Origin of the sequence: Mycolicibacterium pyrenivorans (genome assembly GCF_025821625.1) — a bacterium.
Taxonomy (GTDB): Bacteria; Actinomycetota; Actinomycetes; order Mycobacteriales; family Mycobacteriaceae; genus Mycobacterium; species Mycobacterium pyrenivorans.
This window is the reverse complement of sequence record NZ_JACKSH010000123.1, coordinates 1-43,254: the sequence shown is the minus strand read 5'-3', so window position 1 is coordinate 43,254 and position 43,254 is coordinate 1. Positions and strand designations below refer to the sequence as shown.

The window sequence follows — 43,254 nt, the reverse complement described above, 5'->3', positions numbered from 1 at the left end:
TGTGATCCTCGAGAAATCTCATTCTTTCACCACGACAGGGCATTTCGCTGTTACAACCCGCCTCCCATCCCTACCTCATCGGTGAATCCAGGCTTAAACCGGCCGACGCCAACAGCCACAACACCATCGCCAGTAGCGCTCCCGGCAGGTCACGGCGCCAAGGGGTCTGCCAGGGGACCCCGACGTGATAGAGAGTGGCCAGGCCGACGAGCACGAGAAGGACCACACCGGGCCAGAACATCAGGTCCAGAATCCGCAGCGTCGTGTCCGCGACGGCGTCAGGAGCCAGCCATTCCACAAGGCGGGGCCCGAAGATCATCGGCGGCAGCACCGCCACGGCACCCAGCAGTGCCCCGACCGTCAGCCCCAGCGCCAACAGGCGTCGCCGCCAAGACGATCGCGGCTCGACGCCGTAGGCGATCGTGATCGTCTCCAGGTAGCGGTTCACTGCCCTCGACCCGGTCCAGATGCTGAGCCCGATGCCGATGGAGACCACTCCGCCGCGTGTCTCAGCGAGCACGGTGTCCACGATCCGCTCGTAGGAGGCATAGGTGGGATCGGAGAAAAACGACTGCGGTACACCGAGAACCAATTCGCGTAGTTGCCCCGTCCCCTCCGGCCCCAGGGCAGCCGCGACGAAGCCCAGCGACCCGATGACAGCCAGCAGAAGCGCAGGCAACGAGATCAACGTGAACAGCGCAGCCTCTGCAGCCAGCCCGGGAACCCGGGCTGCGAAGGTCGCGCGGCCGGTGCGCTCGATCAGCCGGCAGGCCTGTTGCGCCGGGCCGGGGAGGCGGGCGAACACCGCGGCGCGGCGCCGATACAGCTCCGTGCGGACCGCCACCGCGGGCTCCGTCAGCCGCGACCATCTGTCCTGTCGCTCGCCGTCCGGTGCCATCGCGTGGAGCCTAGGAGACGGCCGGTGGCCGATGTTCCGCGGTCGGCGAGCGTCGGCGAAGCCACTGCACCCGGCAACGGCACCCACTACGGTTGGCCCCTGGCGGAAGGGCGCCGGAATGCAGCGCCGCCCGGATGACCGAGCTGATGAGGGGGTGGCTTCTTGTCCGGCGAACGCGATCAACCAAGCGAGCCCGTCCGCGGTTCGGTCGCCATCTGCCTGACGGCCGTCGTGGCGGGCGTGGCGATCGGTTTCATCGGGGGCGCCTTCCGCTGGTGTCTGCAGACGGCGGACCGGTTGCGCATCGACCTCGTCGACTGGGCGCACGGTCTGCCCGGGCCGGGCTGGTTGGTGCCGATGGCCGCCGCGGCGGCGGGCGCGACGCTGGCGGCGTTGATCGTGCGGTGGGTGCCGCTGGCTGCCGGTAGCGGAATTCAGCACGTGGAGGCGGTCTTCCGCGGTGACGCCCGACCGCCGCTGCTTGTCCTGCTCCCGGCCAAGTTCATCGGCGGTGTGCTCGCGATCGGGTCCGGACTGGTGCTGGGCCGCGAAGGCCCCACGGTGCACATGGGGGCGGCGCTCGGCGCCGAGGCGGCACGGCGGGCCAGGCTCCCGGATCCCGACATCAGGATGATGCAGACCGCCGTGGGCGGCGCCGGCCTCGCGGTCGCCTTCAACGCCCCCATCGGGGGCACGCTGTTCGCGCTCGAAGAGGTGACGAAGTCCTTCCGGTTGCAGACGGTGCTGGCCACATTGTTCGCGGCCGCCGCCGCTGTCGGCTGCATGCGGTTCGTCCTGGGCAACGAGCCCGACTTCTTCGTCGAGGCGATGGCGGCGCCTGCGCTGGCGTGGCTGCCGCTGTTCGTGGTCTTCGGCCTGCTCACCGGATGTCTTGGCGCGGTGTACAACCGGCTGGTGTTGTGGTTCCTCGACCACGTCGGTGGGCTGCGGCGAATCCCGAAGGTCGCCAAGGCGGCCGTGATCGGCGCCGTCATCGGGCTGGCGATGTTCGTCTACCCGCTCGCGGTGGGCGGCGGAGACACGCTGACGCAGATGATCCTGAGCGGGCACGCCATCGTGCTACCGGTCGTCGTCGGATACCTGTTGGTGCGCTTGATCGCCGGGCCGCTGTCGTACTCGGCCGCTGTGCCGGGTGGGCTGTTCGCGCCGCTGCTCGCGGTCGGTGCTCTGTGGGGGCTGCTGTTCGTCGGAGTGTTCGACATGGTGTGGCCCGGCAATGCGGCCACCCTGGCCATCCCGATGGCGCTGGTCGGCATGGCGGCGTTCTTCGGGGCGACCGTTCGGGCGCCGGTGACGGGCATCGTGATCGTCATCGAGATGACGGCCACGACGGCGGTCGCCATCCCGATGCTGGCCGCCACCGCCGCGGCGGTGCTGGCCGCCGAACTCACCCGGTCGCCACCCATCTACGAATCTCTGCGGGAACGAATGTCGCCCGAAATGCCCCGCTGATCGCAGCTGTGCTGCTCAAGCGGCGGCCATCACCTCGCGCGCTGCCCGCTCGCCGGAACGGATCGCGCCGTCGACGAACCCCATGTTGACGTCTGAGGTCTCCGTGCCCGCCCAGTGGACGCGGCCGCACGGTTCCCGCAGCGCAGGGCCGAACTCCGTCAGCACCCCGGGTGGAGCGTGGCTGATCATCCCACCGCCCGAGTACCTTTCGACGGTCCAGTCCTGTTCGGTGTAGTCGACGTGTGACGGCTCAGCGGGGGAGAGGATGGACGGGTGTGGTCGGACGTTTGGCTGATCGTCCTCGGCGTGGTGGCCGGGGCGGCTCTGATCTGGGCCGGGCTCGTGGCCGCGTTGTGGATCGGCAAGCCCGACGAGGTCGGTGTCCGGGAAGCGCTGCGGTTGCTTCCCGACATGCTGAGGCTGTTGAAGCGACTGGCCGCCGACCCGGCGATGCCGCGCGGCGTCCGGGTTCGTCTCGCATTGTTGTTGGCGTACTTGGCGTTACCGATCGACCTGGTCCCCGATTTCATCCCCGTGCTGGGCTACGCCGACGACGCCATCATCGTCGCGCTTGTCCTGCGTTCGGTGACACGGCGCGCCGGCCCTGAGGCGGTGAAGAAGCACTGGCCCGGCACGCCCGAAGGGCTCGCCGCCGTGCGTCGGTTGTGCCGCCTTCGGTGAACCTGGGTGACCTGACGGTCACTCGTTACGATCGAGTGTCCGACGCAGCCGCTGGGTACTCGGTAGTGCTGCCCTCTCGTCCACGCGGGCACCGACGACGATCCCCGACCGAGGAGTTCCATGAGTTCCCAGACACCCCCCGACCGGACCGGCGCAGCCACCGCCGTCACCGAAGAGCCGGATCGGTTCACCATCGAGGTCGAGGGTCGCACGGTCGGGCTCGCCGACTTCTACGACCGCGACGGCCGGCGCGTCTTCCCGCACACCGAGGTGGTACCGCAGTACCAAGGCCGGGGGTTGGCAACGATTCTGGTCGCCGAGGCATTGCGCGTCACCCGTGCCGCTGGGCTGCGGATCGTGCCGACGTGCTGGATGGTGGCCGAGTTCATCGACAAGCATCCGGAATACGCCGATATCACCGATCGCGAGTAGGCGTTTTCAGCTGAAGTGCGTGTGCGGTCGGTCGAGTCGCACCCCGTCGACGGTGATGTCGAGTTTCTCGTTGTAGAAGGCGATCATGTTGGCGATCGCGGCGACTGCCGGCAGCGGGGTGTGGTAGGTCCACGCGATGTCGGCCTGTACGACGTCTCCGACGTGAGCCGACCAGTATCCCGACGTCACACCCTTGTACGGGCACAGGGTCTGGGTGCTCGAAGGCTCGAGATGATCGAACGCGACGTCGGTGCGGTCGATGTAATACCTTGTCGGCAAACCTGTTTCGAAGAGCAACACCGGACATGCGGTGTCGGCCAGTGTCACGCCGCCGAGTTCGACGGTGATATGGCGATGCGAGCGAAGGGCGTCGACCCGCGCGTAGGGGTTGCGGGGGTGGCCGTAGATCGGCTCGTCCTCCTCGTACCAGGTCAGCGGACCCCATTCGAATCGCACCAGTCCGGCGAGGTCGCCGCCGCCGTCGTCGAACACCCGCGCTGCCGACGCGTGCGTCTGGGATTTGCCGGTCAGGGAGAACATCCGCGACGGGCCGAACTGCACCCGCTGGGGATGGTCCTCGTCCCGCAGGAGACCGGCTCGGACGTCGGACAGGGGGATGTAGTACTGCGGGTAGTACGGCACTTCCCACACGTACCGCGCCGCCGTCGTGTCGAATACCAGCTCGTCGCCCAGGAAGCCGCGCACGCGCCGCGGCACGGGTTCGACGCGCCCGCGGATCGCGGCGGTCTGCGGATAATCGGCTGCCGGCGGTTCGGAGGTGGCGCTCACGTCAGACTCCTCGCTCCGCAACCCGGTCGCCGTACCGCGGTCGGACACGGCACAACCCGCAGATGCCGATCGTCATCATCTGCGGGCTGTGAATCCGTGGTCGGACAGTGGTCAGGCCGGGCAGTACGACTGGGTGGCCGCGCCGACGAAGAATCCGCTCTGTTCGACGGACCAGTTGGCGGGGCCGCTGATCTCCACCGCCACCTGTTCTGGAGGTTGGCCCGCCGCCACGTACTCGCACACCGCCTCGGCGAGCGCGATGGCGTCGTCGGCAGTCGAGAACGGGACGCCCTCGCCCTCGAGCGCTGCGATGAAGATGTCGTCGGTCTCGTCGGCGAAGGCCGGTGCGGCTGTCACGGCAGCGAGGCCGGCAGCGGCAACGGCCGCTGACAGGATGATCTTCCCCCGCATACGGACCCTCCTTGTTCGGTGATGACGGCATTACGTTACGCCGTGCCTCGAATCCTCGTTGTTATATCCCCGAAACCTCAGCGGCAAATAGTCGCAGCTCCGGAGAAAAGGCGCAAATCACACCAATGTGATTCACGTCGGTGAGATCGATTGTCCCTGTGAGGGGGGCCTCTTCCGCGACCCCTGAGCTGGAACGGCCGATTTTCTGTGAGCTGCCAGGAATCGACCCCGTTCAGCAATGGCGAAAATTCGAAAACTAATTGCGGGGTAAGCAAATCATTTGATGTGCGGCCTCATTTGAAAAAGGTAATCGCCGGCGAGGCTGCAGCAGAGCCGGCGCCGCGCTAAGACTCATCCGGAATCTGATGCCGCGATTGCGTGCGGGCAGGTGCGTCCGGGTCGTCGTCCTGGTGCTCCAGCTTCTGCTGCAGTTCGCGCTGTTCCTCGGTGGCTTTCGTGGCGTCCTCGGGCGTGGGCGCGGGAATGTTGTGCTGTTCCACGGGTGAGCCTCCAATTCATTCGACGTGCGGGCACCGGTTGGTTCTCCGAATCGGGGTCCGGCGAAACCCAATGCGCTGGACTTCCTCGAGACGGACCGCGGCATGGACCGCGCGCGGCTGCCCCTCGTCAGATGCGGACCACGCAGCGGATCGCGATCTGGTCCGTCTCACAGTGCCGGCACGTCAATGGCCGGACCTTCAGCCGCACATTCGCGATGCGCAGCGCTCGCTGGCACATCGGGTACGGGCATCCGCAGGACAGCGTGACCCACCATTGCGCCGGATGGGCGAGGGGATTGCAGAGTTTGTGACAGGCGCACAGGATGTCGGGTTCGAAGTCGAGTTCCGCCAGCGACGACTCGAGCATTGTGGTCACGGCCACCAAGGCTAAAGTCAGGGTCGAGACTTCTGCGGGAGGCGCGCGCAAGACATGCCGCACGGCTGTTGCGAACTCAATGCGTCGTGGCGCACCGAGGGGCGCACAGCCGCGGCGGATGTCAGCGGCTTACAACCGGATCCACTGCCCCAGGAACCAGAATCCCCAGCCGTCGCCGTTGCCCGCGGGCAGCGGCTGGACGCGATGTCCGTCCGTTGTGGATGAACGGCCGATAACCCTTGATTGACAAGGAGTTTCGGCTCAGCGGGCACCGCTGACGTGCGCACCGGCGTCTCCCGGGAGTCGCAGCGTTTCCACGATCGTCACCGCCAGCAGGACGCCGAGCGCGACGAACGCCCATGTGTAGGACGCGAGCACCGTCACCAGCAGGGCGGCGATGGCGATGCCCAGGCCCGCGGCCAGCTCCTGCACGGCGGCGTTGAGCGTGTTCGCGTGGGTGAGGTCCTCGCCATCGACGTCGGCGAAGGCCAGGCTGTTGTACGCCGTGAACCCGATCGAGCGCAGCGCGCCGCTGACGTAGAGCACGGCGACGATGACGGCCGTGGGCATGCCCGGGTGCAGGACCGCCAACAGACCGAACCACCCCACCGACAGCACGGCGTTGACCAGCAGCACGCGCTTGATGCCGAAGCGCCGCATGAGCGGTGTGGTGATCGGTTTGATCGTCAGGTTGCCGATGAACAGCGCGGCCACCATCAACCCCGCGGTGAAGGCAGACCAGCCGAACTCGAGCTGGAACAGCAGCGGGAGCAGGAACGGCACCGCGGTGATGACCAGCCGGTACAACGACCCACCCGAGACGGTGATGCGCAGTGTGCGCACCCTCAGCACCGTCAACTCGACCAGCGGCGAGGTCGTCCGGCGCAGATGCCACACCGCGGCGGTCAGACAGCCGACCGCCACCAGGGCCCCGGCCGCCACGACGCTCCAGTCGGTTCCGCTGACCCGGATGTGTTCGAGGCCGACGAGCGCTGCGGTGATCCCGGCACCCAACAGCAGTAGCCCGCGCCAGTCGAAGGGCTTCACCGACGGTGCGGGTCCACCCCGAATCAGCTTGAGCGCGAGCAGAAACCCCACGATGCCGATCGGGATGTTGACGAAGAAGATCCACCGCCACGATCCCAGGGTGGCGATGGCGCCGCCCAGCACCGGGGCCACCACCGGCGCGGCGAGCGCGGGCCACGTCAGCATGGCGATGGCCCGGACCAGGTCGGCCTTGGTGCTGGAGCGCAGCACCGCGAGCCTGCCGACGGGCACCATCATCGCGCCGCCGACGCCCTGCGCCACCCGCATCACGACGAGCATCGGCAGTGACGCGCTCACCGCGCACCCGACCGAGGCGACGGTGAACACCGCGATCGCGGCGAGGAACACCGGCCGGATGCCGAACCTGCCGGCAATCCAACCACTGGCCGGAATCAGCACCGCGACGGTCACCAGGTACGCCGAGATGGCCACGTTGACGTCGACGGCGGCGACGCCGAACGAGGCGGCGATCGCCGGGATGGCGGGGGCGATGATGGTGGCGTCGAGGATCTCCATGAAAAAGGCCCCGGCAACAAGCAATGCCATCCCCCTCGGGAATGAGGAGGATGGCATCGATGGCCGGGCGTCGGGCACGGCTACCCAACCTAACGGGGCGCGGCCGACTGAGCCGCACACCCACGGTCAGCGTGAGCAGTCGAGCGAGACGGTCACCTTCGGCGTGGGGGTGCGGGTGAAGACGTTGATGTCGTCGTCGTTGATGGGGAAGGGCTGCTTGGCGACCGGGTGGTTGCGCACCCCGAGAATCGAGCATTCGGCCAGCGGAGCGCTGCCGATGCGGCTGACCCGGACGTCGAATCCCTGCGCCCGGAGCTGGCTGATGGTCGTCGAGGCCCCTCCGCCCTGCTCCGGGGCGGCCTGCGCCGGAGCGGCGAAGGCCAACAGGGCGCCGAGGGGCAGGATGCCGGCTGCGATGAACTTCTTCATGGTGGATCTCCCTACATTGCTGGGTCACTGCCGTGACCGCGGTGAAAATTTGACTGACACCATGGTCGCGAGCCACAACACTGCAACGCTTGGAGCTTCCATGGAGATTCCATGGAGAACTGCGGCGGAGGTCAGAGGCCGCCGGGGAAGTGGGTGTCGACCTCCGGTGCGACTAACGTCGGGCTCACTGGTGCCTCGCTTCGACGGCAATCTCCGGCTCCGACGATCCGGATGGCACTTGAGATCGTACGATGAGCTCGCATGCCGGGTCGGAACTCCGATAACCTGTACGCACTGTCCGCAATCGACAACGTGCCTGGTTCAGACTGCAGCCTCGCGAGATGATTCGCGACCGCCCCGACGGTCGCCACCATGAGATGAGGCCCCAGGACGTGCAGCAATTCACCGAAGCCCAGGTTGACGGCGCCACCGTCGTCACCGCTGTCGGTGCTGTCGACATGCTGACCGCACCGCAGCTTCAGGACGTCATGACCGCAGCGCTGCGACGTAAGCCCGCCGGCCTGATCCTCGATATGACTCAGGTTGATTTTCTCGGTTCGGCAGGCATGCAGGTCCTGATGGCCATGCGCAATCAATTTGGGCCCGAGACGAGATTCGCCGTGGTCGCCGACGGTCCGGCGACCAGTCGCCCGCTGAAGATCACCGGAATCGCCGACTTCATCGAACTGTTCTCCACCTTGGATGTCGCGCTGACGAACTTCACCCACTGAGCCGGGCGGCGGTACGTCACCCGGACTTCGGTGTTTGAACCTTGTCCGCGGCGGGAACAGACGCTTCGCTGAGCGGTCTCGCCGCTCCCCGGACTCGACCGCTGCCGGTCCCGGGCAAGAACTCTGGAAGGGTCGCATTCCTCGTGGGTGACAACAACTCAGGTCCCGAAGAAGCCGTCAAGGGTGTCGTCGAAGGCGCCAAGGGCAAGGCCAAAGAGGTCATCGGCGTGGTCACCGGACGGGATGACCTGCAACGCGAGGGCGAGGCCCAGCAGGACAAGGCCGACGCAGAACGGGAGGCCGCAGAGAAGGAGGCCGAAGCCGAGGCCGCACGCGCAGCCGCCAAGGCATCCGAGGAACGGCAGAAGGCCGAGCAGTAGCGGCCCGGCGGTGAGGGCCATCCGCAGCAGGTCGGCTGACAGCCGACAGTTCTCGATCGCGTCGACGTCGTTGGCGATCTCCTGTCGCACCCGTGGCACCGAGATCGTGGTGTCGGTGTGCGGTGAGGTCGACGCCGCCAACGCCAAGGAATTCGCCCATAGCGTCCGCGAGGCGTCGGGTTCACGGTCCGGGCTCGTTCTTGACCTCTCCGAAGTGCCGTTCCTGGCCTTCGACGGCGTCTCCGCGCTGTACGCGATCAGCGCCCATCTGCTGCGGGAGGACGTGCCGTGGTGTGTCGTCGCGAGCCCGGCGGTCTCGCGCGTGTTGAGGCTGTGCGATCCCGAAAGGCTCATCCCGCTGGCGGGGGTCGTACCCCTCCGCAGCGCCGAACCGGCCTGAATCCCGCCTGATTACTGGCGGCGGTCAGTCCACTCAGCGAACTATCCGCCCCAACAGGATCCGGCGAGGGCGCGGGCCATTGCCCGCACTTCCGCAGTGCCTTTGGTTATGCGCGAATTCGCGGTCGCGTCCCGCTGTGATTTAGCACTCACTTTCTTCGCCAAAGCTAAGAAACTGTTATCTGGCCTTTTTGGTCACACCGCGCGGATTCGGTTGCCAGGAAGGTGACACTGCTGTTCACAAGTTGTTCACGAATTGCTGGCGAAATATAACAAATTAATAACCAAGAGTTTCTTAAGTACCTCCTGAGAGGCGTTGACGCTGCGGTGAAGTGAGCCGATTTCGTCGCGATTGACCGTGAATCTCGCTGGCTACACTCGACTCAGGTCGCGCCCGGACGGGCGGTAACGACAGGAATCTAGGACCGGCGCAGTTCAGGTCGGCGGAGGTACCACGACAGATGGCAAACATTTTGGTGCCGATGGGGCATTTGATTCGCGATGGCGATTCTGGCTCGCATGGGGCGCACGAGGCGCTTGTGGACACTGGGCAGGGCGCCGTCGTTCTCGAACGCCGCACCGCGGTCGGCCACGGCCCGATCGGCGACATCGCCGTCGGCGAGGCCGGCGTGGTCGTGACCAACTTCGGAGCCGACAGCGTGTCGATCCTCGACCCGGCGGGCCTGGCGCACGCAGACGTCGTGCACCTCGCCGGTGAGCCGAACGCCGTCGTCGTCACCGAGGACCGTGCCTACGTGGCCACCGCCTCCGCCAGCCACGACGACGTGTCGGTGATCGACCTCGACACCAGGACGGTCGTCGCGACCTTCCCGGTGGCCTTCGGCGTCACCGCGCTGACCGCGGGCCCCGACGGCAAGCGGATCTACGCCGGGCGGACCGCCGACGACCGCGTCGACATCACCGTCATCGACGTCGTCGCCGAGCGTGTCGGCACCATCGACATCGGCCACGGACCTGCCGCCTGCATCGACGCGCTTCGGGTGGATTCCGACGGGAAGCGCCTGTATGCCGCGGTGACCGATGCCGTGGGCAGCCGACTGGTCGTCGTGGACGCGGAGACGTCAAGGGTGCAACGTGTGATCGGGGTCGGCTCACCGATCCGCGACATCGCCTGTGCCGGCGGCGCGGTCTACGTGCTGACCTCCGACCGTGCGGTCGGCGGTGCGGTGCACGTGGTCGACCTGTCGACCGGCAAGGTGACCGACACCGTCGAACTCGGTGGCGCTCCCACGCAGTTGGTGATGAGTCCGGATCAGGGCCGTGCGTACGTCGTCGACTACGACCGTGTCGCGGTGCTGTGCACGCTGAGCCTCGAGGTGCTCGATTCGTTGTCGGTCGACGCGCGCCCCTCCTGTGTGGCATCCGGCGTCGACGGCTCGCAGCTCTACGTCGCCGACTATTCCGGCGCCGTCAACGTGTTCGCGGTCGAGTCGACGATGGAGATGCTGTACTCGCAGTTCCTCGCGACCGACCCGATCGCCGTGGGCATGCCGCGGTCCCTGCAGCCCGCCGCGGTGTAGCTGAGGGCGGAAGTCGCTCAGCGCCACTGGTATCGGGTCTTCGGTCGGCCCGCCTTACCGTAGGCGGCATTGCGGCCGACGGTGCCCTCGTCGGCCAGTCGCTCGAGGTAGCGCCATGCGGTCACGCGTGACACCCCGATCTGTTTGGCCACTTCGTCTGCCGTCATGCCGTCGTCGGAATCCCTGACGGCGCGGGCGATGTCGTCGTTGGTGCCGGCAGCCGCGCCCTTCGGCGCCGCCGCGCGGTCCGACCCGACGCGGAGCTCGGACAGCGCGCGGTCCACCTCGGCCTGGCTGGCCGCGTCGATTCCCGCGGGCAACGCCTCACGATAGCGCTGGTAACGCTCGAGCCGGTCCCGGAAAGCGGCGAACGTGAAAGGCTTGAGCAGATACGCCAGCGCACCGTGTCCCACAGCGGCGCGCACCATCTCGAGGTCGCGCTCCGAGGTGATCGTGATGATGTCCGGCGCCGGGCGTAACCCGGACAGCGCCGAGGCGAGCGCGATGCCACTGGCGTCGGGCAGCCCGATGTCGAGCAGCACGAGGTCGATCGGGAAGTCCGAAGCCGCGGCCTCGGACGCGGCGCGCATCGCCTCCCGCGCGGTATGGGCGACCGCAGCCACCGAAAAGCCCGGTATACGGCCGAGATAGGACTGATGCGCCTCGGCGATCAGCGGTTCGTCCTCGACGATCAACACCGTGATCACGGGGCGGGCACCCTCACCGTCACGACCGAGCCGTACGTCACGTCCGCGGTCAGCACCCCGTGATGACGCTTGACGACCTGGGCCACCAACGCCAGACCGAGCCCGTGCTGGTCGGCGTCGGAGTCGGATTTCGTCGAGTATCCCCGGCGCATGGCCTTCTCGAAAGTGTTGGCGTCCATGCCTTCTCCGCTGTCGGCCACCCGGATCAGCAGCCCGTCGTCACCCTGGCCGACAGTGACCTCCACCCACGGATCCGCGCGGTCGCACGCGTCCATCGCGTTGTCGATCAGGTTGCCGAGCACCGTCACCATCTCCTGGCCGGTCAGCAGGTCGGTGTCGGCGGGCAGGTAGGTGTCCTCGGTGACGGTCAGTTCGATGCCCCGCTCGTCGGCCTGAGCCGTCTTGCCCAGAAGCAGGGCCACCAGCGCGGGTTCACCCACGGCGGCGGACAGTCGGTCGACCAGGCGCTGGGACAGTTCCAGGTCGGCGGTGGCGAAGCTGACGGCGTCGGCGGCACGGCCCATCTCGACCATGGTGACGACGGTGTGCAGCTTGTTGGCGGCCTCGTGAGCCTGTGATCGCAGCGAATCGGTGAGCACCTTGAGTGAATTGAGTTCGCCCAGCGCGCCCTGTAATTCGGTGCGGTCGCGGATGGTGACGACCTCGGAACCGTCGCCGTCCTGCCCGCTCGGGTCGTGGACGGAGGAGCGGTTGACCACGAGCACCCGGTCGTCGGTGACGTGGACTTCGTCGCGGGCGCCGGGGTTGTGGGTGCGCAGGAACTCCGGCAGATCCGAACGGTCGACGTCGCCGGGAGGCAGCGCCAGCAGCCGGCGGGCCTCGTCGTTGACCAGGGCCACCCCATCCCGGTCGAGCACGATCAGCCCCTCGGACACCGAATGCAGGATCGCGTCGTGGTGCTCGTACATCACCCGCAGTTCGTCGGGCCGCAGCCCACGGGTCTGCCGCAGCAGCCTGCGCCGGATCGCCCACACCCCGGCGAACGAAACCGCAAGCGCGCCAAGGCTCACCACCGCGATGATGGGCCACTGCGCGCGCCAGCGGTCTGCCAGGCTCCGCTGCAGGATGCCTGCGGACACCAGCCCGACGATGTCACCGGAGGAACCGCGCACCGGCGCCACAGCGCGGATCGACGGACCCAGCGTGCCGGTGTACACCTCGGTGAACGTCTCGCCGCGAAGCGCAGGCTCGATGGTGCCGAGGTAATCGCCGCCGATCTGGGACGGGTCGGTGTGGGTGAACCGGGTCCGGTCCGGCGCCATGATCGTGATGAACGCGATGTCGGTGTGCGTGCGCACCGCCTCGGTCACCGGTTGCAGGATCTCGGTGGCCCTGCCTTCCTCGATCGCCGCCGCCGTCGACGGTGAATCGGCCAGTGCGGTGGCGATTCCGAGGACCTGCTGCTCGGCGGCCGCATCGCCGTCGCGGCGCGCGTCCAGGATCGCCAGCGCGCTCCCGGCCGCCACGATCAGCGCGATCACCAGGATCTGCAGCGCGATGGCCTGTCCGGCCAGCGACCGCGGCCACGCCCTGTGGCGCAGCAGGGGTCGCGTGCGTCGCATCGTGCCGAGCGCCTTTCCGGTGAACGTAATGAACTAAAACGTGACCTGGCTCACGTCCTCGCCGACCATCCTTTCAGACCGCTTTTCCACCGAGTCCCAGGTGGAGTGAAAGGAAGAAGCCATGACGACCACGATGGACAAGCCGCCGGCGCCCGAGGCGCCCAAGCGGCGCGACCGCACCCACTGGCTCTACATCGCGGTGATCATCGCGGTGATCGCCGGAGTCGGCGTCGGCATCCTCGCCCCCGAGGTCGGCAAGAGCGTGGGTGTCCTCGGCACCATGTTCGTCGACCTGATCAAGATGATGATCGCCCCGGTGATCTTCTGCACGATCGTGCTGGGCATCGGGTCGGTCCGCAAGGCGGCGACGGTCGGCAAGGTCGGCGGGCTGGCGTTCGTCTATTTCCTGGCGATGTCCACCTTCGCGCTGGCGATCGGACTGGTCGTCGGAAACCTGCTCCACCCCGGCACCGGCCTCAACCTCTCGGAGAGCCAGGCGGGCAAGGGCGCCGAACTCGCCGAGAAGGCCCACGAATCCGGCGGCCTGCTGGACTTCATCCAGGGGATCATCCCGACGTCGTTGTTCTCCTCGCTGACCGAAGGCAGCGTCCTGCAGGCGCTGTTCGTGGCCCTGCTGGTCGGCTTCGCACTGCAGGGTCTCGGCTCGGCGGGCGAGCCGATCCTCCGCGGGATCGAGCACCTGCAGAAGCTGGTGTTCAAGGTACTGATCATGATCCTGTGGCTGGCGCCCATCGGAGCGTTCGGCGCGATCGCCAACGTGGTCGGCCAGACCGGGTGGGCCGCTGTCGGACAACTGATGGCGCTGATGCTCGGGTTCTACCTGACCTGCACGATCTTCGTGTTCGGTGTGCTCGGCTCCCTGCTGCGCGTGGTGTCGGGTGTGTCGATCTTCAAGTTGGTGCGGTACCTGGCCCGCGAGTACCTGCTCATCGTCTCGACGTCGTCGTCGGAGTCCGCGCTGCCCCGCCTGATCGCCAAGATGGAGCACCTCGGCGTCGACCGCTCGACCGTGGGAGTCGTTGTCCCGACCGGATACTCGTTCAACCTGGACGGCACCGCGATCTACCTGACGATGGCGTCGCTGTTCATCGCCGGAGCCCTGGGTGACCCGCTGTCACTCGGTGAGCAGATCGGCCTGCTGGTGTTCATGATCGTCGCCTCCAAGGGTGCGGCGGGAGTGACCGGCGCCGGACTGGCGACCCTGGCGGGCGGGCTGCAGGCCCACCGGCCCGACCTGCTCGACGGCGTCGGCCTGATCGTCGGGATCGACCGGTTCATGTCCGAGGCGCGGGCGCTGACCAACTTCTCCGGCAACGCCGTGGCCACCCTGCTGGTCGGGTCGTGGACCAAGACCATCGACAAGGACAAGGTCGACAACGTTCTGGCGGGCCGGGATCCGTTCGACGAACTCACCATGGTGGACGACGATCACGGCTCGCGCGCCGACGAACCGACGCAGGAGAAAACCCCTGCGGCGGTGTAGGGCGCGTACAGAGAAGGCCCGGCCGGATCCCTTCCCGGCCGGGCCTTTTCGCGCGCCCGCCGAGGCCTTTTTCGCGGCCCGCCGAGGCCTTTGCCGCGCCCGCCGAGCGTACGGATTGTGACGAGTCCAGGGCCGGATCCCGTCATAAACCGTACTTTCGGCGCACCGGCCGGGGTGTCAGCCGGTGCAGTCCAGCGACACCGAGATCGACTGGTGCACGACGACGTCGATCACGTCCCGGTCGCGGAAGCGCCGGTGGCCGTGGCCGAAGCCGTCATCGTCGACGACCACCGGTCGGGTGACCTGCTGGGGATTGCGGACGCCGGTGACGACGCACTCACCGATGGGTGCGCTGCCGATCCGATCGATGTTGACCTGATAGCCCGCCAGCTCGAACTGCTCGATGACGACCCACGGGTTCTGCGGTTGAGCCGTCGCGACCCCTGCGGGGCCGGCCACCACGCCTAGTGCCGTCACGGCCGATATCCATGCCTTGCGCATCGTCGAGCCTCCGTCGACCCCGACCTACTGCTTACATCGCTTGCAGACAGAGACACGTTTCGCGGCGGCAAAAGGTTCAGCGGTCGGCGCGCTGGTAGGCGGTGACCACGGCGGCCCCGCCCAACCCGATGTTGTGCTGCAGCGCCGCGGTGACGTTGTCGACCTGCCGCTTGTCGGCGGTGCCGCGCAGCTGCCAGGTCAGCTCGCTGCACTGCGCCAGGCCGGTCGCGCCGAGCGGATGGCCCTTGGAGATCAGGCCGCCGGACGGGTTGACGACCCACCGTCCGCCGTAGGTGGTGTCGTCGGCGTCGATCAGCTTGGGCGCCTCACCCGGCCCGCACAGGCCGAGGGCCTCGTAGAGCATCAGCTCGTTGGCCGAGAAGCAGTCGTGCAGCTCGATCACCTGGAAGTCCTCGGGACCCAGCCCGGACTGCTGGTAAACCTGTTGGGCGGCTTGAACATTCATGTCATGGCCGATGATGTTGGCGGCGCTGCCGTCGAAGGTCGACGCGAAGTCGGTGGTCATGGCCTGCCCGACGATCTCCACGGCCTGCCCCGCCAGGTCGTGCCGGGCGACGTAGTCCTCGCTGGCCAGCACGACAGCCGCCGATCCGTCGGAGGTCGGGGAGCACTGCAGCTTGGTCAGCGGGTCGGAGATCATCTTGGCGGCCAGGATGTCGTCGAGGGTGTACTCGTCCTGGAACTGCGCGTACGGGTTGTTCACCGAGTGCTTGTGGTTCTTGTAGCCGATCTTGGCGAAGTGTTCGGCGGTGGTGCCGTATTTCTTCATGTGCTCGCGGCCGGCCGCGCCGAACATCCACGGCGCGACGGGAAACGTGAACTCGTCGATCTCGGCGAGCGCCTTGATGTGCCGGCCGAGCGGAGACTCCCGGTCCTGGGCGCCACTGCCCAGCGAGCCCGGCTGCATCTTCTCGAAGCCCAGCGCGAGCACGCAATCGGCCAGCCCGCCGCGGATGGACTGCGCGGCCAGATACAGCGCGGTCGACCCGGTGGAACAGTTGTTGTTGACGTTGACGATCGGGATGCCGGTCATGCCGAGCTCGTAGAGAGCCCGCTGACCCGACGTGGAGTCGCCCGTGCAGTAGCCGACATAGCCCTGCTCGATCTCGGTGTAGTCGATGCCGGCGTCCTGCAATGCCTTGGTGCCCGACTCGTTGGCCATCTGGGGGTAGTCCCAGCCCTCACGTCGGCCCGGCTTCTCGAACTTCGTCATGCCGACGCCAACGACAAAAACACGGCCCATGGTCTGATCCCTTCGCTGCATTGCGGTCACCATCAACCTAACGCCGCTAGCCGTACTGCAGCCACCAGTTGTGCAGCTCCTCGAGGTCGGGCCCCTGGGCGTCAGCCAGAAGCAGGCCCTCGTTCTTCGTCCACACCACGTCGGGGCCGTCGTTGTAGGTGCCGCAGGCGATCTGGCCGGCAACCTGATCGGGCGTCTCGGTGTAGTGCCACGTCGTCGGCGATTCGACGCCGCTGCCGGGGCACTGCAGCAGCTCGGAGTTCACCCCGACCGCTTCGTCGAAACCGGCATCGAGGGCCGCCTGGTCATCGAACAGCGAATACCGGGTGCTCTGTGGACCGCCGGGGGTGCTCGCCGGTCCGCAGTCCACCGTCGCCAGCGCAGTAGTCGCCGGCGGGCTGATCGGCTCGCAGTTGGAGCTGTCGTGCCCCCCGGACAACTGCGCCATCAGCTGGTCGTCGTAGGACTCGGTCTGCGGCGGCGGCGGCGCGGTCGTGGTCCTGGTGCGGCGGGTGGGCTCACGCGACGCGGTGGTCTCGGCCGACGGAGTGCTGGTGCGGGTGGCCACCGGTCCGGACGTCGATTCGTCGGGCTTGACCACCCACCAGATGCTCAGCCCGCCAAGCACGACGACGAACACCGCGGCCGCCGCGATGATCAGGGCCCACGGGGGCTTCGCGCCGCCGCCGGGCGGGCCCGGTGGCGGGCCCCAGCCCGATGGGGGTGCACCGGGCGGCGGGCCCCAACCGGGCGGCGGGCCCCAACCGGGCGGCGGTGGCGGGTACGGAGAGCCTGGCGGTGGTGGCGGCGGGGCGGTCATCGGCGCTCCTCGGATGAGTTTTCGCTGGTGACCACACCCTATTCCCAGGTGTCCGCTCACACAGGGTCAACCGGGTTGACGGTTTTGCGCCCACCCCGGCAGCGAGGTGGTGTAGATCTGTTTAGAACGTGTTCTAGTTTCCCTCCCGGGAGGAGACGACATGGCACTGCGCGTGGTGCAGTGGGCGACCGGCGGAGTCGGCGTCGCTGCCATCAGGGGTGTGCTGGAGCATCCCGACCTGGAACTGGTCGGGTGCTGGGTGCACTCGCAGGCCAAAGCCGGCCGCGACGTCGGCGAGATCGCCGGCACCGACCCACTCGGCGTGGTCGCGACCAACAGCGTCGAGGAGATCCTGGCGCTGGACGCCGACGCCGTCATCTACACCCCGCTGATGGCCAACCCCGACGAAGTCGCGTCCCTGCTGAGGTCGGGCAAGAACGTCGTCACGCCGGTGGGCTGGCTGTATCCCAGTGAGCGAAGCGGTGCTCCGCTGCGGCAGGCCGCGCTCGAGGGCAACGCGACATTGCACGGAACCGGCATCGCTCCCGGAGGCATCAGCGAGAAGTTCCCGCTGATGCTGTCGGCGATGTCGACGGGGGTGACGTTCGTTCGCGCCGAGGAGTACTCCGATCTGCGCACCTACGAGGCACCCGATGTGCTGCGCCACGTCATGGGGTTCGGCGAGACACCGGACAAGGCGCTGACGGGGCCGATGCAGAAGATGCTCGACGCGGGTTTCATCCAGGCCGTCCGAATGTGCGTGGACCAGTTGGGGTTTGCGGCCGACCCGAAGGTGCGGGCGTCGCAGGAGATCGCCGTCGCCACGGCGACGATCGACTCGCCGCTGGGCCCGATCGAACCCGGGCAGGTCGCCGGCCGCAAGTTTCACTGGGAGGCGCTCGCCGACGGCGAGGTCGTGGTGCGGGTGACGGTGAACTGGTTGATGGGCGAGGAGAACCTCGACCCCCCATGGTCGTTCGGCCCGGAGGGGCAGCGTTACGAGATGCAGGTGTGCGGCAACCCGGACTTCACGGTGTCGGTCAAGGGTTTTCAGTCCGACGTCGGCGGTGAGGGCCCCGAGTACGGTGTCGTCGGCACCGCCGCGCACTGCGTGAACTCGGTGCCCGCGGTGTGCGCGGCCCCGGCAGGCATCGCCACCTACCTCGACCTGCCGCTGATCAGCGGAAAGGCTGCCCCGCGCTTTCGCTGACTAACATCGCCTTCATGCCAGGACCCCATCTGATGGAGCAGTCGCGCGCGATCCCCGTCGACGTCGACACCGCCTTCCGGCGCACGCTGCCGATGCCGCTGCCCACACTGTTCAGCCGGTGGTACGGACCGATCTCCCCGGTGAAGGACGTCCGCGACCAGGACGGGGAATGGGGGACAGCCGGGCAGACCCGAACCGTGGTCCAGGTCGGCGGCGGCAGCATGCGTGAGGAGCTGACCCTCGTCGACGCCCCGAACGTTCTCGGCTACACGCTGTCGGGTGTCACCGGCCCGCTGGCGCCGTTGGTGGACCACATCGACGGCGAATGGCGGTTCGCACCCGTCGGCACGGGCACCGAGGTGACCTGGCGGTGGGTCGTCCACCCGAAGTCCGCGGCCGCCGCTCTGGCGATGCCTGCGTTCGCGAGGCTGTGGCGCGGCTTCGCGCGCCAGGCCCTCGAGCAGCTGTCCGCCGAGCTGCTGCGCTGATGGCGGAGGATCGAGCGCTGGTCCTGGCCGGTGGGGGACTGGCCGGAATCGCGTGGGAAACCGGTGTCCTGCTGGGGATCTCCGACGAGGTTCCCGAGGCGGCTCAGGCGCTGCTGGGCGCCGACGTGTTGCTCGGCACCTCCGCGGGGTCGACGGTGGCCGCTCAGCTCGGCAGCGGGGTGTCGCTCGACGAGTTGTTCGCCCGGCAGGTGTCGGAGACGGGTGGAGCGCACGAGATACATCCGGGCGTCACGATCGACGCCATCACCGAGCTGTTCCTGAGCGCGATGCTCACCCCGGGCGCGACGAAGGAACAGAAGCTGCAGAAGATCGGTGCGGTGGCCCTGGACGCCTCCAGGCGGCCCGACGCCGTCGCCGAATCGGTGCGCCGCGAGGTGATCGCACGACGTCTGCCGTCCCACGACTGGCCGCAGCGGACCCTGCGTATCACCGGAATCGACATCGCCACAGGCGAACTCGTCGTGTTCGACAACGAGTCCGGCGTCGAACTGGTCGACGCGGTGGCCGCGAGCTGCGCGGTGCCCGGGGCGTGGCCGCCGGTCACCATCGGTGATCGTCGCTTCATGGATGGCGGGGTGGGCAGCACGGTCAACATCTCGGCGGTGCAGGACTGCGGCGTCGCGGTCGCCCTGGTGCCGTCCGGGCAGGACTCGCCGTCGCCGTGGGGGACGGCCGCGGCCGAGGAGATCGGCGCATTTCCCGGAGCGAGCCTCGCGGTGTTCGCCGATCCCGAGTCGATCGCCGCCTACGGGCCCAACCCCTTGGACCCGGCCTGCCGCGCGCCGTCGGCGGAGGCGGGCCGCGCCCAGGGACGCCGGGAGGCGTCTCGGGTGGCCCGGTTCCTAGGGCTCTGAGGACCTCTCCTCGAGGGCGTCGAGGGCGTCGAGCGCCGCGTCCGCGAGTGCCTGTCCGATGTCGATGACCTCGTTGGCGCGGTGGAAGTCCAGGCTGCGGCACACCGTGCGCGGGACCTCGATCAGCAGATCGGGGGGATAGGCCGCCAGCGTGTGACGGGCCAGCGCGGCCTGGGCGATGTCGATCGTGCGGTTGAGGACCTCGAACCCACCCAGCTTGGGCACGACGGGCAGGCTCGGTTCCTCGCCGGTCTCCTCGTCCTCGGACGCGATGAAGCGATCCAGCACGGTGCGACCCGTGGGCGTGTCCAGCAGGGATCGCGCGGCCTTGGTGTCCAGCAGCGACGACGTGCTGCGCCACATGCGGTTGAGCCATTCCGCGGTGCGCCGGGATTCCCGCTCGTCGTGGTGGGCGTCGGGGTCATCCCCGGACAGGCTGACCGCGATCGTCGCGTCCGCGTTGACCGCGGCGATGGGCGCCATCGGGATCGGGTCGAGGATGCCGCCGTCGGCGAGTAGCCGGCCGTCCAGCACATGGGGCGTGATGACACCGGGGATGGCGATGGATGCCCGGATCGCGTCGTCCACCGGACCGCGCTGCATCCAGACCGACTTCCCGGTGATCAGGTCGGTGGCCACCGACGTGAACGGCACCGGCAGTTCCTCGATGGTGACCTCACCCAGGATGTCGCGGACCGCCTCGAGGATGCGCTCCGCGCGCAGCACACCCGCCGAGGTGATCGACGGATCGAGGAGTCGCAGCACCGCGCGCTGTGTCAAAGAGCTTGCCCACAAAGCATATTCGTCGAGTTTTCCGGCCGCTTCCAGCCCGCCCACCAACGCCCCCATCGAGGAGCCGGCGATGCCGACGATCTCGTGACCCCGCTCGTGCAGCTCGTTGATCACGCCGATATGCGCGTAGCCACGGGCCCCGCCGCTGCCCAGCGCCAGTGCAACCCGCATGGATCTCATTCTGCGCCCTCGCGGAGCCGACATGTTGACATGCAGCCATATGGCTGCCTATTCTCGAACATGCAGCCGCCAGGCTGCATATGTGGGAGAACTGGAGACATGGACGAGGTGTTCAAGGCGCTCGCCGACCCGAGCCGGCGACGCCTTCTCGACAGCTTGAACGCCCGCAACGGGCAGAGCTTGAGGGAACTGTGCGCCGGGCTCGACATGGCCCGGCAATCGGTGAGCAAGCACCTCAAGGTGCTCGAGGACGCCAACCTCGTCAGCATCGTGTGGCGCGGCAGGGAGAAGCTGCACTACCTCAACGCCGAGCCGATCAACGCCATCGCCGACCGCTGGATCACCCACTACGACCGAGTGCGGGCACAGACGCTCGCCGACCTCAAGACAGTATTGGAGCGAGAATCCATGGGACACAACGACGCCGCCGACAGCACCGACTTCGTCTACACCACCTATATCCGGACCACGCCGCAGCGGCTCTGGCAGGTGGTCACCGACCCGGTGTTCTCGGCGCGCTACATGGGCCACGGCCTGGTTTCCGACTGGAACGTCGGGTCGACGTTCGACTGGCGCGACGGTGATCTGAACATCACCGGCCCCGAGCAGGTGATCCTGGAGTCCGATCCGTACCGGCGGTTGGCGTTCACCTTCCACACGTTCACGTCCGAGTTGACGGCCGTCGGCCTGTCACCCGAGGTCATCGAGCAGGCCGCCGCCGAGCCCAGGTCGAAGGTGACGTTCGATATCGAGCCCGTCGACGACGGCCGCGTCAAGCTGACCGTCATCCAGACCGGGTTCCCGCCGGGAAGCATTGTGCGTCAACTCGTCTCGGGCGGCTGGCCGTCGAAGCTGTCCGATTTGAAGAGCGGCCTCGAATCAGAGACTGCACCGGTCGGCAGCAGCTAACCGCAGAGTGCGTCGGCGGCCGCCTCGACCGCGACGATGACCGCGGACTGCCGGCCTGGCGACAGGTCCGACCACCGTTCGTCGAACGTTCCGGGACCGACGGATTCGGCGGTCTGAACCGACTTCAGGTACGGCTCGATCTGCGTCTTGGGGTCGCCGCCCTGTTGGTCCATCCAGGTCCTCGCGGCCAGGCACGCCTGGAAGTAGTCGTCCTCGGTGGACTCCGCGGGAGCCCCGACCGCGGTGGTCACCCCGCCGGGGGACACCCCGACCTCCCCGGGTGCCACCGGGGTGGGGGTCGCTGATGACGTGGGCGAAGCGGTGGGTGCCGACGTGGGTTCCGGTTCGGTGCTCGACGAGCATCCGGACAGAACCACCGAAGCCGCGACGACGAGGCCGGCGACACCCATGACGTACCTAGGCATGCCGACAATCTATGCAACGGCCCTCGATGTGCCCATCCCCGGCCGGGATCACGTCACCGGTCCTCCAGAACCGCTTTCAGGAAAGTGCGCGTGCGCTCGTGTTCGGGCTCGTTGAAGATCTTCGCCGGGGGGCCGTCCTCGATGATCACCCCGTTGTCGAACATCAGAATCCGATCGGAGACGTCGCGCGCGAAGTGCATCTCGTGCGTCACGATCAGCATGGTGATGTCGGTGGTGTCGGCGATGTCGCGCAGGACGGCCAGCACGTCGACGACCAGCTCGGGGTCGAGTGCGGAGGTGACCTCGTCGAGCAGCAGGATGTCGGGTTCCATCGCCAACGCCCGCGCGATCGCCACGCGTTGCTGCTGCCCGCCGGACAGGGTCGTGGGGTGCGCGTCGACGAAGTCGGCCAGGCCGACCTTGTCCAGCAGTTCGGTGCCGCGGGTGCGTGCCTGATCCTTGGGCAGGCCCAGCACCGACATCGGCGCCTCCATCAGGTTCTCGATCACCGTCATGTTCGGGAACAGATTGAACTGCTGAAACACCATTCCGATGCGGCGACGGACCCGCCGTAGATGCCGCTCCGAGGCCGGCACGAGACGAGCGCCGCGACGCTCGTGGGTCAACGGTTCGCCGTCGACCCAGATGACGCCGTCGGTGACCCGCTCCAGCGTCATCAGCAGGCGCAGGATCGTCGTCTTGCCTGAGCCGGACGGCCCGATGAGCGTGACTCTTTCGCCGGGGGCGACGGTGAAGTTCATCCCGTCGAGCACGGTCTTGTCGCCGAAGCGCTTGACCACGTCCTCGAAGCGGACCATCGGGGTCGCCGAACCATCATCGGACAAGGCGGATCTCCAGTCTTCTCATCAGGACCGACGTGGGGTAGCTCGCTGCCAGGAAGATCAGGCCTGCGATGGTGATCGGCTCGATGTAGCGGTAGTTCTGGCCGCCGAACTGATTGGCCACCGTGACCATCTCCGTGACGCCGATGACGATCAGGAACGGGGTCTCCTTGAACAGCGCGATGATCTGGTTACCGGTCGACGGCAGGATCCGCCGGGCCACCTGCGGCAGGATCACCGCACGCCACGTCCGGTGCGGGGGCAGCGACAGCGCTGTGCACGCTTCCCACTGGCCCACGGGGATCGCGTCGATGCCCGCGCGATAGACCTCCGACATGTAACAGGCGTAATGCACCCCGAGCACTGCGACGCCGGTGACCAACGCGCTGGGCCGGACACCGAGCGCCGGGAGTCCGAAGTAGACGAAGAACAACTGGATCGGGATCGGGGTGCTGCGCACGAACTCCACCACCGCGTAGACCGGCCACGAGATCCAGCGGGTGTTCGCGCGTCGGCCCAGCACCAGCACCAGGCCCAGCACGATCGCCACCGCCGACGCCGCCGCGGTGATTCCCAGGGTGAACTTGAAGAACGCCGCGACCAGTCCTGGAAGCACTTCGCGCGCGTACTCCCAGTCCCACAGGCTGCGATCGCTGGTCATGCCGGTGTCACCGCCTGCGGCTGCTCGATGACGACGGCCTTCGGGCCGCGGCCCACCCGCGCGGCGGCGCGGGCCTCGACCCAGCGGATCATGGCGACGAGGACCTGCGCCAACAGGAAGTACACGACCAGCGCGATGCTGAACGCGGCCATGCTGCCCACGTCGAACTGCAGCTGCTTCACCTCGAAGGTGAGTTCGGTGATCCCGATCAGGTACAGCAGCGACGAACTCTTGAGGATCTGGATCCACAGGTTGCCGAACGGGGGGATCATCTCCGGGAGGGCTTGCGGCATGATGACCCGGCGCATCCGTCGGAACCGGCCGAGGCTGAGCGCGACGCTGGCTTCCCACTGGGTCTTGGGCACCGACGCGATCGCGCCGCGGACGACCTCGGAGCCGTACGCGCCGAAGTTGAGACCGAACGCGATGGTGGCCGCCGCCATCGGCTCGAAGCGCAGGCCCAGTTGCGGCAGCACGAAGAAGATCCACAGCAACTGGATCACCAGCGAGGTGCCGCGGAAGAACTCCACGATGGTGCGGGAGACCCCGCGCACGAGCATCCAGCGCGACAACGCCATCAAGCCGAACACGAACGACACGACCAGCGCCGCCAGGGCGCCCAGCACGGTGTACAGCACGGTCACCCCCGCGCCGTGCAGGAACAGCGGTGCGGCGTCGGCGAGTTCGGCGAACACCAGGCTCAGCCCTGGCAGAGCTGCTCGGCTGTCAACTCCGGGTCGGGACGCTCGGCCTCGGTGAAGCCGTAGGGCTCGACGAGTTCGAGCCACTTGGGGCTCTGGACCAGTTCGGCGAGCTTCTCGTTGAACGCCTCCCGCAGCTCGGTGTCGCTTCGGCGGAAGACCGCCGCACCGGCGCCGAGCTGCTCCTCACCGTCGACGACGGGTACGAAGGCCTCGCTCACCTCGATGGAATCGTCGCTGGCCGCCAGCGCCCGCAACGAGATGCTGGTCAGCGCGAACGCGTCGGCGCGCCCGGACCTGACCGCATCCAGGCCCGCCTGTTGGTCAGCGACGATCTGCAGTCGGTCGTCGGGAACACCGGAACCCTTCGCCTGATCGACCTCCACGGCGCCGTTCATAACGGCGAGCCGCGCATCGCCGTTGGCGACCGAGGCGTAGTCGGTGAGGCCCTTGGGGTTGCCACGCCGCACCAGCAGCGAGGTCGTGGCCACATACACCGGGTTACTGAAGGCCGCCTGCTCGCAGCGCTCCGGGGTGATGAACATACCGGCGGTCACCACGTCGACTCGCTTGGAGTTGAGCGCCTGGATGAGCGAGCCGAACTCGAACAGGTGCGGCTCCAGGGTGACACCGCCGATCTGGTCGAAGATGTAGCCGTGGATCGCGGGATCCTCGCCGACCAATTGGCCGTTCTCCCGGTACGCGTAGGGCCGTTCGTTGGCGAAGCCGACGTTGATCTTCTTGTCCGCCTTGATGCGCTCGAGCGTGCCGCCATCGCCTGTTGGGCTTCCGGAGCCTGGATCGGTGGTCGAGCAGGCGCCGACCGCGACCAGCACCGCGCCCAGACCGCACGCGAGCAGGGCCCGGCGTCGCTTGGTCGACGTTCGGATGGCGGGACTTCTCATTTACGACCTCTTCTCGCTGTGGCGGATCTTCTCGGTGTGACGGATCGAGAAACCGCGATCAGGTACCGCACTCGACGGCCGAAATGCACGCCCACGCCAAGCGCGGCGCGAGGCCGCTGTTCCCTGTCGGTAAGCCGACGTTAGGAGGCGACGGTTGTCGTCGTCAAAGCCCTTGCGTCTTCGTGACCCCACTGTGACGCTCGGCGGCCCGGTTCGTGGAGTGTTGTCAGGCCTGACCGCCTGCCCAAGAATCCTTCGTCCGTTTGAGTGTGCGCGCCTACTCGCCACCGCTGACCGCGATGTCCTACTACGACGTCACCGAACGTAACACCCTGCGCCGCAACCGAACCGAGTTGACCGGGCGCGCCACCGACGTGATCGGAGGCTACCACGCTCTCAAAAAGGTTCTGGTCTAAGAGCTCTCGTCGCTGCGCAGCAGTGGGCGCAACCGCTCGGTCTTCTCCTGCGACCAGCCGGGCGGTGACAAAATCGCCGCCCACGCGTCGGCGACGTTGCGGACGTAGACGTGGCCGTGGCCGTCGGGGACATCGACGGCCACCGCCATGTCGGCGGACACCTGCAGGAAGGTCACGACCGGAATCCACTCCATGTCCGGCGACACGTCGTACCCGCGGGGCTCGTGCAGCCAGTCCGGCCGGGCGAACAGCAGATCGGTGTTCCACCACGCGATCGGGTCCGAGGCGTGCTGCAGATACACCACCCGCGGCTGGCCCCACGGGGCGTCGGGTCGCTGGAGGTCGCGGGGTTCGGCGACGAACCGGACGTTCTCGCCGTCGTCGTAGATCGGCAGCCACTCCGGCGACCCGGGATCGCGGTTGTGGGTCAGGTCGGCCCAGATCGTGTTGTTGAACGTGGGCCCGCTGAACAGGGCGCCGTCGGTGCGCGCGATCAGGTTGTTCAGCGCCAAGAACGGCGCCTCACCGCCGAACGAACCGAGGCTCTCGCCGAACACCACCAGCGTGGGCCGCTGTGCCTCGGGCATCTCGCGGATCAGCTCGTCGACCGCCTCGAACAATGCCTGGCCCGCCTGACGGGCGTTCTCCTTGTCGACCAAGAACGACAGCCAACTGGGCAGGAACGAGTACTGCATGCTGACGATCGCGGTGTCGCCGTTGTACATGTACTCCAATGCCGAGGCCTCGGCCGCGTTGATCCAGCCGGTGCCCGTCGTCGTCGCCACCGCCACCACGGACCGGTCCAGCCCGCCGGTGCGCTGCAGTTCCAGCGCGGCCAGCCGGGCCGTCTCCTTGATGCCGTCCGCCGAATGCAGGCCGGCGTAGGCGCGGATCGGCTCGATCGCGGGCTCGCCGTTGAACTCGGTGAGCTGTTCGACAGTCGGACCGCCCGCGATGAAGACGCGACCCTGGTGGCCCAACGATTCCCAGCTGACCAGCGATTCGGGGCCGCCCGAACGCAGCGGCGTGTCCGGTCCGGCGAAGTCGGGGTCGTTTTCGTCGTTGACCGCGGCGAAGGTCTTGTTGATGGTGCTCATGGCGAACCGGACCACCACGCCGTTGAGAAGTGCGACCGTCAGCGCGACCAGCAGCGCGACCGTCACGACAGCCGAAACCCTGGGTGGGGCAAACCGACTCAACTGCCGCTTCAGGAAGCGTGTCACCTTACCCACCAGCTGGCCGATCTCGACGAGCACGAACAGCGTGATCAGGGACAGCACTGCGGCCAGCGGATGGTCCCAGAACCCCAGCCTCGGCACCCCCATCAGGTCGCGGACGTCGTCCTGCCAGCGATGGAACCAGATGATCATCAGGATCAGCCCGATGGCGCCGACGACGACGAGACCGAGCCACGCCCAGCGCGGCGCAGGCGGACTGGAGTCCTTCGAGCGCATGTAGCGCACCAGCCACACGGCGAAAACGCCGATGCCGTAACCGATCGCGCCCGCACCGCCGCTGACGAGCCCCTGGAACAGCGGCCCCCGAGGCAGCAGCGACGGCGTCAACGAGAAGAACAGGAACACCAGACCGACGGCGGTCCCGGTGAACGTGTAATGCCGAATCCACCAGGCGCCCTTCGGCGGGGTGGACGCCGGCGCCTCCTCACGGGGTTCCGTGTCCTCGGTCGCTACAGCGCGCTCGCCGGTATCGGTCACGAACGAACTTTAGCGGTGCGTGAAGTTCGCGGCCCGCTTCTCGGCGAAGGCGTTCATCCCCTCGGTCTGATCGTCGGTGGCGAATGCCGAGTGGAACAGTCGCCGCTCGTAGAGCAGGCCCTCGGCCAGGGTGGATTCGAACGCGCGGTTGACCGCCTCCTTGGCCATCCGCGACGCCGACAGCGACATGCCCGCGATCGTCTCCGCGACGGCTCTGGCCTCGTCGAGCAGCGCGTCGGCCGGCACCACACGGGAGACCAGCCCGGCGCGTTCGGCCTCCTCGGCGCCCATGTTGCGGCCTGTCAGGATCAGGTCCATCGCCTTGGCCTTGCCGATGGCGCGGGTGAGGCGCTGCGACCCTCCCATGCCCGGCAGCACGCCCAGTTTGATCTCGGGCTGGCCGAACTTCGCGGTGTCCGCGGCGATCAGGATGTCGCACATCATCGCCAGCTCGCAGCCGCCGCCCAACGCGTAGCCCGCGACCGCCGCGATCGTCGGTGTGCGCGTGGCCGCGAACTTGCCCCACGCGGCGAAGAAGTCGGCGGCGAAGACGTCGGCGAACGACAGGTTCGCCATCTCCTTGATGTCCGCACCGGCCGCGAACGCCTTCTCGCTACCGGTGAGGATGATCGCGCCCACCCCGGGGTCGGCGTCGAGTTCGGCTGCGGCGGTGGTGACTTCGTTCATCACCTGGCTGTTGAGCGCGTTGAGGGCCTTCGGCCGGTTCAGCGTGATCGTGGCGACCCGGCCTTCGCGGGTGACCAGGATGGTCTCGTAATCGTCTGCGGTCATGGCTACTCCTGATGGAATCAGTGGTCGAAGGAGAGATCGGGGTCGGCGGGAGCGAAGTACGCGTCGATGTCGTCCTTGGTGACCGCTTCCAGCGTTGCCGGCGACCACTTCGGGTTGCGGTCCTTGTCGATGAGCTGCGCGCGGATGCCTTCAACGAGATCATGCGAGCGCAGCGCGCCGCAGGATGTCCGGAATTCCTGGCGCAGCACGTCTTCCAGGGTGGTGAGGTTCGCGGCCCGGCGCACCGCCTCCAGCGTCACCGACACCGAGATGGGGGAGCGGGACGCGATAAGGTCGGCGGCGGCTGTGCTGCCCATGCGCCCGGCGGCTGTGCCGTCATCGTGGCCGCGCAGCGCGGCGACGATGTCGGCGACGGTGTCGCCCGCATAGCAGTGGTCGATCCACTCCCGCTGGGCGAGAAGGGGACTCGGCGGTGGCTCCTCGGCGTGCGCGGCGACGGCCTTGTCCACGCCGTCGGCCAGGATCGTCTCGGTGAACGCGCCGAGTCGGTCGTGGGGCACGAAGTGGTCGGCGAAACCCATCGCGATGGCGTCCGCGCCGGTGAACGGCGCACCCGTCAGCGCGGCGTGCAGGCCGAGCAGGCCGGGGGTGCGCGACAGGATGAAGGTGCCGCCGACGTCGGGGATGAACCCGATGCCGACCTCGGGCATCCCGATCTTCGTCGTCTCGGTGACCACGCGGACACTGCCGTGCGCGCTGATACCGACGCCGCCGCCCATCGTGATGCCGTTCATCAGCGCCACATAGGGCTTGGGGTAGCGCCCGATGTAGGCGTTGAGCAGGTACTCGTCGTGCCAGAACTGCCGCGTCGCGGCCCCGCCGACCCGCGCGTCGTGGTAGATCGCGACGACGTCGCCGCCCGCGCACAGTCCGCGGTCGCCGGCGCCGGAGACGACGACGGCGCCGATCGCGTCGTCCTTCTCCCACTCGGTCAGCGCCGCCGAGATCGTGCCGACCATCGGGTGCGTCAGCGAATTGATCGCCTTGGGCCGGTTGAGGGTGAGCAGGCCGACGCGCGCCTCGGCGGGCCCGCCCACAGAAACTAGGACATCCTTGTTTTCGTCCACGGAATGCAATCTAGTTCGTCGCCCAGGGGTGAGCAGGCCCGGGTAAGGTTTCCTGTGAAGGGCCTGGGAACTGGCCGTCGGCGGGTGAGGGAACTGGCTCGCAATCTCACGCGTTGAAGGTGTGTTCGTCATAGGTCGACACCAGCACAGGAAGGAACCGACGGTGCGCGAAAGCAGCAACCCGGTATTTCGAAGCTTGCCCAAGGGGCAGGGCGGATATGCGCAATTCGGTACCGGAGCCGCCGGTGGCGCGGCGGCAGCGGTACACGCCGATCCCTACGCGGCGCAGCCGTACCAGGATCAGCGAGCGGTCGACACTCGGCCGCTGACCATCGACGATGTCGTCACCAAAACCTCCATGACGCTGGGCGTCGTGACGTTGGTCGGCATCGTGTCGTACTTCCTGGTGTCGTCGAACATCGGCTTGATGATGCCGTTCGTGCTCGTCGGCGGACTCGGCGGACTCGCGCTGATCCTGGTCGCGACGTTCGGTCGCAAGCAGGACAACCCGGCGATCGTGCTGAGCTACGCAGCGCTCGAAGGTCTCTTCGTCGGTGCCGCCTCGTTCTTGTTCGCCAACCTGGTGTCCACCGGTGGCCCGGGGATGATCGCGCAGGCGCTCTTCGGCACCATCGGCGTCTTCTTCGGCATGCTCGTCGTGTACAAGACCGGCGCGATCAGGGTCACGCCGAAGTTCACCCGGATGCTCGTCGCCGCACTGTTCGGTGTGCTCGCCATCGCCCTGCTCAACTTCGTGCTCGCGATGTTCGGAGTCGGCGGCGGTGAGGGCTTCGGGCTGCGCAGCGGTGGTCCGCTGGCGATCATCTTCTCCCTCGTCTGCATCGGGCTGGCGGCCTTCATGTTCCTGATCGACTTCGACTCGGCCGACCAGCTGATCCGCGCCGGCGCGCCGGCCAAGGCGGCATGGGGCATTGCCCTCGGCCTGACCGTGACCCTGGTCTGGCTGTACATCGAGATCCTGCGCCTGCTGAGCTACTTCAACAGCGACTAGCGCTAGACACGAAGGCAGGGGCGTCCACAGTGTGGGCGCCCCTTCTTCGTGCCTGATGCCGTATCGACGGTGCGCTGGCGGCGGTCGCTTCTCGTACTTGTGCGCCGCCATTGCAGACTGAACGGAGAATCTAGGAGAGGCGCTCCACGACCATCGCCATGCCCTGGCCGCCGCCCACACACATCGTCTCGATACCGAACGTCTTGTCGTGGGTCTGCAGGTTGTTCAGCAGCGTGGCCGTGATGCGCGCGCCCGTCATGCCGAACGGGTGGCCGAGGGCGATCGCACCGCCGGCCACGTTGAGCTTGTCCTCGTCCATGCCCAGCTCGCGTGCCGAGCCGAGAACCTGCACCGCGAACGCCTCGTTGATCTCGTAGAGATCGATGTCACCGATCGACATCTTCGCGTTGGCCAACGCCTTCTTCACGGCCTCGATCGGGCCCAGCCCCATGATCTCCGGCGACAGACCCGAGACACCTGTGGACACGATGCGCGCCAGCGGTGTCAGCCCCAACTCCTTGGCCTTGGTGTCGCTCATGATCACCACGGCGGCGGCGCCGTCGTTCAGCGGACACGCATTGCCCGCGGTGATCGTGCCGTTCGGGCGGAACACCGGCTTGAGCTGGCTGATCTTCTCGTAGGTGGTCCCGGCCCGCGGGCCGTCGTCGGTGGACACCACGCTGCCGTCGGGAAGCGTCACGGGCACGATCTCGCGTGCGAAGAAGCCGCTCTTGATGGCCTCCTCGGCGCGGTTCTGCGACCGCACCCCCCAGTGGTCCTGGTCTTCGCGGCTGATGCCGGTGAACGCCGCGACGTTCTCGGCGGTCTGCCCCATCGCGATGTACACGTCGGGCAGCGCACCGTCTTCGCGCGGATCGTGCCATTCGGTCGCGCCGGCGGCTGCCTGCTCCGTGCGGGCCTGGGCGTCGGCGAACAGCGGGTTCTTGGAGTCGGGCGCCCCGTCGGCGGTGCCCTTGCCGAATCGGGACACCGTCTCCACGCCCGCGGAGATGAACGCGTCGCCCTCGCCCGCCTTGATCGCGTGGAACGCCATCCGCGTGGTCTGCAGCGACGACGAGCAGTACCGGTTGACGGTCGTGCCGGGCAGGAAGTCGTAGCCGAGCTCGACGGCCACCGCACGGCCGATGTTGGACCCGGCCTCGCCGGCGGGCTGGCCGCAGCCCATCATCAGGTCGTCGATCTCCCGCGGGTCCAGCGAGGGCACCTTGTCGAGGACGGCCTTGACCATCTGCGCGGCCAGATCGTCGGGACGTATCGTGACCAGCGAACCCTTGTTGGCTCGGCCGATCGGTGAGCGGGCGGTGGCGACGATGACGGCCTCGGGCATGACGGGCTCCTTGGGATCGGGAAACTAGAAAGAACCTAGCCCGCGGGCACCACGATCGGTGCGGGGACCCCCGTCGAGCGCCGCCACAGCCTGCTCAGAGCGCTCACCCGCGAGAGCAGCGACCCGCCGTCGGCCCACCTCGCCTCGAGGGCCTCGTCGCGCGTCGCGCCGGATACGAACTCTCCCAGCGCATCACAGAGCGCGGGGAGGAGCTGCATGGCCGCCAGCTCGTAGCCCGCGGCCGAGGGATGGAACATGTCCTGCGAGAACAGCAGCTCCGGGGTCTTGTAGAAGTGCGGTGCCAACAGGTCGGAGAAGGGGACCGGGACGCCACCGGCCGATCGCACCGCCGCCGCCTGCGCGCGCGCCAGTCGGAGGCCGCGGCCGCGTGCCACCCATCGCAGCGGCTGCGGGATCGCTGTGATCACGCCGAAGTCCGGGCAGGTGCCGACGGCGACGACCGCGCCGCTGGCCCGCAGTCGCCCCACCGCACGGCCCAGACGGCGCGCTGAGGGGCCGACGCCGTTGGGCGCGGTGATGTCGTTGGCGCCGATCATGATGACCGCAGCGTCGGGTGGGGGACCCGCGACGAACATCGCGTCGATCTGACCGGAGAGACCTTTCGACGTCGCGCCGACGATCGCCTTGGTGCTGAGCCGGATTCGCTTGCCCGATTGCTCGGCCAGGCCCCTGGCCAGCAGCACGCCCGGCACCTCGTCGCCGCTCGTGCAGCCGTACCCGGTGGCGGTGGAGTCGCCGAAGATCATCAGATGCAGGTCGAACGGCACGCCGCGATACCAGCGCTCGACCGGTCCGCTGCCCGGCGAATAGACGCCGTCGGCCCGGGGCGGGATGTCCCAGGACTTGGGGATGACACGGCGGGCCTGCTCGGCCTGCCCGGTCAGCAGGTTTCGGGCCCCGACATAGGCGGAGCCTGTCGACGCGAGCGTGGCTGCGGCCACCAATGCGATGGCCGACCGACGCGGTGCACGGTTGCCCACGCCGCCAAGTCTAGAGCGGAATTCGGGGTTCGCTGGCGTGGCGATGCGGAATCAGCGATCACAGTGCGGTATCAACTCCGGTATCAATAGCGTTTAACCGATTGTGATAGTGGTTACACATGTCAAGCTAAGTTACGAGGTTGTCTGAGTAACTTGACTTATCCCGGTTCTACAACGGCGTAGGAAGTGGTGGCGATGACGGCACCGAGCAAGGTTCCCAGCTCTTCGCATCTTGGCGTCAGGCCTGGTAGATCGCATAAAGGTCGCCGCTTCCCGGTCAGTGACGGCGCGCCGGTCGAGGTCATCGAGGACGGCCCGAGCATCGCAGGTCGTCTGATGGTGCTGGGTGCGATGGCGACCATCAAACCGTTCCTGACCGTAGGCAGCTACGCCCCGAAACTGCCATGGCCGTGGGGCTTGCTGGACTTCGCCGCCAGGATCCTGAAACCCGCCCCCGGCACCGTGCGGGCCACCATCTCGCTGCCGCACTGCACCGCGCAGCTGGTGCGCGCCGCGGGTGTGCTCCCGGCGGACGGTAACCGCAGCGTGGTTCTCTACCTGCACGGCGGGGCGTTCCTGACGGGCGGAGTCAACACCCACGGCAGGTTGGTGACTGCGCTGTCCAAGACCGCCGACAGCCCCGTGCTGGTCGTCAACTACCGGATGATCCCCAAGCACTCTGTGGGCACCGCGTTGGACGATTGCTTCGACGCCTACAAGTGGCTGCGGGAGACCGGCTACGAGCCCGACCAGATCGTGCTGGCAGGCGATTCCGCGGGCGGCTACCTCGCGCTGGCGCTGGCCGAGCGGCTCCAGGCCGAGGGCATCAACGGCTACGAAGGGGAGACGCCGGCGGCGATCGCCACGATGTCGCCGCTGTTCGAGATCGACAACGAGGCGCGTGCCGACCATCCGAACACCCGCACCGACGCGATGTTCCCACCCAAGGCCTTCCACGCGCTGGTCGAGCTCATCGACGAGGCGGCGCGCCGCAACACCAAGGACGGCCGCCCCGAAGAGGTCTACGAGCCGCTCGACCACATCGAGCCCGGCCTGCCGCGCACGCTCATTCACGTCTCCGGCTCCGAGGTCCTGCTCAGCGACGCCCGGAAGGCGGCGCGTCTGCTGGCAGCCGCCGGGGTCCCCGTCGAGGTCCGCATCTGGCCTGGTCAGATGCATGTGTTCCAGCTCGGGGCGCCTGCGGTGTCGGAAGCCAGCAGGTCGATCAAGCAGATCGGCGAGTACATCCGAGAGGCCACCTGGTAGCCGCAGGCCGGGCCTGAGACGATGGACGCATGCGGATCGCCCGGCACGTCAGTGAGCTCATCGGCAATACCCCTCTGGTACAGCTGAACTCGGTGGTGCCTGCGGGGGCGGGCACCGTCGTGGCAAAGATCGAGTACCTCAACCCCGGCGGCAGCGCCAAAGACCGCATTGCGATCAAGATGATCGACGCCGCAGAGGCCAGCGGTGAGCTGCGGCCCGGGGGGACCATCGTCGAGCCGACCTCGGGCAATACCGGCGTGGGCCTGGCACTGGTCGCCCAGCAGCGCGGCTACAAATGCATCTTCGTCTGCCCCGACAAGGTCAGCGAGGACAAGCGGAACGTCCTGCGCGCCTACGGCGCCGACGTCGTGGTCTGTCCGACGGCCGTGCCCCCGGACCACCCCGACAGTTACTACAGCGTGTCCGACCGCCTCGTGCAGGAGGTCGAGGGCGCCTGGAAGCCCGACCAGTACTCCAACCCGATGGGTCCCGCCAGCCACTACGAGACCACCGGGCCCGAGATCTGGGCGGACACCGACGGCAAGGTGACCCACTTCGTCGCGGGCGTCGGCACCGGCGGAACCATCACCGGTGCGGGCCGCTACCTCAAGGAGGTGTCCCAGGGACGCCCGGAGGGCCCGGTCCGCGTCATCGGCGCCGACCCCGAGGGCTCGGTGTACTCCGGCGGGACCGGCAGGCCGTATCTGGTGGAGGGCGTCGGTGAGGACTTCTGGCCCTCCGCCTACGACCCGACTGTGCCCGACGAGATCATCGCGGTCTCCGACGCCGACTCGTTCGAGATGACCAGGCGACTGGCGCGGGAGGAGGCGCTGCTGGTCGGCGGTTCCTGCGGGATGGCCGCGGTCGCGGCGATCAAGGTGGCCGAGCGGGCGGGCCCCGACGCGCTCGTCGTGGTACTCCTGCCCGACGGCGGACGCGGTTATCTGTCAAAGGTGTTCAACGACGACTGGATGTCGTCCTACGGCTTCCTGCGCACACGGCTGGACGGCTCGGTGGAGGAGTCGACGGTCGGCGACGTGCTGCGCGGCAAGTCCGGGGCATTGCCCGATCTCGTCCACACCCATCCGTCGGAGACGGTGCGCGACGCCATCGGCATCCTGCGCGAGTACGGCGTGTCCCAGATGCCCGTCGTCGGGGCCGAACCCCCGGTCATGGCCGGCGAGGTGGCGGGCAGCGTGTCCGAACGCGAGCTCTTGTCGGCGGTGTTCGAAGGCCGCGCAAAACTCGCCGATGCCGTCGCCCAGCACATGAGCCCACCGCTTCCGCTGATCGGTGCCGGCGAGTTGGTGAGCACCGCCGCCAAGTCGCTCCGTGACTGCGACGCGGTGATGGTGGTCGAGGAGGGCAAACCGGTGGGGGTCCTCACCCGCCACGATCTGCTCGGTTTCCTGTCGGACAGCAGCACCCGTTGCTGACGCTCCCGGGCGGTTTCGGCAAACTTCGGCACCACTCGGGCCAAGATCGAATTGATGTGTGAAAACGCTGCTCGGAGCCGTTTCTCAGGTATTGTGAGCACGCTCGTCCCAGGTAACACGTCACTGGAAGGCGTCCATGACTGACAATCCACCACCCCCAGGGGGATATCCGCCGTCGGGCGGGTACCCGCCGCCTCAGGGCGGATACTCTCCGACGCCTCAGGGCGGATACTCCCCGCCGCCACCCCCCGGTGGCTATCCGCCGCCCCCGCAAGGCAATTACCCCCCGCCAGGCGGCTTCCCCCCACCTCAGCAGGCCGGCTACGCGTCGGCGGGGCCTGCGCTGCCCAAAGAGTCGTACACGCCGTGGCTCACGCGCGTGGCCGCATGGTTCATCGACAACATCCCGGTGTTCATCATCGCGGGTATCGGCCAGGGCATCGCGATCCTCACCGGCGACAACAACTGCGTCACCACCGGCGGCGGCGTCGCGTGCACGTCGAGTTACTCGGTCATCGGTTCCCTGGTGTCAGGGCTGGCATCGTTGCTGTCGCTGGCGTACCTGGTGTGGAACTACGGCTACCGGCAGGGCACCACGGGCTCGAGCATCGGCAAGTCGGTGATGAAGTTCAAGGTGGTCAGCGAGAAGACCTGGCAGCCCATCGGTTTCGGCCTTTCGGTGGTGCGCCAGCTCGCTCACTTCGTGGACGCCATCATCTGCTACATCGGCTACCTGTTCCCGCTGTGGGACAACAAGCGTCAGACGCTGGCGGACAAGATCATGACCACCGTGTGTGTGCCGCTGAATCCGCAACCGCTACCACCGGGCCCCACCCAGTACTAGAAGAGCTCACCGGAAGGCGCTGACGCCCGTCAGCGCCTCTCCGATGACCAACTGGTGAACCTCCGAGGTGCCCTCGTAGGTGAGCACGGACTCCAGGTTGTTGGCATGCCGCAGCACCGGGTATTCCAACGTGATCCCGTTGGCGCCCAACAGTGTTCGGCACTGACGGGCGATCTTGATGGCCTCGCGGACGTTGTTCAGCTTGCCGACGCTGACCTGCTCTGCCCGGATGCGGCCCTCGTCCTTGAGGCGTCCCAGATGAAGTGCCAGCAGCTGAGCCTTGGCCAGCTCGACGGCCATGTCGGCGATCTTGGCCTGCGTCAGTTGATATCCCGCCAGCGGCTTGTCGAACACCTGCCGGGTTCCGACATAGTCCAGCGTGGTCTCCAGGCAGTCGCGTGCCGCCCCGACAGCGCCGAACACGATGCCGAAGCGCGCCTCGGACAGACAGCTCAGCGGCCCGGATAATCCGCGGGCGTCGGGCAGTCTGGCCGCCTCGGGCAGCCGCACGTCGTCAAGGCTGAACTCGGAGGTGACCGACGCCCGCAGCGACATCTTGTGGGTCATCTCCCTTGCGCTGAACCCCGGCGTGGACGTCGGCACCGCGAACCCCACGATGCTGTTGCGCTCCCCGTCCTGCTCACGCGCCCACACGATCGCCACGTCGGCGACCGAGGCGTTGGTGATCCACATCTTCGAACCGTTCAGAATCCAGTCCGAGCCGTCTCGGCGCGCGGTGGTGCGCATGCCGCCGGGGTTGGATCCGAAATCGGGCTCGGTCAGCCCGAAGCAGCCGATCAGCTCACCCGCCGCCATGCCGGGCAGCCACTGCTCGCGTTGCTCCTCGCTGCCCCAGCGGTGGATCGCGAACATCGCCAGCGAGCCCTGCACCGACACCAGGCTGCGCAGCCCGCTGTCCACCGCCTCCAATTCCTGGCACACCAGCCCGTACGCCGTCGCCGACGACCCGCCGCACCCGTAACCGGTCAGGTGCATGCCGAGGAGGCCGAGCTTGCCGATCTCGACGGCGAGCTCGCGGACCGGGACGTCCCCGGTCTCGAACCATTCGGCGATGTGCGGGCGCAGGCGCTGCTCGCCGAACCCGCGCACCATCGTGCGCAGGTCACGGTCCTCGGCGCTCAGCATCGAGTCGAGGTCGAGAAGGCTCTCGATCGTATAGGTGGCTGCGGGAGGCTGGCGGGCAGGCATGTCCAAGTTCTACACCGCTACCCTGGCCCGCATGAGCGAGCATCGCAGTGCGGCAGACCACTACCGGGCCTACGGACCCGCCACGAAGGCCATTCATGCCGGTTACCGCCCCGACCCGGCCACCGGCGTGGTCAACGCCCCGATCTATGCCAGCTCGACGTTCGCCCAGGACGGCGTCGGCGGTCTGCGGGGCGGATTCGAGTACGCCCGCACCGGCAATCCGACCCGCGCCGCGCTGGAATCGTCGCTGGCGGCCGTGGAGATGGCCGCCTACGCCCGCGCGTTCAGCTCCGGGATGGCCGCCACCGACTGCGCGTTGCGCGCGCTGCTGCGCCCCGGCGATCACCTGGTGATCCCCGACGACGCCTACGGCGGCACGTTCCGGCTCATCGACAAGGTGTTCTCGCTGTGGGGGATCAGCTACACCGCGGTGGCGTTGTCGGACCTGGACGCGGTGCGCGCCGCCATCACCGACCGGACGAAGCTGATCTGGGTCGAGACGCCGACCAACCCCCTGCTGTCGATCGCCGACATCAGCGCGATCGCCGAGCTGGCGTCACCGACGGCCGCAAAGGTACTGGTGGACAACACCTTCGCCTCACCGGCGCTTCAGCAACCGCTGTCGCTGGGCGCCGACATCGTGCTGCACTCGACGACCAAGTACATCGGCGGGCATTCCGACGTGGTCGGTGGCGCGCTGCTGACCGACGACGAGGCGCTCGACGAGGCCTTCGCGTTCCTGCAGAACGGCGCGGGAGCGGTGCCGGGCCCGTTCGACGCCTACCTGACGATGCGCGGCCTGAAGACGCTGCCGTTACGGATGCAGCGGCACAGCGAGAACGCCGCGGCGATCGCCGAGTTCCTCGACGGGCATCCCGCCATCGACACGGTGCTGTACCCGGGCCTGCCCCAGCACCCCAACCACGAAGTCGCCGCGCGGCAGATGAGCGGCTTCGGCGGGATGATCTCGGTGCGGCTGCGGGGCGGGCCTCAGGCGGCACGCGATTTCTGCGCGCGTACCGAGATCTTCATCCTCGCCGAGTCGCTGGGCGGCGTCGAATCGCTCATCGAGTACCCCGGTGCGATGACCCACGCCTCGACGGCGGGCTCCCAGCTGGAGGTGCCCGACGATCTGGTCCGGCTGTCGGTCGGCATCGAGGACGTCGCCGACCTGCTCGGCGATGTCGAGCAGGCGTTGGCCGCGCCGCGTTAGACGAGTTGCATCAGCGCCTGGCGCACCGTTGCCGCGGTGACCGCGAGGTTGACCTCGGCCAGGGCCGTCGGTGACTCGTCCACCCAACTACCGCTGGAGATCTCGCCGGCACGGGCGTGAACCCAGCGCCAGCCGCGGTCGTTGAGGCTGAGCAGCGCCCCGAGTCCGTCGACCGCGTGCAGCACGGTGATGACGGCCGCTGTCGACGGGGCGGGCGGGGTGCGGTCGAACAGCGCGGACAGCAGAGCGGCGCGCGCCGGCCCGGCCCGTTCCCGAGTGGTCAGTGGAAACGCGTAGTCACGGGTGAATCGCTTGGCCGACAACGGGGTTCGGCGCAGCTGTCCGGTCTGCTCCAGCCGCTCGACCAGCCCGTCCTGGATGCCCTTGCCGATCTTCTTGATCGCGGCCCCCGCGCCGAGCGGCTTCGCCTGCAGCAGCTCGAACGCCGGCTCGACGACGGGATCCCGCGGGCCGGCGGCGGCCAGGGCGACCAGCCTTCCCGGCGGTACCGATTCGCCCGCCACCGCGGGGCGGATACGGCACGCGTGCGCCAGGTCGAGCAGGGCCGCCGCCGCGAGCACGCGGTCACGACGCGGGCTGTCCAGCCCGGGTTGCGCGGACGCGTTGTCCACCAGCAGCAAGAACAGGTCCTCGGCGATCTGCGCCATGGGCTGGAGGGTAACGCGCAGCCGCTTCACCCTCAGAACATGTCAGGGGTGGTAGGGCTCCGCGCTGACGAGCGTGACCTTGACGGTGTTGCCGTTGGGCACCCTGTAGGACCGCGACTCGCCGACCTTGGCGTCGATCAGGGCCTCGCCCAGCGGCGACTTCGGGGAGTACACCTCGAGCTTGCCGTCGGTGATGCCTTCCTGGCGGGTGCCGATCAGGAAGGTCTCGGTGTCGCCCTTGTCGTCGTCGTAGTAGACCTTGACGACCGAGCCGGGCAGTGCCACCCCGGACTGTTTGGGGGCTTCGCCCACCTTCGCGTTGTTGAGCAGTTCCTGCAGCTGCCGGATCCGGGCCTCCTGCTGGCCCTGCTCCTCGCGGGCGGCGTGGTAGCCGCCGTTCTCGCGCAGGTCGCCCTCTTCGCGGCGGTCGTTGATCTCGGCGGCTATGACAGGACGGTGGGCGATCAGCTGATCGAGTTCCGCCTTCAGCCGGTCGTAGGCCTCCTCGGTCAGCCAGGTGACCTGTGTGTCGGTCATGTCGTCGCGCTCCTGTCGTCGTTGCTTCCGCGCTGGTCGCGTTAGAAGGTCGTCACACGGCGCCGGGAGCTTCACTCGTGTATTGCCGCGCTCGCACGCCGTCGTTCCGCGTACCCAAATGCAGCAATACACGGCCCCAGCAGGAACCGTGTATCGATCCATGATAGCACCGGGGGGATACCCGCTTTTCGGGATTTCGCCACGGGGAGTTGGTTGCGCCCCCGCCGGCTCACCCACCCACCAGGTAGGGCGGCACGTCGCTCCCGCAGCCGTACACGTCGCCGACGACGGCGGGCCTGCTCGTCGTCACGACGGTCCTGACCTGCACCGTCGCCGCTGTCGACGGCGCCACCAGCACCTCGCGCCTGCCGGTCTCGGTGCCGTCGTAGGACCGCGCCCGAACGATGCACACCACCGGCTGCGACGGATCGTCGCGCGTGACGCTGACGGTCACCTCGACGGTCTTGTCGTCGACGATCCGGTAGCCGCCCAGTTCCCCTTTGACGTCGCCCGCGTCGAACCGCACGAAGGCCACCGCGGCGATCACCACGCCCAGCACCACCACGGCCGCGGTCAAACCGATGGCGATCCGGCGGCGGGTGCGCCTGCTCAGCCGCTGCCGTCCATAGCGGGCGGTGGGACGCTCGATCATCTCGTTTTGCATGCCCGTCGTTCGGATGGGTGTACTAGGACTGGAACTATAGGGCCAGTCGGTGCGGTTGAACCGTTGCGTGAGTGTCAGCGTGAGTATCCATGCAGGTGAGCATCTAAGAGGGAACAGGTTGAGCGAACTGCGGTTGATGGCCGTGCACGCCCACCCGGACGACGAGTCCAGCAAGGGCGCCGCCACCACGGCGCGCTACGCCGACGAGGGCGCGCGCGTCATGGTGGTGACCCTGACGGGCGGGGAGCGCGGTGACATCCTCAACCCGGCGATGGACCTGCCCGAGGTGCACGGCCGGATGTCGGAGATTCGTCGCGACGAGATGGCCAAGGCCGCCGAGATCCTCGGCGTCGAGCACCACTGGCTGGGGTTCGTCGACTCCGGGCTGCCCGAAGGGGACCCGCTGCCCCCGCTGCCCGAAGGATGCCTCGGGGTGGTGCCGCTCGAGGAAGCGGTGGAAGCGCTGGTGCGGGTGGTGCGGAAGTTCAAGCCGCACGTGATGACCACCTACGACGAGAACGGTGGCTATCCCCACCCCGACCACATCCGCTGCCATCAGGTAGCCGTCGGCGCCTACGAGGCCGCGGCCGACCACCGCATGTACCCCGACGCCGGTGAGCCGTGGAACGTGCTCAAGCTCTACTACAACCACGGCTTCCTGCGCCGCCGGATGCTGCTGCTGCAGGAGGAGTTCGCCAAGCACGGCAAGCAGGGTCCCTTCGAGAAATGGCTCAAGCACTGGGACGTTCACGAGGATCCGTTCGACAACCGGGTGACGACGCGGGTGGAGTGCTCGAAGTACTTCGCCCAGCGTGACGACGCCCTTCGCGCACACGCCACGCAGATCGACCCGGCCGGCGACTTCTTCGCCGCGCCCATCGAGTGGCAGCAACGGCTGTGGCCGACAGAGGAATTCGAATTGGCAAGGTCGCGGGTGCCGGTACGGCTCCCCGAGACCGATTTGTTCGCCGGGATCGAGGGACGCGAGTGAACGGTGTGATGACGCTCAGCCTGGAGCTGATGACCGGCGTGCTGGCCCAGGAGGAGCCGCGCCAGACGGGGCCCGACTTCGGCAAGGCCAGCCCGTTCGGGCTGATCGTGGTGGTGCTGCTGTTGATCGGTGTCTTCCTGCTGGTGTGGTCGATGAACCGGCACCTGCGCAAGCTCCCGGAGTCGTTCGACGAGACCCCGGACGAGTCGGACCAGGCCGGCGACGGCACCACCGGTGTCGTTGCGGAGACCGAGCCCGACCTCGATCCCGGCCCTGCCATCGAGAACCCGTCCGACGGGACGAAACGTGAGCAGGGCTGACGCCCCCCGCAACACCCTCGCCTCGGCGACCAGCCCCTATCTGCGCCAGCATGCCGACAACCCGGTGCACTGGCAGCAGTGGACCCCCGACGCGCTCGCCCTGGCCGCCGCGCGTGACGTGCCGATCCTGCTGTCGATCGGGTACGCGGCGTGCCACTGGTGTCACGTCATGGCCCACGAGTCGTTCGAGGACGCCGACGTCGCCGCCGCGATGAACGCGGACTTCGTCTGCATCAAGGTCGACCGCGAAGAGCGTCCCGACCTCGACGCGGTCTACATGAACGCGACGGTGGCGCTGACCGGTCAGGGCGGCTGGCCGATGACCTGCTTCCTGACCCCGGACGGGCGCCCGTTCTTCTGCGGCACCTACTACCCGAAGCCGAGTTTCCTGGAGCTGCTGGCCGCGGTGTCGGAGACGTGGCGGACCCGCCGCGGCGAGGTGGAGGAGGCGTCCGACCACATCTCCGACGAGTTGCGGACGATGGCCTCCGGTCTGCCGGGCGGGGGTCCGGCGGTGGCGCCGGGGGTGTGCGACGACGCGGTGGCGGCGGTGCTGAACGACGAGGACGTCGTCAACGGCGGCTTCGCCAACGCCCCTGGCGGTGCTCCGAAGTTCCCGCCGTCGGCGCTGCTGGAGGCGCTGTTGCGCAACCACGAGCGCACCGGCGCGGACGCGCCGCTGGCGACGGTCGCCCGCACCGGCCAGGCGATGGCGCGCGGCGGGCTGTACGACCAGCTCGCCGGTGGGTTCGCCCGGTACAGCGTCGACGCGTTCTGGGTGGTGCCGCACTTCGAGAAGATGCTGTACGACAATGCCCAGCTGCTGCGCGTGTACGCACACTGGGCGCGCCGCACCCGAAACCAGTTGGCGCACAGGATCGCTGACGGAACCGCGCGGTTCATGCTCGACGAGCTGCGCCGCGACGGGATGTTCGTGTCGTCGCTGGACGCAGATGCCGCCGGCGAGGAGGGCCTGACCTACGTCTGGACCCCCGGGCAACTGCGCGAGGTGCTCGGCGAGAGCGACGGACGTTGGGCGGCAGAGCTTTTCAGCGTCTCCCGCGACGGCACGTTCGAGGGTGGCGCATCGGTGCTGCAGTTGCGCGGCGATCCCGACGACACCGCGCGTTTCGAGCGGGTACGCACCGCGCTGTTGGCGGCGCGCTCGCTGCGACCCCAGCCGGCACGCGATGACAAGGTCGTGACGGCCTGGAACGGGCTGGCCGTCACCGCCCTCGCCGAAGCCGGTATCGGGTTGGGCCGCGGCGAATACGTCGACGCGGCACTGCTGTGTGCGCGACGGATCCTGGACCTGCACCTGGTGTCCGGTCGGCTTCGGCGGTCGAGTCTGGGCGGGGTGGTCGGGGACAGCGTCGCGATCCTCGAGGACCACGCCGCGCTGGCGACCGGTCTGTTGACGCTGCACCAGGCGACCGGGGAGCGGTCGTGGCTGGACAACGCCACCGGGTTGCTCGACCTGGCGCTCGACCATTTCGCCGACCCGGACCACGAGGGCCGCTGGTACGACGTCGCCGACGACGCCGAGCAACTGCTGCTGCGACCGGCCGATCCCATCGACGGAGCCACCCCGGCGGGGGCGTCGCTGGTCGCCGAAGCCCTGCAGCTGGCAGCACATCTGGTTCCGGCAGACCGAGCGCAGCGCTACGCGGCGGCAGCCGAGGCCACGCTGGCCGGCGCGACGGTGCTGCTGGCCCGGTCGCCACGGGCGGGTGGGCACTGGCTGGCGGTCGCCGAGGCCGCGGT

General features: G+C 68.0%; 47 protein-coding genes and 2 pseudogenes. 21 read left to right on the top strand and 28 right to left on the bottom strand.

The features are described from left to right. Positions 1 to 70: 70 nt before the first annotated feature. The gene (locus tag H7I57_RS15940) at positions 71 to 898 is read right to left on the bottom strand and encodes a YihY/virulence factor BrkB family protein (RefSeq protein ID WP_264024576.1); all 828 of its coding nucleotides are present in this window, start codon (positions 896 to 898) and stop codon (positions 71 to 73) included. A gap of 162 nt (positions 899 to 1,060) precedes the next feature. On the opposite strand from H7I57_RS15940, the gene H7I57_RS15935 reads away from it, so the two are divergent. Continuing rightward, a complete protein-coding gene (locus tag H7I57_RS15935; protein WP_264024575.1) occupies positions 1,061 to 2,371 on the top strand; it encodes a H(+)/Cl(-) exchange transporter ClcA in 1,311 nt (436 codons plus the stop codon). A 15-nt stretch (positions 2,372 to 2,386) separates the two neighbouring features. Here the strand turns inward: H7I57_RS15935 and H7I57_RS15930 are convergent. Continuing rightward, positions 2,387 to 2,617 (bottom strand): annotated as a pseudogene (locus tag H7I57_RS15930) (FAD-dependent oxidoreductase); the annotation flags it as partial. Between the two features lie 27 nt (positions 2,618 to 2,644). Here H7I57_RS15930 and H7I57_RS15925 point away from each other — a divergent pair. Both H7I57_RS15925 and H7I57_RS15920 read left to right on the top strand, forming a co-directional pair. Beyond that, entirely contained in the window at positions 2,645 to 3,052 is a 408-nt protein-coding gene (locus tag H7I57_RS15925) for a YkvA family protein (protein WP_264024574.1), read from the top strand. Between the two features lie 120 nt (positions 3,053 to 3,172). Next, the gene (locus tag H7I57_RS15920) at positions 3,173 to 3,484 is read left to right on the top strand and encodes a GNAT family N-acetyltransferase (RefSeq protein WP_264024573.1); all 312 of its coding nucleotides are present in this window, start codon (positions 3,173 to 3,175) and stop codon (positions 3,482 to 3,484) included. 6 nt (positions 3,485 to 3,490) lie between these two features. On the opposite strand, the gene H7I57_RS15915 is transcribed toward H7I57_RS15920, so the two are convergent. From H7I57_RS15915 to H7I57_RS15890, 6 genes are all read right to left on the bottom strand, one after another. Further along, complete coding sequence (locus H7I57_RS15915) at positions 3,491 to 4,273, bottom strand: DUF427 domain-containing protein (RefSeq protein WP_264024572.1); 783 nt, start codon at positions 4,271 to 4,273, stop codon at positions 3,491 to 3,493. Positions 4,274 to 4,384: 111 nt separating this feature from the next. Further along, the gene (locus H7I57_RS15910) at positions 4,385 to 4,684 is read right to left on the bottom strand and encodes a DUF732 domain-containing protein (protein WP_264024570.1); all 300 of its coding nucleotides are present in this window, start codon (positions 4,682 to 4,684) and stop codon (positions 4,385 to 4,387) included. 344 nt (positions 4,685 to 5,028) lie between these two features. Further along, positions 5,029 to 5,184, bottom strand: coding sequence for a hypothetical protein (locus tag H7I57_RS15905; protein WP_264024569.1), 156 nt, complete (start codon positions 5,182 to 5,184; stop codon positions 5,029 to 5,031). Positions 5,185 to 5,311: 127 nt separating this feature from the next. Beyond that, on the bottom strand, positions 5,312 to 5,551 hold the full coding sequence (locus H7I57_RS15900; RefSeq protein ID WP_264024582.1) for a hypothetical protein: 240 nt from the start codon (positions 5,549 to 5,551) through the stop codon (positions 5,312 to 5,314). Between the two features lie 270 nt (positions 5,552 to 5,821). Then, positions 5,822 to 7,153 (bottom strand): MFS transporter, encoded by a 1,332-nt coding sequence (locus tag H7I57_RS15895; protein WP_264024567.1) that lies wholly within the window; start codon positions 7,151 to 7,153, stop codon positions 5,822 to 5,824. Between the two features lie 96 nt (positions 7,154 to 7,249). Further along, positions 7,250 to 7,552, bottom strand: coding sequence for a hypothetical protein (locus H7I57_RS15890; protein WP_264024566.1), 303 nt, complete (start codon positions 7,550 to 7,552; stop codon positions 7,250 to 7,252). 341 nt (positions 7,553 to 7,893) lie between these two features. Between H7I57_RS15890 and H7I57_RS15885 the strand changes: the two genes are divergently transcribed. The 4 genes from H7I57_RS15885 to H7I57_RS15870 all read left to right on the top strand — a co-directional run bounded on the left by H7I57_RS15885 (position 7,894) and on the right by H7I57_RS15870 (position 10,603). Beyond that, complete coding sequence (locus H7I57_RS15885) at positions 7,894 to 8,283, top strand: STAS domain-containing protein (protein ID WP_372510239.1); 390 nt, start codon at positions 7,894 to 7,896, stop codon at positions 8,281 to 8,283. A 143-nt stretch (positions 8,284 to 8,426) separates the two neighbouring features. Further along, complete coding sequence (gene mbp1, locus H7I57_RS15880; RefSeq protein ID WP_264024564.1) at positions 8,427 to 8,663, top strand: microaggregate-binding protein 1; 237 nt, start codon at positions 8,427 to 8,429, stop codon at positions 8,661 to 8,663. Positions 8,664 to 8,673: 10 nt separating this feature from the next. After that, on the top strand, positions 8,674 to 9,063 hold the full coding sequence (locus H7I57_RS15875; RefSeq protein WP_264024563.1) for an STAS domain-containing protein: 390 nt from the start codon (positions 8,674 to 8,676) through the stop codon (positions 9,061 to 9,063). 460 nt (positions 9,064 to 9,523) lie between these two features. Beyond that, positions 9,524 to 10,603 carry an MmpL3/TtfA transport complex stabilizer gene (locus H7I57_RS15870; protein ID WP_264024561.1) on the top strand — a complete coding sequence of 360 codons (1,080 nt, stop codon included), beginning with the start codon at positions 9,524 to 9,526 and terminating at the stop codon, positions 10,601 to 10,603. Between the two features lie 17 nt (positions 10,604 to 10,620). Here H7I57_RS15870 and H7I57_RS15865 read toward each other — a convergent pair whose 3' ends face one another. Together H7I57_RS15865 and H7I57_RS15860 are read right to left on the bottom strand one after the other, a co-directional pair. Beyond that, positions 10,621 to 11,310 (bottom strand): response regulator, encoded by a 690-nt coding sequence (locus H7I57_RS15865; protein ID WP_264024560.1) that lies wholly within the window; start codon positions 11,308 to 11,310, stop codon positions 10,621 to 10,623. Further along, the gene (locus tag H7I57_RS15860; protein WP_264024559.1) at positions 11,307 to 12,893 is read right to left on the bottom strand and encodes a sensor histidine kinase; all 1,587 of its coding nucleotides are present in this window, start codon (positions 12,891 to 12,893) and stop codon (positions 11,307 to 11,309) included. The genes H7I57_RS15865 and H7I57_RS15860 overlap by 4 nt, the downstream gene beginning before the upstream one ends. Positions 12,894 to 13,014: 121 nt before the next feature. Between H7I57_RS15860 and H7I57_RS15855 the strand changes: the two genes are divergently transcribed. Further along, positions 13,015 to 14,397, top strand: coding sequence for a cation:dicarboxylate symporter family transporter (locus H7I57_RS15855; RefSeq protein ID WP_264024558.1), 1,383 nt, complete (start codon positions 13,015 to 13,017; stop codon positions 14,395 to 14,397). Between the two features lie 177 nt (positions 14,398 to 14,574). Here the strand turns inward: H7I57_RS15855 and H7I57_RS15850 are convergent, their stop codons facing one another. The 3 genes from H7I57_RS15850 to H7I57_RS15840 all read right to left on the bottom strand — a co-directional run bounded on the left by H7I57_RS15850 (position 14,575) and on the right by H7I57_RS15840 (position 16,982). Next, positions 14,575 to 14,874, bottom strand: coding sequence for a hypothetical protein (locus tag H7I57_RS15850; RefSeq protein WP_264024557.1), 300 nt, complete (start codon positions 14,872 to 14,874; stop codon positions 14,575 to 14,577). Positions 14,875 to 14,974: 100 nt separating this feature from the next. Beyond that, a complete protein-coding gene (locus H7I57_RS15845; protein ID WP_264024556.1) occupies positions 14,975 to 16,162 on the bottom strand; it encodes a lipid-transfer protein in 1,188 nt (395 codons plus the stop codon). A gap of 46 nt (positions 16,163 to 16,208) precedes the next feature. Further along, the gene (locus H7I57_RS15840) at positions 16,209 to 16,982 is read right to left on the bottom strand and encodes a hypothetical protein (protein WP_264024554.1); all 774 of its coding nucleotides are present in this window, start codon (positions 16,980 to 16,982) and stop codon (positions 16,209 to 16,211) included. A 160-nt stretch (positions 16,983 to 17,142) separates the two neighbouring features. Here H7I57_RS15840 and H7I57_RS15835 point away from each other — a divergent pair, with 160 nt between their 5' ends. The 3 genes from H7I57_RS15835 to H7I57_RS15825 are packed head-to-tail and all read left to right on the top strand — an operon-like array spanning position 17,143 to position 19,555. Beyond that, positions 17,143 to 18,192, top strand: coding sequence for an NAD(P)H-dependent amine dehydrogenase family protein (locus tag H7I57_RS15835; RefSeq protein WP_264024553.1), 1,050 nt, complete (start codon positions 17,143 to 17,145; stop codon positions 18,190 to 18,192). Positions 18,193 to 18,206: 14 nt separating this feature from the next. Then, complete coding sequence (locus tag H7I57_RS15830; RefSeq protein ID WP_264024551.1) at positions 18,207 to 18,680, top strand: SRPBCC family protein; 474 nt, start codon at positions 18,207 to 18,209, stop codon at positions 18,678 to 18,680. Continuing rightward, positions 18,680 to 19,555: a patatin-like phospholipase family protein gene (locus H7I57_RS15825; RefSeq protein WP_264024549.1), complete on the top strand. Its 876-nt coding sequence runs from the start codon at positions 18,680 to 18,682 to the stop codon at positions 19,553 to 19,555. Before H7I57_RS15830 ends, H7I57_RS15825 begins: the two co-directional genes overlap by 1 nt. On the opposite strand, the gene H7I57_RS15820 is transcribed toward H7I57_RS15825, so the two are convergent. Next, positions 19,544 to 20,518, bottom strand: coding sequence for a patatin-like phospholipase family protein (locus tag H7I57_RS15820; protein ID WP_264024548.1), 975 nt, complete (start codon positions 20,516 to 20,518; stop codon positions 19,544 to 19,546). The two genes, H7I57_RS15825 and H7I57_RS15820, sit on opposite strands and share 12 nt — an antisense overlap. 108 nt (positions 20,519 to 20,626) lie before the next feature. On the opposite strand from H7I57_RS15820, the gene H7I57_RS15815 reads away from it, so the two are divergent. After that, positions 20,627 to 21,436 carry an ArsR/SmtB family transcription factor gene (locus H7I57_RS15815; protein ID WP_264024547.1) on the top strand — a complete coding sequence of 270 codons (810 nt, stop codon included), beginning with the start codon at positions 20,627 to 20,629 and terminating at the stop codon, positions 21,434 to 21,436. On the opposite strand, the gene H7I57_RS15810 is transcribed toward H7I57_RS15815, so the two are convergent. Genes H7I57_RS15810 through ehuB form a run of 5 tightly spaced genes read right to left on the bottom strand, consistent with a single transcriptional unit; the run spans position 21,433 to position 24,970 of the window. Further along, positions 21,433 to 21,861, bottom strand: coding sequence for a lipoprotein LpqV (locus tag H7I57_RS15810; protein ID WP_264024546.1), 429 nt, complete (start codon positions 21,859 to 21,861; stop codon positions 21,433 to 21,435). The genes H7I57_RS15815 and H7I57_RS15810 overlap by 4 nt on opposite strands. 53 nt (positions 21,862 to 21,914) lie before the next feature. Then, positions 21,915 to 22,679 carry an ectoine/hydroxyectoine ABC transporter ATP-binding protein EhuA gene (gene ehuA / locus H7I57_RS15805; RefSeq protein WP_264024579.1) on the bottom strand — a complete coding sequence of 255 codons (765 nt, stop codon included), beginning with the start codon at positions 22,677 to 22,679 and terminating at the stop codon, positions 21,915 to 21,917. A 16-nt stretch (positions 22,680 to 22,695) separates the two neighbouring features. Further along, positions 22,696 to 23,364 carry an ectoine/hydroxyectoine ABC transporter permease subunit EhuD gene (ehuD, locus tag H7I57_RS15800; RefSeq protein WP_264024545.1) on the bottom strand — a complete coding sequence of 223 codons (669 nt, stop codon included), beginning with the start codon at positions 23,362 to 23,364 and terminating at the stop codon, positions 22,696 to 22,698. Further along, on the bottom strand, positions 23,361 to 24,059 hold the full coding sequence (gene ehuC, locus H7I57_RS15795) for an ectoine/hydroxyectoine ABC transporter permease subunit EhuC (protein ID WP_264024543.1): 699 nt from the start codon (positions 24,057 to 24,059) through the stop codon (positions 23,361 to 23,363). Before ehuC ends, ehuD begins: the two co-directional genes overlap by 4 nt. Before the next feature lie 5 nt (positions 24,060 to 24,064). After that, positions 24,065 to 24,970, bottom strand: a complete 906-nt coding sequence (gene ehuB / locus H7I57_RS15790; RefSeq protein ID WP_264024538.1) for an ectoine/hydroxyectoine ABC transporter substrate-binding protein EhuB — start codon at positions 24,968 to 24,970, stop codon at positions 24,065 to 24,067. 263 nt (positions 24,971 to 25,233) lie between these two features. Between ehuB and H7I57_RS15785 the strand changes: the two are divergent. Further along, positions 25,234 to 25,386: pseudogene (locus H7I57_RS15785) on the top strand (hypothetical protein); the annotation flags it as partial. On the opposite strand, the gene H7I57_RS15780 reads toward H7I57_RS15785, so the two are convergent. From H7I57_RS15780 to H7I57_RS15770, 3 genes are read right to left on the bottom strand one after another with little or no spacing between them, the layout of a single operon-like run. Beyond that, positions 25,383 to 27,101: an alpha/beta hydrolase gene (locus H7I57_RS15780; RefSeq protein WP_264024536.1), complete on the bottom strand. Its 1,719-nt coding sequence runs from the start codon at positions 27,099 to 27,101 to the stop codon at positions 25,383 to 25,385. The pseudogene H7I57_RS15785 and the gene H7I57_RS15780 overlap by 4 nt on opposite strands. Positions 27,102 to 27,110: 9 nt before the next feature. Continuing rightward, entirely contained in the window at positions 27,111 to 27,893 is a 783-nt protein-coding gene (locus tag H7I57_RS15775) for an enoyl-CoA hydratase (protein ID WP_264024535.1), read from the bottom strand. A gap of 17 nt (positions 27,894 to 27,910) precedes the next feature. Continuing rightward, positions 27,911 to 28,981 (bottom strand): enoyl-CoA hydratase/isomerase family protein, encoded by a 1,071-nt coding sequence (locus H7I57_RS15770; RefSeq protein ID WP_264024534.1) that lies wholly within the window; start codon positions 28,979 to 28,981, stop codon positions 27,911 to 27,913. Positions 28,982 to 29,144: 163 nt separating this feature from the next. On the opposite strand from H7I57_RS15770, the gene H7I57_RS15765 reads away from it, so the two are divergent. After that, positions 29,145 to 29,993, top strand: a complete 849-nt coding sequence (locus tag H7I57_RS15765; RefSeq protein WP_264024533.1) for a Bax inhibitor-1/YccA family protein — start codon at positions 29,145 to 29,147, stop codon at positions 29,991 to 29,993. 130 nt (positions 29,994 to 30,123) lie between these two features. Here H7I57_RS15765 and H7I57_RS15760 read toward each other — a convergent pair whose 3' ends face one another. Together H7I57_RS15760 and H7I57_RS15755 are read right to left on the bottom strand one after the other, a co-directional pair. Then, positions 30,124 to 31,341, bottom strand: coding sequence for an acetyl-CoA C-acetyltransferase (locus tag H7I57_RS15760; protein ID WP_264024532.1), 1,218 nt, complete (start codon positions 31,339 to 31,341; stop codon positions 30,124 to 30,126). Positions 31,342 to 31,376: 35 nt separating this feature from the next. Next, entirely contained in the window at positions 31,377 to 32,342 is a 966-nt protein-coding gene (locus H7I57_RS15755) for an SGNH/GDSL hydrolase family protein (protein ID WP_264024531.1), read from the bottom strand. A 195-nt stretch (positions 32,343 to 32,537) separates the two neighbouring features. On the opposite strand from H7I57_RS15755, the gene H7I57_RS15750 reads away from it, so the two are divergent. The 3 genes from H7I57_RS15750 to H7I57_RS15740 all read left to right on the top strand — a co-directional run bounded on the left by H7I57_RS15750 (position 32,538) and on the right by H7I57_RS15740 (position 35,888). Further along, on the top strand, positions 32,538 to 33,608 hold the full coding sequence (locus H7I57_RS15750) for an alpha/beta hydrolase fold domain-containing protein (protein ID WP_264024529.1): 1,071 nt from the start codon (positions 32,538 to 32,540) through the stop codon (positions 33,606 to 33,608). Positions 33,609 to 33,637: 29 nt separating this feature from the next. Then, complete coding sequence (locus H7I57_RS15745; protein WP_264024527.1) at positions 33,638 to 35,044, top strand: cystathionine beta-synthase; 1,407 nt, start codon at positions 33,638 to 33,640, stop codon at positions 35,042 to 35,044. 136 nt (positions 35,045 to 35,180) lie between these two features. Next, positions 35,181 to 35,888 (top strand): Rv1078 family RDD domain-containing protein, encoded by a 708-nt coding sequence (locus H7I57_RS15740; RefSeq protein WP_264024524.1) that lies wholly within the window; start codon positions 35,181 to 35,183, stop codon positions 35,886 to 35,888. A 6-nt stretch (positions 35,889 to 35,894) separates the two neighbouring features. Here the strand turns inward: H7I57_RS15740 and H7I57_RS15735 are convergent, their stop codons facing one another. Continuing rightward, positions 35,895 to 37,097, bottom strand: coding sequence for an acyl-CoA dehydrogenase family protein (locus tag H7I57_RS15735; RefSeq protein ID WP_264024523.1), 1,203 nt, complete (start codon positions 37,095 to 37,097; stop codon positions 35,895 to 35,897). Positions 37,098 to 37,128: 31 nt separating this feature from the next. Between H7I57_RS15735 and H7I57_RS15730 the strand changes: the two genes are divergently transcribed. Beyond that, positions 37,129 to 38,310, top strand: coding sequence for a cystathionine gamma-synthase (locus tag H7I57_RS15730; RefSeq protein ID WP_264024522.1), 1,182 nt, complete (start codon positions 37,129 to 37,131; stop codon positions 38,308 to 38,310). Here the strand turns inward: H7I57_RS15730 and H7I57_RS15725 are convergent. From H7I57_RS15725 to H7I57_RS15715, 3 genes are all read right to left on the bottom strand, one after another. Beyond that, a complete protein-coding gene (locus tag H7I57_RS15725; RefSeq protein WP_264024520.1) occupies positions 38,307 to 38,978 on the bottom strand; it encodes a GOLPH3/VPS74 family protein in 672 nt (223 codons plus the stop codon). The two genes, H7I57_RS15730 and H7I57_RS15725, sit on opposite strands and share 4 nt — an antisense overlap. A gap of 42 nt (positions 38,979 to 39,020) precedes the next feature. Further along, the gene (greA, locus tag H7I57_RS15720; RefSeq protein WP_264024519.1) at positions 39,021 to 39,515 is read right to left on the bottom strand and encodes a transcription elongation factor GreA; all 495 of its coding nucleotides are present in this window, start codon (positions 39,513 to 39,515) and stop codon (positions 39,021 to 39,023) included. Between the two features lie 229 nt (positions 39,516 to 39,744). Next, positions 39,745 to 40,167 carry a DUF4307 domain-containing protein gene (locus tag H7I57_RS15715; RefSeq protein WP_264024518.1) on the bottom strand — a complete coding sequence of 141 codons (423 nt, stop codon included), beginning with the start codon at positions 40,165 to 40,167 and terminating at the stop codon, positions 39,745 to 39,747. 130 nt (positions 40,168 to 40,297) lie between these two features. Here H7I57_RS15715 and mca point away from each other — a divergent pair, with 130 nt between their 5' ends. From mca to H7I57_RS15700, 3 genes are all read left to right on the top strand, one after another. Beyond that, complete coding sequence (mca, locus tag H7I57_RS15710; protein ID WP_264024577.1) at positions 40,298 to 41,170, top strand: mycothiol conjugate amidase Mca; 873 nt, start codon at positions 40,298 to 40,300, stop codon at positions 41,168 to 41,170. A gap of 8 nt (positions 41,171 to 41,178) precedes the next feature. Further along, positions 41,179 to 41,490: a hypothetical protein gene (locus H7I57_RS15705; RefSeq protein WP_264024517.1), complete on the top strand. Its 312-nt coding sequence runs from the start codon at positions 41,179 to 41,181 to the stop codon at positions 41,488 to 41,490. After that, positions 41,477 to 43,254 (top strand): thioredoxin domain-containing protein (locus H7I57_RS15700; protein ID WP_264024516.1); only part of this gene is annotated, 1,778 nt, incomplete at its 3' end. The genes H7I57_RS15705 and H7I57_RS15700, both read left to right, overlap by 14 nt.

What these genes read in the sequence shown, in the direction of transcription:
- H7I57_RS15940 (WP_264024576.1), bottom strand. Translation starts at nt 898, where the DNA reads ATGGCACCGGACGGCGAGCGACAGGACAGATGGTCGCGGCTGACGGAG.
- H7I57_RS15920 (WP_264024573.1), top strand. Translation starts at nt 3,173, where the DNA reads ATGAGTTCCCAGACACCCCCCGACCGGACCGGCGCAGCCACCGCCGTC.
- H7I57_RS15910 (WP_264024570.1), bottom strand. Translation starts at nt 4,684, where the DNA reads ATGCGGGGGAAGATCATCCTGTCAGCGGCCGTTGCCGCTGCCGGCCTC.
- H7I57_RS15900 (WP_264024582.1), bottom strand. Translation starts at nt 5,551, where the DNA reads ATGCTCGAGTCGTCGCTGGCGGAACTCGACTTCGAACCCGACATCCTG.
- H7I57_RS15895 (WP_264024567.1), bottom strand. Translation starts at nt 7,153, where the DNA reads ATGGCATTGCTTGTTGCCGGGGCCTTTTTCATGGAGATCCTCGACGCC.
- H7I57_RS15890 (WP_264024566.1), bottom strand. Translation starts at nt 7,552, where the DNA reads ATGAAGAAGTTCATCGCAGCCGGCATCCTGCCCCTCGGCGCCCTGTTG.
- H7I57_RS15885 (WP_372510239.1), top strand. Translation starts at nt 7,894, where the DNA reads ATGATTCGCGACCGCCCCGACGGTCGCCACCATGAGATGAGGCCCCAG.
- H7I57_RS15870 (WP_264024561.1), top strand. Translation starts at nt 9,524, where the DNA reads ATGGCAAACATTTTGGTGCCGATGGGGCATTTGATTCGCGATGGCGAT.
- H7I57_RS15860 (WP_264024559.1), bottom strand. Translation starts at nt 12,893, where the DNA reads ATGCGACGCACGCGACCCCTGCTGCGCCACAGGGCGTGGCCGCGGTCG.
- H7I57_RS15855 (WP_264024558.1), top strand. Translation starts at nt 13,015, where the DNA reads ATGACGACCACGATGGACAAGCCGCCGGCGCCCGAGGCGCCCAAGCGG.
- H7I57_RS15845 (WP_264024556.1), bottom strand. Translation starts at nt 16,162, where the DNA reads ATGGGCCGTGTTTTTGTCGTTGGCGTCGGCATGACGAAGTTCGAGAAG.
- H7I57_RS15840 (WP_264024554.1), bottom strand. Translation starts at nt 16,982, where the DNA reads ATGACCGCCCCGCCGCCACCACCGCCAGGCTCTCCGTACCCGCCACCG.
- H7I57_RS15835 (WP_264024553.1), top strand. Translation starts at nt 17,143, where the DNA reads ATGGCACTGCGCGTGGTGCAGTGGGCGACCGGCGGAGTCGGCGTCGCT.
- H7I57_RS15830 (WP_264024551.1), top strand. Translation starts at nt 18,207, where the DNA reads ATGCCAGGACCCCATCTGATGGAGCAGTCGCGCGCGATCCCCGTCGAC.
- H7I57_RS15825 (WP_264024549.1), top strand. Translation starts at nt 18,680, where the DNA reads ATGGCGGAGGATCGAGCGCTGGTCCTGGCCGGTGGGGGACTGGCCGGA.
- H7I57_RS15820 (WP_264024548.1), bottom strand. Translation starts at nt 20,518, where the DNA reads ATGCGGGTTGCACTGGCGCTGGGCAGCGGCGGGGCCCGTGGCTACGCG.
- H7I57_RS15815 (WP_264024547.1), top strand. Translation starts at nt 20,627, where the DNA reads ATGGACGAGGTGTTCAAGGCGCTCGCCGACCCGAGCCGGCGACGCCTT.
- H7I57_RS15810 (WP_264024546.1), bottom strand. Translation starts at nt 21,861, where the DNA reads ATGCCTAGGTACGTCATGGGTGTCGCCGGCCTCGTCGTCGCGGCTTCG.
- ehuA (WP_264024579.1), bottom strand. Translation starts at nt 22,679, where the DNA reads ATGGTCCGCTTCGAGGACGTGGTCAAGCGCTTCGGCGACAAGACCGTG.
- ehuD (WP_264024545.1), bottom strand. Translation starts at nt 23,364, where the DNA reads ATGACCAGCGATCGCAGCCTGTGGGACTGGGAGTACGCGCGCGAAGTG.
- ehuB (WP_264024538.1), bottom strand. Translation starts at nt 24,970, where the DNA reads ATGAGAAGTCCCGCCATCCGAACGTCGACCAAGCGACGCCGGGCCCTG.
- H7I57_RS15775 (WP_264024535.1), bottom strand. Translation starts at nt 27,893, where the DNA reads ATGACCGCAGACGATTACGAGACCATCCTGGTCACCCGCGAAGGCCGG.
- H7I57_RS15760 (WP_264024532.1), bottom strand. Translation starts at nt 31,341, where the DNA reads ATGCCCGAGGCCGTCATCGTCGCCACCGCCCGCTCACCGATCGGCCGA.
- H7I57_RS15750 (WP_264024529.1), top strand. Translation starts at nt 32,538, where the DNA reads ATGACGGCACCGAGCAAGGTTCCCAGCTCTTCGCATCTTGGCGTCAGG.
- H7I57_RS15745 (WP_264024527.1), top strand. Translation starts at nt 33,638, where the DNA reads ATGCGGATCGCCCGGCACGTCAGTGAGCTCATCGGCAATACCCCTCTG.
- H7I57_RS15740 (WP_264024524.1), top strand. Translation starts at nt 35,181, where the DNA reads ATGACTGACAATCCACCACCCCCAGGGGGATATCCGCCGTCGGGCGGG.
- H7I57_RS15735 (WP_264024523.1), bottom strand. Translation starts at nt 37,097, where the DNA reads ATGCCTGCCCGCCAGCCTCCCGCAGCCACCTATACGATCGAGAGCCTT.
- H7I57_RS15730 (WP_264024522.1), top strand. Translation starts at nt 37,129, where the DNA reads ATGAGCGAGCATCGCAGTGCGGCAGACCACTACCGGGCCTACGGACCC.
- H7I57_RS15725 (WP_264024520.1), bottom strand. Translation starts at nt 38,978, where the DNA reads ATGGCGCAGATCGCCGAGGACCTGTTCTTGCTGCTGGTGGACAACGCG.
- greA (WP_264024519.1), bottom strand. Translation starts at nt 39,515, where the DNA reads ATGACCGACACACAGGTCACCTGGCTGACCGAGGAGGCCTACGACCGG.
- H7I57_RS15715 (WP_264024518.1), bottom strand. Translation starts at nt 40,167, where the DNA reads ATGATCGAGCGTCCCACCGCCCGCTATGGACGGCAGCGGCTGAGCAGG.
- H7I57_RS15705 (WP_264024517.1), top strand. Translation starts at nt 41,179, where the DNA reads ATGACGCTCAGCCTGGAGCTGATGACCGGCGTGCTGGCCCAGGAGGAG.